This is a genomic window from Streptomyces corchorusii (assembly GCF_001514055.1).
GTDB classification, from domain to species: Bacteria; Actinomycetota; Actinomycetes; order Streptomycetales; family Streptomycetaceae; genus Streptomyces; species Streptomyces olivaceoviridis.
In genome coordinates, this window is sequence record NZ_KQ948380.1 from 1 (window position 1) to 56,938 (window position 56,938).

Here is a 56,938-nt window from a genome sequence, read left to right on the forward strand (position 1 = left end):
GCACCCGCGATGTCCTAGATGTCAACTGTCTGGCCGATGTGAGGACCGGGGCCGGCAGGACGGGCGGCACAGCGCGGGAATGTTCGCCGGGCGGGTGTGGTTGGAAGGGGCGTGATGGTGAAGGGAACAGTGTCCCCGGGCCTCATCCACCGCATGCGAGGACGATCGTTCGGCTGAAGCCTCGCATTGCCTTTCGCCGCGTAGGCGACCGCCCTTCACGATCACGCTTTTGCGGGTTCAGCCCCGGCCGGCACGCCGGCCGGGGCTGCCTGCTGCCCGGCGAAGCCCCGGGCGGAACGCAGGGCGCCCAGAGGAGAGAGCGGCTGCGTTTCCGCTCAGGATGGCGATCCGCGCACGCGTCGCCTACCTCACGGCGACGTAATCCCCGGTCGACGACTTCGCCCCGGAGGTGGAGTTCCCGTAGTACGTCCACCGCCAGGTCCCCGACCCGGTGGCCTTCACCGTGGTCTTGAGCGCCCCCGTACTACTCGACGTCGCCTTCTTGACCGTCGTGTACGAGGAGGCACCCGCTGCCTTGAACTGCAAGCTCACCGTGCGGCCCGCGTACCCCTGGTACGTGTGGGTGTCCCAGTTCGCCCGGGTGACCCGCCCGGTCACGGTGATCGTCTTCCCTTTCGCGACCGGCTCGGGCGAGGCGTTGACGGTCACGCGTGTCGCCCGCTTGACCTGCACCGGGAGGTCCACGGTGTCCGTGTCGGAGGCGTCACCGGCGAGGAAGACCCGTGCGGCGGTCTTCCAGGTGCCGGCGTCCTCGTTCCCGAAGTCGAGGTGCCGCGGGTCGATGTACAGCCATTCCTTGAAGTCGCAGATCCCCTTCGCCTTGTCCACGACCTTGCAGTCGCTGGTCATGACCGCGCTGTGCAGCCTGTCTCCCGTGTCGGGCTTGCCCCGGTAGGGGAACACCGTCGGCCCGGAGTCGTACTTGAGCGTGGTCGTCATCCGGAAGGACGCGGGCACCTCGACCTCCTCCTCGACCCCGACCACGATCGGCTTCCCGCCGTTCACCGTGACCCGGGAGAAGGAGACCCCGCCCTCCGCCGCCCCGGCCGGCACCGCCGCCACCCCTGTGAACACGACCGCCGCTCCACCGGCCACCACCGCGCTCCACATCGTCTTGCCCACCTACAAGCCCGTCCTTTCCCCTGCGGCCTGAACCGAGCGCGCGGGCGCACCGGCCGGAGGATCATCCTCCGTAGCTGACTGTGGGACCGGAGAGGGCTGTACGCGGTTGCACACCGAGCGGCAACGATTTGATCACCCCGGCCCTCCGGAGAGGAGCGCGCCGTCATCTGGAAAAGCTCGCTGGTGCGGGGGCCGAGGTCGCGATCAGCTGCCGCGCATCGCGGGTACCCGATGCCTTGGTGCAGGCGCCAGGAAGGGAGGTGGGACGGCCGTGACCAGGGATTCAGGCGATCGTGACGCACACAGCCTCAACCAGCCGCAGCGTGTCGGCGGTGATGATCTCGACCGCCTCCAGCAGAGCCTGCGGCACCTGGCCCATGCGCATGGGCGGATGCGCTCCCTGCTGGACGCCGTGCTGTCGATCAGCAGCGCGCTCGATCTGACAGTGGTACTGCACACCATCGCGGAGTCGGCCCGGGGCCTGGTCGACGCTCGCTACGCGGCCATCGGGGTCCTGGGGGAGGAGGGGGAGTTCACGGAACTGATCACTTCCGGGTTCGGCGCCGACCAATTCCGCGGCGAGGACGGCCCCCCGCTCCCGCACGGCACCGGGCTGCTCGGCGAGCTGGTCCGCCACCCCGAGCCCTTGCGTGTGGACGATCTGGCCACCCACCCGCAGGCCGCCGGCTTCCCCGAAGACCACCCCCTCATGACCACGCTGCTGGGGGTGCCGATCAGGGTGCGCGACACCGTCTACGGCAACCTCTACATCGCCGACAAGGAAGCCGGTGTCTTCACCGGCGAGGACGAGGATCTCGTCACGGCGCTGGCGAGCGCGGCAGGCGTCGCGATCGAGAACGCCCGCCTGTACGAGAGGCTGCGGCAGGCCACCGAGGAGTTCCAGCGCCGTCTGCTACCCGACCTGCCCACACTGCCGGGACTCGAACTGGAGGCCCGCTACCAACCCTCCACCGAGGTCCCCCGCATCGGCGGCGACTGGTACGACCTGATCCGCTTGCCCGACCAGGTGCCCTGCCTCATGGTCGGCGACGTCATGGGCCACGGCCTGGAGGCCGCCACCGTGATGAGCCAGATCAGCAACATGCTCCGCGTGATCGCCTTCGATCAACAGGAGCCGCCCAGCCGCGTTCTGCACCGCCTCGACGACGCTCTGCACCAGCTGCACGGAGGTCCACTGGCCACCGTCGTCATCGCCCGTCTGGAACCCGCGCAGGCCGGAGGCAGGATCATGCGCTGGTCCAGCGCCGGCCACCTGCCACCCCTCGTCGCCACTCCCGGCCGGTGCCGGCACCTGCCGGAAGAAATCGGCCTGCCGCTCGGGGTCGACCTTGGTGCTCCCCGCCCGGACCACGAGTGCCGGCTGTCCGCGGGCGCCACCGTGCTCCTGCACACGGACGGCCTGGTCGAGGAGCGCGGCCACCCGATCGACGACGGCATGCGTCAAGCTGCCGCCGCCGCTGCCCACCATGCCGTAGACCCGCTGCCCGAGCTGTGCGAAGCCCTCCTCGCCCAGCGCCAGGACGCCTTCCACGACGACGTCGCCCTCCTCGCCGCCCGCCTCACCGCATGACCGCACCGCCGGGCCATGCCGTGGCCCGGTCGACGGGGTGATCGCCGGTGGCAGGAGCGGCCCGGCTCCAGCTCGTCGAGCCGGGGCGGCATCTTGGGGTTGATAGACAGCGCCGGGCCTCGGACGCAGGACAAGTGCTCCTGGACGTCACTCCACCCCTCGCCAGTGGGGCGGCGGTACTCCACGGAGGCCGCTCGGCCCGGCGGGGGTCGGGAAGTCCGGACGTGTGTGCCCGCGGTGTAGCGGCTGGGCCTGGTCGAGCGGCCGATCGGGGAGGGACGTGACGTTGGCGGGGCGGGTGCGGTCGGTCTGGGAGGAGACCCCGCGTGGATTGCGTGCCGGGTGCGCGGTGCTGTGGGCAACCGGTGTGGTGCTGCCGGCCCTGGGCTGGTGGGGGACCACGACGGATTCTGAACGGACAGGGCGTACGTCACCAACGTCTCCTCGTCCGTGACGGCGGCGGCCTTCGGCGTCCCACTGGCCCTGGTCGTGCTCAACCGCGGCGGGATGGCGCAGACGGAGGCGGTGGACGCCCGGGCGGGGCGGCGTCTGGCCGCGCGAGCGGTCGGCGACTTCGCCGCCTCCGTTCCCCGTCTGATCCCAGGCCCCAGGGAGGGCCTGGACGAGGCGGCGACCGGCCTGCTCGCATGGGAACGCGCCGCTCAGGAGGCGATCAGGGACCGGGAGTCGGGGCAGAACGACACCGGCCTCACCGGCCTGCGGCAACTGCTGGAGGAGGGCACGCTCCAGCGAGCCCTGGAAGGCTTCAGGGACCGCGGTGAGGCCGGGGAGGCAGGCCGTCCCGGCGGTGGCCGAGGTCTCGGCGCACTGGTCGTTCTTGAACACGGCCGTGCGCAGTCGGCTGCTGGAGACCGGCGGGCCCTGGCTCGCACCGCATCTGGCCGCCCGGATCGACGAGTACACGGCCCGGCTGACGGCCGACCCCTGTATGGACGGCTGGCTGCGGGACCTGGACATCGCGGTACGGCGGTTCAGGAACGGCTCGGATGTCTCCACCGCCCTCCACGAGCTGTGGCGGCAACGGGATACCGGATGGGAAGTGGCCGAGGCACTGAGTGAACTCGGCGCACTGAGCCGGGAGGCGTCCGAAGCCCTTGCGGTGGCGATGCCGTTCTTCCCGTCCCGCTCGGCAGGACCTGGAAGAACATCTCGGCGCCCCGGCGGTCCAGTCGAGGTAGCCGAGCCCGTCGATGTCCGGAAGGCCGAGGCGTCCGTAGGGGCGACTGTTTCTTGCCGAGCTGCTTGTCGTCGGCTGCCTCGACCGGGTGGCTCACCAGCGACGCGGCGGTGGTGCAGCGGACGCGGCAGCCGGCCATGGCGGCTGCCGTGCCAGCGCGATCAGCAGGTGGGACTTGCCGGTTCCGGAGTCCCCGATCAGACACAGCGGGCGGCCTGGATACGTCGTTCGGCCCGGCGGCGGTCGCGGTCCTCGCACTCGGCCATCAGCAGCTCGGCGAGGAGACCCGCGTAGCGGACCGCGCCACTGTTCGAGACGGTCGGTGCACCGTGCGACGAGGCTGCGCTGCGGGTTCACGTGCGACGGCCAGCCGCCCTGGCGGGCAACTGGCCGTCGGAGAGTCACTTCCGCAGAGGTGGAGTGGATATGCCGGCCGGCTGACGTACGCCACTGCGCCGGATGGTCAACCAGTCAGGTCTCCGACCCTTGCGAAATTGCTCAACGTCCCGTGGCGTTGACCTCGTCAGCGTGGATCAGGGCGGTCTTGTGGCCGTACTGGATCGTGTACATCTTCTCGGCACCGAAGACGACCTTGCCGCTGGACGGGAAGAAGTCATCGGTCGGCGTCGGTTCGGCCGTGGCCACGTACGCCTGTCCGGCGGGAACGCTGTACATGCTCAGCGGAGCCTGCGTAGACGGCGAGAGACCCTCTGGGTACTCCTCGGCGTTCGGGTAGCTGGTACCGAAGACCTTCAGGGACTCGGTTCCAGCGGGCCGGACGATGGTCACGTCACGGGCGGGGATGGTGAAACGACCGCGTGGGTTGTGGAACCATACCTTGCTGCCGCTGTACCAAATGGCCGTCCAGTCGCCCTTCTTGCCGGCGACGACGAACTGCTGCCCGGCCTGGGCGGCGGAACCCCAGTCGCTGACCCGGTCGGTGCCGGGCTCGTTCGGGTGGATGGACTGCTCGGCGAAGAGTGGCGCGTCAGCACGCGGTTCCGTGCGCAGACGGATGAAGTTCGACGCCTGGCGCACGGTCGTGCACTCCTTGGTGGCGCCGGTGCCGTCATCCTGCGGGCAGAGCTCCATGGTCTGCTCGTTGCGGGTGAAATCCGGTGCTATCGTCACGGCCGAGCCCACGGGGCCGACGCCGTGCCGTCCCCTCAGTGGAGCACCGACCAGGCCCATGAAGCGCTCCCAGTCCCAGGAGGGCCCCGGGTCCCAGTGCTGGTCCTTGGTGAACCGATCGGCCGGCGCCAGGACATTGTCGTGACCGATGATGTGCTGACGGTCCAGCGGGATGTCGAAGCGCTTGGCCAGGTACTTCACCAGTTCCGCGGTCGCGCGGTACTCCGACTGGGTGTACCAGGTGGCACCGTGCGCCGCGTAGCCTTCGTGCTCGATGCCGATCGAGTGCAGGTTGGTGGAGTAGTTGCCCGAGTGGAAGCCCAGGTTCTTGGTGGGCACCATTTGGGTCACCGCGCCGTCGGAGGAGCGCACTACGTAGTGGGCCGAGGTGGAGCTCGACGGGTCCTGGAACGTGGCGATGGCCGACTCGTAGGGCGACTCGGTGTCGTGGATGACGATCTGGTCGATCCTGATCCCGTTCGCGGGCCGGTCCGAAACCTGCCCGTTGCCCGGGGCAGCCGGGACGAAGGTGCAGTCCAGGGTCGGCGGGCACTCGGGTTCGGTCGTCGCCTTGGCGCTCGGCAGCTTGAGCGCCTTCATCTGCGAGGTGGCTGGGGTGACCTCGCCGTCGGCGGTGAGCCGCACGGTCTCGCCGTCGTCCGTCTTGCGGGTGACACCCTTCTTCATGGTGTCGAAGACCCGGTTTGCGAACGCCGACGCGCCCTGTCGCACTGTGGCCTGGCTGTACCGGGCGACTGCCCCGTACCAGTCGTTCGGGTTGTTGGAGGTCTTGCCGTTCAATTCCTTTTGGTACGACGCGAGCAGCGCAGCGCCGGCACGGATGTTCGCCGAGGGGTCGGTACGCACTTTGTCGACGGGCAGCCCGGAGAGCTTTGCGGCGGTCCGCAGGGTGTGTTTGTCCTCACCCTTCGCAAGCTTGGTGGCCTCGGCACGGCCGGCCATGCCGGCGGAGCCGCCAGCGATCATCTCGGGGGTGACGTCGGTCAGGTGCATCGGGCCGTAACCACCCGAGACACTGTGCTGCCCCTTGTGGGCGTCCCAGGCCGACTGCTCGTAGGCCACCGCGAGCAACACCTGCGGGGGGACGTGGAATTCGGCCGCAGCAGCCGCGAACGCCTTCTGCAGGGTGGGGTCGCTCGCGGGGTCGCCCTGCGTCGCCTGCGCCACCACCGGAACGGCGATGGCTCCGGCCACGGCCACGGCCGCGGCACCGAGCGCAACGGGACGCCGCCGGAGGGCGTGCTTCCGGCGGGAGTTCGTCTCTTTTGTCATCAACTTCCCAAATCTGGGCAGAGGTGAAGGGGGCATCGGCTGTCGGCTGACCGGAAATCCACGTCGGCCGAGTTCGATGCGCTCCGAACGTAGCAGACGTTATGAGGAGCTCATCACAACGTTGTGACCCGAGTCGGTGGGCAAGGTTGAACGCCGCGTGAACCGCGTTGAAGCGCACAATAGCCAGCCGCCACCTGCGCCGAACGCGGTGTGCCAAGTGTCGAGCGGGCTCCGATGCATTGCCCGGTTGTTCCCACTCCGCGACGACGCAGCGGTTCGAGTGGTGAGCTTCACATCAAACCTTCACATCGACTGACACGTCTAGTCCCACGAGTGCATGAGACTTCATGGAGGACAAACCAGAATCCGTGTGGACCCCTATGTGTGTCCGTGTCGGTCTACGCGGCACCGAAGCTGGAAGAAGTTGATCTATCATGAAAGACGGCGACGCCAAGACCGTCTGGCTCCCGTACCCCCCACACGAGATTCCCGACCTGACGGACGGGTTGCGATACGTCTTCTGGGACGGCTCGTCCGCACTACCCGGCGATCCGAACGATGTGCATTTCCTGGTCGGCCCACCGTCGCCGGGCGCCGACCGCATACTGCGCTCGGTTCTGCCGCGCATGCACAACCTCGAAGTGCTCCAACTCCTCAGCTCTGGCTACGAGTACGTCACGCCGTTGCTGGACGGCGTGCCCCCCGGCATGCGGCTTGCGACCGGTCGCGGTGTGCACCGCGAGGCCACAGCCGAGCTGGCGGTGACCCTGTTGCTCTCTCTGTGCCGGGGACTCGACGACTTCAGGACGCGACAGGCCGAGGGCAGATGGCAGCCCGAGTTCCGGACCACGCTGGTCGGCAAACGCGTCCTGGTCGTCGGCTACGGGGCTGTCGGCGCGGCGGTCGCCGCCCGGCTGAGCGCGTTCCGGTGCGAGGTGGTCTTCGTGGCCCGCACGGCGCGTATGACCCGGACGGGGCACGTGCACGGGGCGGCGGAACTGCCCACGCTGCTGCCCACGGTGGACGCGGTCGTGCTGTGCGCGCCCCTGACCGACCGGACGCGCGGCATGTTCGGCGCGGATACATTGGCGCTGTTGCGGGACAACGCGATGCTCGTGAACATCGCACGCGGCGAACTGGTCGACACCGACGCCCTGGTCCGCAGGTTGCAGGCCGGGCGGCTGCGGGCCGCGCTCGACGTCACGGATCCGGAACCCCTGCCGGCCGATCACCCCTTGTGGCACCTACCCGGCGTGCTGATCACTCCCCATGTGGCCGCGTTCACGGACGCGTTCCAGGCCATGAGCAAGGACTTCCTGCGGCAGCAGGTGGACCGTTACCAGCGGGGCCAGGAGTTGCACAACATCGTCCTGACGACAACCGGAGCCCAAGTCGACGAGCAGGCGGCCTGAACACATGTCGATGTCCACGCACGACGACCAGCTGAAGGCCGTGGGACCCGATTCCGCCCTTGTGGGGGTGCTCTCCGCCTTCGAGAGGTACGGACATGACGACCCCGCTGGAGCCTGGCGGGCCTTGACCAGTACGTGGAACTGGGCCGCACCGCTGCCCACCGGAGTCCCCGGCACCGACTGGACCGGTACACCAGCCGCTCGGCCGGTTTCCGGGGGCTACACCCTCTCGGGGCACTGGCGGCTGCCCTCCGCCGCGGACGCCATGCCGTGGGTGGCCCTACCACTCGCCGACGGCCGTCGATCCTCGGCCGGTACGGACGCCGAGCAGAACGGCCCCGATCTGTTCGTGGTGCCCGCCAAGAACCTCCTCACGACGGGCAGACTCCCCAGTAGCAGAGGAGACAGCCGCCCGGCGTCCGGGCCGGTGTCCCGGCCGGCGGACGTGTACGCAGTGGTCGATGTGTATGTGCCGGTCGGCTTCTCCACGTACACGACGGGCAAGCCGTTGTACGCGAGCGACGCCGCCTTCCACTGGACCGCGATCGCCGCCCTCGCGCTGGGAGCGGCCCGTCGAATGACAGACGCGCTGGCCGGCAGCACGCCGGGCACGACACCGCCGCACCCTGCAGCGGCGGCCGACGGCCAGGCCGCCGAGCTGGCGGCCGTGCTGCACGACGAGCGGCTGAGTCTGGCGGCTACCGTGCACGGTCTTCCCGCCGCCCGACACGTTCTGCCGCAGGTGCTGGAGGCGCGGCTCGCGCAGCAGGTCCGGCAGGTGGCCATCGTCGTCCGGCACGTCCTCGCCGAGGTCTACCAGCAGGTCCTGTCCGTGGACACGATGGGCGACCGGCACGACCTGGTGAGCATCATCGAGACCAGTTCCCCGATACTCCAGCATGCGCTATTCGCAGGGGAGATGCTGCCGCCTGTCGACAGCACGCCCCTCAGGAAGCGCTGAAGAACGTGAAAACTGTCGCGTATCAGGGCGAACCTGCTCCAACCCGGCGTCCGTCGCGAACTCCCTGTACGCGACAAGCGGCGAACCGCCCTGTACCAGCTTCAGCCAAGCCCTGGACGCCGTGATCCTGGGCGACGCCGACGTAGCGGTGATCCCGGTGAACAACTGCGCGGCGGGGCGCGTCGCCGACGTGCATCACCTGCTGCCGGACTCGGGCCTGCACATCGTCGCCGAATACTTCCTGCCCGTCCGCTTCGACCTCATGGGCGTGGCGGGCGGCACCCTGGACCAGGTGGAGTGCGTACGCAGCCACGTGCACGCCCTGGGGCAGTGCCGCGAGCTGCTGCGGGAGAGTAGCTGGGGCACCCTCGTCAGCGACGACACGGCCGGAGCGGCGCGCGAGGCGGCCGAGGCGACCCGCGCCACGCGGCTCCCGCCCCGCAGACCGGGAAGCCGACGATGACGCGTCTGTTCTTCAGCGTGCGCAACATACCGAGTGCTCTGTACAAGGCGCTCGGTGGGTTCTCCAGCAGCGGGGTGGCCTCACCAATATCGAGAGCTATCAGATCGGCGCGGGGCTTCACCGGTGCCGCCGCACCCTTCACGGCTCGGCGGCACCGGGTATGCCGCGGGAAACACTCGGCCCACTACACACACTGTGTATAGTCATTCCGGCGTCCGGAGGTATCTCCGTTCACGGTTGCCGTGCCGTGCGTCGTGTACGCAGGAGGCGGCCACACCCATGTACGCCGCTTCCGCAGTTTCGCCCCGGCCTCCCGGTCCCAGCGTGCTCCCTCCCGTCGGGCCGGGCACAGCTCTGCTCGCAGCATGAGAGGAAGCCAGTGAGCCCACGTCGGCAAGATCAGCCCGGTCCCGTCCCGGCCGTGGCCCCGCAACGCCGTAAGCGCCTCGGCGGATTCCGCGCAGTCGCCCTGGGAGCAAGACTCGCCCTGACCGGCGGCCGGGTCAGCGCGGTACGAACCATCTTGATGGCCGCGGGAATCGGAATCGGTGTCGCCGTGGTGCTTCTCGCGGCATCGGTGCCCACGGCCCGGCATCATCGCGACGTGCGCATCCACGAACGCATCGACGTCAACCTGGACGACCGGGTCGTGCCGGCTTCCCGGCGCACCGTACTGGTGAGCGACATCGACACTGTGTTCCGCGATGTTGCGATCCGCGGTCGGCTCGTAGAACCCGAGGGGCCCGATGCCCCTTTGCCGCCCGGACTTGACAGGTATCCACGGCCAGGCGAAATGGTCGTGTCACCGGCTCTCGCACGACTGCTCGCGGAGCCCGGGAACGGACTGTTGCGTGCCCGCCTCGACCATCCGGTCGCAGGAGAGGTGGACGACTCGGGTCTGCTCGGCCCCGGTGAGTACGTTTTCTTCCTGGGTGGCGAGCACATGGAGAACGGCGTAGCGGGCGCACGGCGGCTCGACCACTTCGGCAAGGTCTATGCGGTCAAGCCCCTGGCTCCCGATCTCGTCCTGCTCACCGCCGTCGGCATCGTGGTACTGCTCACCCCGGTCGTCGTGTTCATCGCCGCGGCCACCAGGTTCGGCGGTGAACACCGCGACAGGCGGCTGGCAGCTCTGCGGCTGATCGGCGCGGACCGCGGCATGACGGCCCGCATCGCCGCCGGCGAGGCACTGGTCAGCTCCCTCATCGGCGTCGTTGTGGGCGCCGCGCTGTTCGCGGTGGGACGCCGGTGCGTCGAACTGGTCGATGTCCAGGGACTCAGTGTCTTCCCACGGGACCTCACCCCCCAGCCGTTCCTGGCGGCCGTGGTGGTCGTTGCCGTGCCCTGTCTGTCCCTGATCAGCGCTCATCTGGCGATGAACAAGGTGGTCGCCGAACCGCTGGAAGTGGTGCGCAGGTCCGTCCGCACCAAGCGGCGACTGTGGTGGCGCGTCGCCCTGCCCCTGTTCGGCCTCTTGCTCTTGCGGACGTCCGTCCGGGACGCATCGCAGGTGCAGAGCACCGCAGGTGTCGTTTCGGTGGTCGCCGGTGTGCTCGGGCTGCTCGTGGGCGTGACCGCTGTCGTGCCTTGGCTCCTGGAGCGGTTCACCGAACGGGCCGGCGGGGCGGGTCCTCTTTCCTGGCAGCTCGCGATGCGCAGGCTGCGGTCGCACAGCGAAGCGTCCACCCGATCGGTCAACGGCATCGTGGTCGCCGTCGCCGGGGCCATCGCGTTGCAGACCCTTTTCACTGGTATCGCCCACAGCCATACGGGTAACCACCCGTCCACGACACAGGGGCGGTCGGCGCCGGACACGCAGGTCGGCCTGGTCCGGCTGGCCGGAGCCGACGGTGAGAAGCCGTACGCTTCCCTCCTTGCCCGGACTCCAGGAGTGACACGGGCCGTCGGCTTCAGCGAATTGCAGGTGAGTGAGGTTCCCTATGGCATCCCGCAGACCGTACGCATCGCCGACTGCGCGGTACTTCGTCTCCTGGCCTCCGTGCCCACGTGCTCGGACGGCGACGCCTTCCTGGTCGCGCCTCGCAACGGCAGCACGGACGACATGACCGAGTGGGAGACAGGCACGAGGATGCGCATGGGCATGAGTGGCCTGGCCTGGCGGGTGCCCCGGATCACTGCCACGGTCCGGGCCAGGCCAGGAGCCCCTCAAGGCGCCTTTCCCGAGACGATGCTGCTCGCCACTCCCGGAGCCGCCGGCGCAACCGCGATCGCACAGGCAACCCATGCCGTGAGCCTTGCGTACCAGACTTCCCGAGAAGACGTCCGGGACCGCATCCGCACTGCCGCGGCCCGGTTGAACCCCCGGTCTCAGGTCGACTTCCCGGGGGACCGCAGGGACGATACGGCCCTGAGCAGCATCAGTCGCGCCTTGCTCGCAGGCGTGGCCGTCGTCCTGCTCCTGATCGCCACAAGCATGCTGATCGGCGCCGTCGAACAACTGAGGGACCAAAAACGCGTCATGGCCATGCTCGTCGTCGTCGGCACCCGGCGGCGAACCCTCAGCGGCTCGGTGTTGTGGCAGACCGCCCTGCCCGTGGCGATCGGAATGCTGGTGGCGGGACTGGTCGGAACCGTGCTCGGTGGCACCCTCCTCCACCTCATCGGCCGTGCGGCGGTATTCGACTGGATCAGCATGCTGGCGATGACCGGCATCGGCGCGGGAGCGGTCCTGCTGGTGACCGTGCTGACACTGCCGACCTTGCGGCGGGTCACCCGAGTAGAGGCTATTCGCCACGAGTGATGCCCACACCCTGTAGGCGACGGTTCCGGGATGTGCTCGGTCACGGGGCCAGATGGCGGGCCACGGAGCGAAGCTCTGAGCAGCGCGCCGAAGACCGCGGTCCACCGCGAAGGAGCTGGCGCAGGCGACCCGGCTCCTGACCGCTGGACCCGGGCAGGCTGGGAGAAACCTGGCCTGCCCGGGTCCAGCGCCGATCCCCGCGCCGAGTGGGCGGGTATCTCCAGGGACAGCCCGCGAGATGCGCGGGCTCTCTCTCGACGAGGCTGCGCCGGAAGCTGGTCGGCTCGGCCGGCGGACGGTACCGTCGCCGCCCCCGTCACCCCGCTCGCGCTGCCCATGGGGCGTCCGCTCGCGGGGATCTCAGACCCGGCCGGCGCGGACCGCCTTCGATGCCGACCCGGTCGGCGACGTCACGGATCCGCTCGGCTCCCGGCGCCGGCCGCACCGAGACCGCCTACGCCGTGCTGCCGGACAGCATCGCCGCCTCCGTCCGCGCCGTCGATGCCGGCGCCATGCATCGTCCGCGGTGTGGGCCCGCACCACAGCCATCCTGCTGCCGTCTCCACACTGTTGTCCGGCGGAACGGCTACGGGTTCTGCCGGCTCCCCAGCACACCCTGACCGCGGAGGAAGGCGAGGACCGCAGCGCTGAACTGAGCGGGCCGTTCGATGTGCCCCAGGTGTCCCGTGTCGTCGAGGATCGACAACTCGGCTGCGGGCATGGCCTCGTGCAGGAGGTGGGCCCATCGCGGTCCGCAGATGAAGTCCTGCCTGCCGGCCAGGACGAGTGCCGGTGTGGTGATACCGGGCAGGGCGTCCCGGACATCGAACGGGGTGCCCTGGCCCCTGGTGGGGGCGGCATACATCCGGAGCGACTGGCGGGCGGGGGCGAACTCCTCCTCCCTGCCCCAGTAGTCGAAGAGATAGGCGGGCATGATCTTGCGGAGGATGGCGGTGGTGCCGTCGTCATCGAGCAGGTCCAGGCGGGCCGTGAGGGCAGCGACGTAACCGGCCACCTCCGGATGGTCGTCGACGTGACGGTCCACGAAACGCTGCATGGCGGCGACCGCCGCCGACCAGAACTGCTCGTCCGCCACCGGCGACGTGTCGTACAGGACCATGGCAGCGAGGCGCCCTGGGTGGTCGAGGGCGTACTGCTGGGCGACGAAACCACCATGGGAGTGGCCGAGCAGGATGACCTCAGGCAGTGCCAGGTGTTCGACCAGATGGTGCAGGAGACGCGCGTACGTGGTGACGGAGTAGTCCTGCGGATCGGGGAGTCGTCCGGACGCCCCCGTACCGACCGGCTCGATGTACACCATGGTGAGGCTGCGTTCGAGCGCGGGCATGCGCAGGTATTCCCAGCCGATGCCGGGTCCGCCTGAGTGAGCGATGCATACAGGGCCCGAACCGGCGACGTGGTATCGCTGTTCGACGTGGGCGGTGTCGTGAGGGACGGTGATCGTGTGGGTGCCGGGGGACAGCGGCGATGACGAGTGCTTCACGTCTTCCGATGATCCATTGGGGAAGGGCGTCCTCCAACAAAAAACGCAACATGTCATCACACTGTTATCCGGTCGCCCCGTCGGGCATCGCCGGAACGGTCCGGTTTGAGCGGTTGCTCCCAAGTCTTGGCCACACACCACCACTGTCGGCCCTTCAGTACTGTGAGCGTGCGATACACTGATCACAGTGTTCCAGACGCAGGGTGGCAACCGCCGCACAAGCGTCATGGGCGCTTCCACACCCGCTGCACGAGCCGAGCGGGTGCAGTGCCCCGGACGTCATCGATCCCCCGCAGACGGCGTCCGGGGCCATTCACAGTCGTCACCGCGGATGCGGTCAGAAACGCTGGGCACGGTAGAGACCACGGCCGGTCCGCCGGGCTCGCGACGCACCGACGAGACGGTCGAGTGTGCTGCGCACCGCGTTGATGCTTCCATTGTCGGTGTCGCGGCCGAGTGCCGCCGCTACGTCCCGGGCGCGTACGTCGACATCGCCAGCCTGAGAGAGGTATTCCAGGATCTGCTCGGTGAGCTTTCCGTACGTCCGTTTCCCCTCGGCCTCGGGACGGGGAGCCCGCACGCCCGGCCCCTGCCGGTTGCCGGGCCGCTCCGAGGTTCGGGAGGTCGCTGCGGCCGCGGGACGTCGGGCCGGTGGGGTGTCCGTGTGCGCCCGTCCGGGCTCCGGGGCGCGGCTTGGGCCCGCATCGACGGTGTCCACGGGAACCGGCGTGCCACCCGTCGGATCCGCCATCAGGACCTGGAGTGCGCCCAAGGCCTGCTGGAGGGTCTCCAGATGGGCCATAACGGCTGCCAGTTCCCTCTCCAGCGCCTGCTTCTGGAGCCGCAGACGGGCCAGATCCTCCCGCAGCCCCTCGGCGGTGACTTCGATATTGCGCGCCGCGCCAGTTGCCGGGGCCATGTCTTCCTCTCATCCTCAGCTTTTGCCGTGCCCGACTCCGTTCACCTGGGGTGACGCTCGACGCGGACGCCGGGATGGGCGCTTCGGTGCATCTTATGCGGAAAACGATCTGCCGATGCATCCGCATCCGGGATACCTGTGTTGTCACAGGGGAGAAGATGCAGTGATACTTCGATGAATGCTTGTCCACCAATTGTTGCCACTCGCCCGCTCGAAACGCAACGACGAGTCCGTATGACGACGGGATTCCAGCGGGGTCAGGGGCGAGACGACACGCCCGTCCCGCTCGTGGCACCCGCTGCACTGGCAGGTCGCAACATCGGCGGAGCGCGCACGGGCCTCGGGCGGTCGCGGCCGGACACCGTCGACGCAGTGGCGCATGGCGGACGTGCGGCCGGGTGGGACCCGAGCGGTGTCACCCGGTTCACCACATAGGGGGTGGTGACAGCCCGGTGGCGCTTGAGCCGGTTGATCTCGCACTCGACCGCGTGCCGCTGGTTGTGGTCGTGCTGGTCGGAGGAATGAGGCCGGCCACCGTGCGAACCGGGTCCGAGGCGGTCGCGCACTCGGCCTGCCGGAACCAGGAGGAGGGCCTTGATCCCGCGTCAGCCCGGATAGCTCCGGTTGCTGCGGGAGTCGTGGTCCTTGTCGGCGGCGAGTCACCCCGCTGCCCGACCGTGATCACCACGGACGAGACTTCTGCCCCTGCTCGACGGCAGTGTGGATCTCGCTCGTCAGTCAGCCCGGGAACGTCCGAGCGCAGTCGTCACTACAGGTCAACCCACTCCGAGCAGCGCCCCGAACGCGGGAACGGGCAGCAGGGCGCCCAGCGTCCTGTCCTGTCGACGGCGAGTGGGACCGGAGGACTTGCCACCGGACTGACGGGCGCCGTTCGGGGCCAGGACGGCCTCCAGCGAGGCGACGTCCCCGGTCCGCGCAGCCGAGACGAAGGCATCGACCAGCCGTCGGTGTTCGGCCGTATCCACGGGCTCCCGATGTTCGGCCGACAGGTGCTTGCGGGCCCGGCTCACGATCTTCCGCGCGTTGACAAGGGTCAGCCCCAGTATGTCGGCGATCTCGGCGTAGCCGTAGTCGAACGCCTCCCGCAGAACGTAGGCGGCCCGCTCGATCGGGTTCAGCCTCTCCAGAAGGAGGAGCAGGGCCAGCTCCAGTGCCTCGGCCCGCTGCGCGCCGATCTCCGGATCGCTGCTCGTGTCAACGGGCTCGGGCAACCAGGGGCCGATGTAGGTTTCGCGGCGCACCCGGGCGGACTGGGCCACGTTGATGGCCAGCCGGGTCGTCGCACTCGACAGGAACGCCATGGGGTTCACCACCACCGAGCGGTCCGTTCTCTGCCAGCGCACCCATACGTCCTGGACCACGTCCTCGGCCTCCATCGCACTACCCAGAACGCGGTACGCGATACCGAACAGACGTGGGCGGAGCTCCACGAAGACAGATACGGCCTCGTCCAGGCTGCTTCCCATGGAGGGCGTCTCAGGATGCATGTTCTTCTGTCTCCGTTCCCCGCGGATCGGTGCTGCCGGCGGGCGCGCTCGTACGGCCGGCGCGTTACGGTCCGCCCGTTGGCCGACTCCTGGACGCGCCACAACAAGTCACATTGATTCCAACTGTGTCTGCTTCGTAGACCAGGGCCATGCCCGATCCGTTACAGGTCTATCGTGACCAGTTGTTGTGAGCAGCGAAAAAGTTGTTGCTCGCTCGGTCTGCCCGGACGCACGGTGTGGAGGCGTCTCAGTCTTCGAGCGCTGTGGACGACGTGGGGGCGCCGGAGGTGTGGGGGCGGTTCCACGCGCGTAGTTTGTCGGGGTTGAGGACGGCCCAGACCTGGATGACGTGGTGGCCGGCGATGTCGAAGCTGATGACGGCGGCTACCTGGTCGATGTGGCGTACGACGATTGCGGTACGACCGTTGGCCGGACTGAGGTGCAGGGTGGTGTGCGGTCGGGGGGTCAGGAGGGTGAGGAGGGTGCGGGCGACGTGCTGATTGCCGTGCACCGGCCGGGTGAGGGCACGGACCTTGCCGCCGCCGTCGAAGAACGCGGTGGCATCGGGTGCCAGCAGGGATGCCAGATGGGCGGCGTCGGCTGTGGTGCAGGCTCGCCGGACGGCGCGGACGATCCTGTCGTGCTGCTGTTGTGTGGTGGGGTGTGAGCGGCTGGTACGCAGGCTCCGGCGGGCGCGGTCGGCGAGTTCGGAGCATTCGAGCGGCGTCCGTCCCACGATGCCGGCGACCGCTCGTGGTGGCATGGCGAAGACGTCGTTGAGGACGAAAGCCGCTCGTTCAGCGGGGGACAGAGCGTCCAGGGCGTTGAGCAGGGCGCCGCTGATCTCCTCCTCCAGGGCCCGGTGGAGTCCCGGCGCCGTATCGCCGTCCTTCCCGTCCGGGCCTGTGGACCGTCGCTCGGGCAGGATGAGGCGTGCCAGGCAGATGGAGCCCGTGGTTTCGGTCAGCCAGGCACCCGGGTCGGTGATACATGCTTTCTGGAGATCCGACAGGTCGTACCACTGCCGGTAGGTCTCGGTGACGGCGTCTTCGGCCTCGGGGCCCGTGCCCAGCATCCAGTAGGCGACATTGAGCAGATGCCGTCGTTCGTCGAGCAGATCCGCGATCGGCACCGCGTCACCGGCCTGGTCCATACGGCATCCTCCTTCTCACGCGGCACCGCGTCACCATCGCCGAGATCGGCTGGATCGACGTCCGTGACGGTCGGCCGACGGAGCACCCCGGTCCCGGGACACCCTTGGCCGACGGGCTCGTCTTCGGTGCCCTCCGCAGTGCAGACCGGACAGGCACGGATCATGTGACATCGGGACGCCCCCGTCACCCGATCCGACGGATTCCCACCTCGCGCGCCGACGTGTGACGATGAGCGAGGCTCGGCAATGCACGGACACAACAGTGTGACAAGATGCTCCCCCGACACCGATCGCGAGGCGCCGCCCGCTGACGAAGGGACCTTTCCATGCCTGCCATCCTGATTCACGGCGTTCCCGATACCCACCGGGTATGGGACGGCGTGCGGCGGCACCTGACCCGGACCGACGTGGAAGCCTGGGACCTGCCCGGCTTCGGCACGGCGCGCCCGGCCGGCTTCGGATCCACGAAGGAGGAGTACGTGGACTGGCTCATCGAACGGCTGGAGCGGGTCGGTGAGCCGGTCGACCTGGTCGGTCACGACTGGGGATGCATATTCACCGCCCGCGTCGCCTATCTGCGCCCCGATCTTGTCCGTACCTGGGCCGGGGGCAACGGGCCGATCAACTCCGCATACGTGTGGCACCCGTTGGCCAAGATCTGGCAGGACCAGGTCGAAGGCGACCGCTTCATGGAGGAACTGCAAACGGAACAGTTCGCCGACGACCTGGCGACCGGCTTCGACGTGCCCACCGACCTGGCTAAGGAGATGGTGAGCCACGTGGACGGGCCGATGAAGGATGCCATCCTCAGGCTGTACCGGTCGGCTGTGACGGTGGGGGCGGAGTGGGAGCCGGGCCTGTCCGCGGTGTCGGCGCCGTGCCTGGTCTTCTGGGGAGCGCTCGACCCCGCCTGTCAGATCGAGTTCGGGCGCAAGCTCGGCGCCTCCCTGCACGCGTCCGACGTGATCGAGATGGACTGCAATCACTGGCCCCTGCTCCAGCGGCCCGCAGAGGTGGCCGAGATCCTGGAGGCACACTGGAGCCGGAACGCGAACGCGTGATGAACACGCCGGCCGCACCGACGGAACGGCGGGCGCTTCACCCGTTCGCGACCGCCGTCCGCCGCACCAGCGACTGGGGCACCATGGCCCACACCGGGCAGCGGTTCGTGGTCGCGGGGACGAAGGGCGACTGGATTGCGATCAGGTTCGGCGGCAGCAAGGTGTGACTCTGTCACCCGCACGGACGCGACACCGTACCGGCGGCCCGCGTGACGATCGCCGGCGCCGCCGGTACCGAGCCGGTGAAGGTCCAAGTGGCAGGAAGGTGCACACACGTACGGGATTTCCGGTTCCGCTCCGGGCCACGTCACACCACGTGGTTCTGGCCGGTCTTGATAGATGAAACCGAGAGGAACAGAGGACACCGTGCGTGAGATCGTGATCGTGGGTGGTGGTTACGCGGGTTTCTACACCGCGTGGGGCCTGGAGAAGAAGCTGCGACGGGGTGAGGCACGCGTCACCGTGGTCGACCCTCGCCCGTACATGACGTACCAGCCGTTCCTCCCCGAGGTGGTCGCCGGGTCGGTGGAGGCCCGGCATGCCGCGGTCTCGCTGCGGCGGCACCTGCACCGGACCCGCGTGATCGCGGGCACGGTGACCGGGATCCGCAACAGCGCGCGCACGGTCACGGTCCGGCCGGAGACCGGGCCTGACTTCGACCTCCACTACGACGTGCTGGTGGTGACGGCGGGGGCCGTCACGCGCACGTTCCCGATTCCGGGGCTGAGCGACCAGGCGTACGGACTGAAGCACGTCGAGGAGGCCGTGGCGATCCGCGACCGGCTGCTCACCTCGTTCGACCGTGCGGCGACCCTTCCGCGCGGTCCCGAGCGCCGCAAGCTGCTCACCGTCACCGTGGTCGGAGGCGGATTCTCCGGGGTGGAGGGCTTCGGCGAACTGCTGGCCCTGGCGACCGCCCTGCTGAAGCACTACCCGGAGATCGATGCGGGAGAACTGGGCTTCCACCTGGTCGAGGCGCGGGGCCGGATCCTTCCCGAGGTGACCGACCGGCCCGGTGAGTGGGTGGTGCGCTCGCTGGAGAAGCGGGGTGGCAGGGTGCATCTGAACACCCAGCTCGTCTCCGCGGAGGGCGGGCACGTCGTGCTGTCCGACGGGGAGGAGTACGACTCGGGCCTGATCGTGTGGGCGGCGGGCAACGCCTCCAACCCGATCGTGCACAACCACACCGACCTTCCGGTCGACGAACGGGGCCTGCTGACGGTGCGGGCGGATCTCCGGGTCGGCACGGACACCGAGGCCGTGGGGGATGTCTGGGCGGCCGGCGACGACGCCTCCGTGCCCGACCTCGCCGCCGGGCGTCCGGGGGCACGCACGGTGCCCAACGCGCAGCACGCCGTCCGCCAGGGCAAGCTTCTGGCGAAGAACATCCTGGCGTCACTTCGAGGCCGGCCGGCCAAGGACTACGTGCACCACAGTCTGGGCGTGGTGGCCACGCTGGGACTGGGCCGCGGCATCTTCCAGTACCGGCGCCTGGTCATCAAGGGCTTCCCGGCCTGGCTGATGCACCGCGGCTACCACGTCCTGGCCGTACCCAGCTGGGAACGCAAGGTTCGTGTTTTCGCGGTGTGGGCCACCGCCGCCTTCTACGGCCGCGACATCGTCTCCCTCGTCTCGGTCCAGCACCCGAGAGACGCCTTCGTCTCCAGCGGCGCCCCACGGCGCAGCGAGGAGCCCACGGACGTCGTCACCGGATAGGCCGGCGGTGACGTGCCGGGTGACGGGTGTCTCGCCGGGAGCACCCGTTGCCCCGGGGTGGTGTGCTCACCTCCGGTGACAGCGGCACCCGTCACCTGGCGCGGCGACGTTCCGTCCCCGGTCAGGGCTTGGCGGCGCGGTACAGACCGCGGCCGACACGGCGAATGCGGGAGGTGCCGACCAGACGGTCGAGCGTGCTCCGAACGGCGTTGATGCTGCCACTGTCGGTGTCACGGCCCAGAGCGGCGGCGACATCGCGGGCACGGACGTCGGTGTCCGCGGCTTCGGCGAAGTACTTGAGGATCTGTTCGGTCAGCTTGCCGTACTTCGGTTCGCCGTCGGCCTCGGCCTCGGCGTGGTCGGGCTTCTCCCGGCTCGTGTCGGCGTCCTCGGTCGTGTCCGCGGGCGCCGGCTCCGCCGTCGCCCGGACATCCACGGGCACGGGTGCCGCAGATGAGGAAGCGGCCATGGGCATCAGGGCCTGAAGGGCGCTGAGGGCTCTCTGCACGGAGTCGAGGTGAGCGGTGACCGCGGACAGTTCCCGCTCCAGCGCCTGTTTCTGAACCTCCAGCCGGGCCAGGTCCTCCCGGAGGCTCTCGGCGGTGATCTCGATGTTGCGAGCCTTGGGGGTCACGGGGCCCATGTGTTCCTCTCGTCCTCAACCCTTGTTCCGGCGGGGCCGCCGATGTGCCGACGACGTCAGCCCGGCCCAACACCGCCGGATGCTACCCGCACATCATATGCAGCGGCCCCCGCCGGTCGGGAACGGAGCGGGCGGACACCGGAGAGCGCGCATCGACTGATGCGGCGCTTCACCGGGTCCGCCCGCGCGATCTGTCAGGGGCGATCGGGCCTCGTCGAGTGATCGAGCCTGGCGCCGTCCGTCTCCCCCGGGTGCTTCCGGCCCTCGGCGGGCAAGGCCACCGCATGCTGTAGTTGCCGGAGGGCCTCGGAGACCACGTCGATGCGGGCGTCCACCGTGTCGATCGCCTCTCGGAGCAGGCGCAGCCGGCCCTCGAGCAGCGCCGCCTCCGCCGCCAGCGACGCGGTGGCGGCGGCGGGATCGGCCTGCCGGTCAGTGCTTCGGGGCATCCTCTCGTCCTTCCTCAGCTTGTGCCGGAAGCCTGGGCACGGACGTCTCTCGAACAGCGATCACTCGAACGCATCTGCCGACCTGTGTCCCTGCCATGCTCCTCTTTCTTCGCCGCACGGCTTGAGCGGTTGCCGCGACAAGCCGTCGACACCGCATTGACCAGGCAGTGGCGGGAGCTGTGACAGCCCTGAAGCGGTGCGCCTCGTTACTTCGGCTCGCAGCCGGGATCAGGGGCGTCCTCGGCGAAGGGGGCGCCGTGCGGCAGGACGTAGAGGACCTCCAGTACGACATTCACCGCGCCGCGGTTCTGGCCCATGTGCACGTGCTCAGCGCCAGGCGGTTCCTTCAGGTAGTCGCCCTTCTCGTACACGCCGTCCGACGCGCACGCGGCATCGAAGTGGCTCAGTGTTCCCTGCTTGACATAGGCGTACAGGTAGCCGTCGTGGTAGTGCCAGCCCGTCCCCTGACCGGGAGGAATGGTGATCTCACGGAGACTGTAGTCCCAACGACTGGTGGTCCAGTGTGCCAGTGTCTTGCCGGTGACACCGGGACCGCCGGGCGTCGCCTGGGCGACGCCCGGAGCGAGCGTGAACCCTGCGGACACGGCAGCGATGGCCGCGGCACGCAACACCTTGCGCATGCTGATCCCCTTCGGGAGGTGGGTATGTGAGGGGCCGCCTGGGTAAGTGCACCCCGGGAGCGGCCTGTTGACAAGACTCACTGTATTGCCGTGGGAAATGACACCGACAGCGGGGTCCCATGAAAGTGTGTTTCGGCGACACAATGAGACAGTCGCGAGATGCACATGCCACCGCAGCGACGGTGGTGCCGAGGGCGGTCCGGAAGGAGAACGCGGTATGGAGCCTGTCGTTGACACCCTGCCGATCACGGAGTTACTCGACGAGCGGAGGCATCTGCTGGAGGTCGCTCACTGGATGCTGGGCAGTCGCCTCACTGCCGAGCGCGTCACCGACGAGGCGTACCGGCGGTGGTACGGGCTCTCCGATCACCAGCGGGAGCGGATAACGGCGCCACGAGCCTGGCTGACCCAGGCCGTCGGTGACATCTGCCTGGTGCGGCTGGCTCTGCCCGGCCGCAGGGAAGACGCCCAGATCCCTGTGCCGAGGAGGGAGCGGCACGGTTTCGGTCCGGAGAGCGAGGTCAGCGCGGTGTTGCTGCGAACGCTGGACACGATGTCACCGGTCGAGGGGGCGTTCGTGTTCAATGACGTGTTCGGAATGGCACCGGGCACGGGTGCGGGCATCGCGGGACAGTCCGAGGCGGAATGCGCCGAGCTGGCAGACCGGGCCCGCCGGAGCATGAGGGCCCGGCGCGCGCGGCCGACACCGCCACGCCGGCAGGACGAGATCGCCCACGCCGTACGACACGCGTGCGTCGACGGGGACGCCGACCGCCTGGCGTCCCTGCTGACCCCGGACGCCACCGCATTCTTCGACGGCGGAGGCAAGGTCCGCGCGCTGACGCGGCCCGTCACCGGCAGCGGACGCGTCGTCCGGAGTCTGCTGACCTTGCTCGCCCGGCACCCCCGCACCACCTTGCACACGCACCCCGCCAACGGACGCACGGGTCTCGTCGTCCGCTATGACGGCCAGGTCGCCGCGGTCATCACCCTCGACATCACCGGCTCGCGTGTCGTCCAGATCTGGGTCGTCCTCAACCCCGACAAACTGCGCTCCTGGAACCGCCCTCGTCCATGACGAGTCGCGTCACCTGGTGGATGCCCGGGTGAGTGGACCGTGACGGTCATGACGGCCGCAGGACGGGGAAGGGAGCCGCCCCCGGGTGCCCTTGCCGTCGGACAGCCTGACCGCGTTCGGCGTGAGCACCTCACGCGGCACCGGCTTCCGGGACGGAACGCCGTGATACCGGCGGGATGCCGGAACTCAGCGAACACGGCAACGGCCTCGCTCAGGCCGGCCATCGGCGGGGCGCCATGCATTCATCGGTGGATTACTCGCCGGCCTTCGGAGACACCGGCCGCCCGGCACCGTTTCGATGTCACACACACGTCGACCGCTCGGTCCTTTCAAGTGACGAGCGGTGGTGCACTGCCCACCCGCGTCTTCGCACTCCCTGATGACGAGCCGCCCCCCCGAGACCGTATCCGTCCCTCACCTCAGGAGGTGTTCCATGGACTGGCGCGAACGGGCGCTTTGCCAAGGCGAGGACCCTGATCTCTTCTTCCCGATAGGCAACATCAACAGTGGCCCGTTGGCGATACAGACGGATGAGGCGAAGTCCGTGTGCCGTCGCTGCCCCGTCCGGGAGCAGTGTTTGGCGTGGGCCGTCCACGCCGATCCGGTGGAGGGCATCTGGGGCGGTACGACGGAAGGGGAGCGCCGCGCCATGCGCCGGCGCACGGCGCGTACGCCGGGGGCGACGGAAACCGCCGCGTGAGCGCAGGCCGAGTGAGCGGACCCGGCTGTGGCCGTGGAAGGAGCCGAAGCCGCAGACCACAGGCGGGAAAGGGGGGCGGGCGGGGTGGTTCCGGAACGGGTGCGGCCCCGCCCTCACCGGCTTCCGGTCAGGCCGCCGTGTCCCGGTCGACCCGTATCGCGGAGACGTCCAGTGTCAGAGTCACCTTGTCGCCGACGAGGACTCCCCCCGTCGCCAACGGTGTGTTCCAGGCCAGCCCCCAGTCCGAACGCCGCAGCGTGGCCGTGCCCTCGAAGCCGACCCGGTGCTGTCCGTAGGCGTCCTCGCCGGCTCCGCCGAAGACGACGTCGATGTCCAGCGGCAGCTCGATGTCCTTGATGCGCAGACCGCCTGTGAGACGGAACTCGCCGTCGCCGAGCGGGACGATGCCGGTGGAACGGAAAGTCATCAGGGGAAACGTCGCGGAGTCGAAGAAGTCAGGCCCCCCGAGGTGAGCGTCGCGCTCCTGGATTCCCGTGTCCAGACTGTCGGTCTGGACACTCACGTACGCCTCGGAACGGGAGGGGTCGGAGCCGTCGAGTTTGAGAAGGCCCTCGAAACGGTCGAACCTGCCGCGGACATTGGAGATCATGGCGTGCCGGACGGAGAAGCCGATCGAACTATGGACCGGGTCGATGGTGTAGGCACCGGTCACCCCCTGGTACGGACCCGAGCGGGAAGGAACGGCCTGATCGCGTTGCGTCAGCATGGTGAGTGGCCTTCTCTGCGGTGGTTGTCTGTCGGTTGCAAGATGTGTCGGCGCCCCGGCCGTCGCCGCGCCGGACAGGAAGAAGGGGCCTGTCGTGCCGCGGTGCGGATGACAGGCCCCCTCGCGGGTGGCGGGCCCTGCCCCAGGGCCCGCCACCGGCGGCTCACCGCTGCTGCGCGAGCCAGTCGGCGAAACGGGTCTCCGCGATGTGCGCGTCCGGACCGGGGAGCAGGGTGGTCTCCTGCAGTTCCGCACCGAAGTACGGGGCGTGCTCGTCGGTCACGACCGTACGCGGGTCGTTCTTGGCGGCCAGCCCCTTCCGGATCAGCTCGTCCAGCTGGAACACGTCGGGGCCGGCGACCTCCACCACCCCGTTGACCGGGGTACCGACAGCGGTGCGGCCGACGACGGCGGCCACGTCGTCGGAGTAGACGGGCCGGATCTTGATCGGGGCCAGACGGACGGTGTCACCGTCGGTCGCCGAGTCGGCGATGCCCTTCATGAACTCGAAGAACTGCGTGGCGTGAACGATGGAGTACGGGATTCCCGAGTCCTTGATCAGCCCCTCCTGCGCCTGCTTGGCACGGAAGTAGCCGCTCTCCTGGAGCCTTTCCGTACCGACCACGGACAGGGCGACGTGGTGGGTCACCCCGGCGTCCGCCTCCGCCTTGAGGAGGTTGGTGGTCGAGATACGGAAGAACTCCATGACGGCGTCGTCCGCGAAGGAGGGCGAGTTGGAGACGTCGACCACGACCGAGGCCCCGTCGAGGACTTCGGCCAGGCCTTCACCTGTGAGCGTGTTGACGCCGGTGTTGGGGGCGGCCGGCACGGCTTCGTGACCGTGCTCGTTCAGCTTGGCGACCAGCTTCGAGCCGATCAGTCCGGTACCGCCGATCACTACGACCTTCATAGTGGAAATCCTTTGGGAGATGTGTGATTGGGTCTGCACCATGAATGACCGGGTGCTTCGGTTTTCTGTGACGATGAAAATTCCGTGAAGCAGGAACGCGGGACGGCGGACCGCTACTCGACGAGCTTTCCGTCGGTGGTGACGTCTTCCATGAGGGTCGCGATCTCGTCGGGGATGGGGGGAATGTTCTCGTGGGTGATTCCGGTCGTCGGGGACCAGACGAGGTTGACGCGGAAGGCGGGATCCATGTCGGGGAAGTCGCTGCGATTGTGACAACCGCGGGTCTCCCGGCGTTCCAGCGCCGCTTCGAGGGTGGCGCGGGCGGCCAGGGCGGCCGACTTGAGGTCGAAGGCGTGGGCGAGGTCCTGGAAGCCGGCGATGTCGGGGTGGACTCCGACGTTCTCCATGCGTTTCTCGATGGTGTCCAGCTCCGCCAGGCCCGTGCGCAGACCCTGTTCGTCACGGACGACGCCGGCGTGTTCGGTCATGGTGTTGCGGATGGCGCGCTGAAGGGCGCGTACGTTCTCGGGCCCGTCGGCGGCGAGCAGTTCGTCGACTTCGGCGCGGGCCTGGGCCACGGCGGTCGCGGAGCGGGGCTGCGCGGTGAGCGACTCCGAGTAGGCGGCGGCTGCCTGGCCGGTGATGCGGCCGTAGACGAGGAGTTCGATGAGGCTGTTGCCGCCCAGGCGGTTGGCGCCGTGCAGGCCGCTCGACGCCTCGCCGATGGCGTACAGGCCGCGGACGTCGGTGCTGTGGTCCTCGGGACGGACCCAGACGCCGCCCATCGAGTAGTGCGCGGTGGGGGCGACCTCGATGGGTTCGCGGGTGATGTCGAGCATCTGGAGATCCAGGAGCGTCTGGTAGACCCGGGGGAGCCGGTTCATGATCGTCTGGCGGGGGAGGTGGGAGACGTCGAGCCAGACCCCGCCGTTGGCGGTGCCGCGGCCTTCCTTGATCTCGGTGTAGGAGGCGAGGGCCACGCGGTCACGGGTGGACAGCTCCATCCGCTGCGGGTCGTAACGGCTCATGTACCGCTCGCCGAGGGCGTTGCGCAGGATGCCGCCCTCGCCGCGGGCCGCCTCACTGACGAGGGTGCCGGCGGCGTTCTCCGGTTCGATGATGCCGGAGGGGTGGAACTGGACCAGTTCGGGGTCGCGCAGACGGGCCCCGGCCTCCACCGCCAGGCGAAAGGAGTCGCCGGTGTTCTCGTCCCGTCGCGAGGAGGTGCGCCGCCAGATACGGGTGTGCCCGCCGGCCGCGAGGATGACGGCGTCCGCGTGGATGAGGTGCCGGGTGCCGTTGGTGAGGTCGAAACCGTAGGCCCCGAAGACGGCACCGTCGTGGACCAGGAGACGGGTGATGTAGACGGTGTCGAGCATGGGTATGTCGAGCTGGCTCGCGCGCCGGATGAGCGTGCGCTGGATCTCCAGACCGGTGTAGTCGCCGGCGAAGGCGGTGCGGCGATACTTGTGCGCGCCGAAGAAGCGCTGCGAGATGCGGCCGTCCCCTTCGCGGGCGAAGGCCATGCCGTAGCGCTCCAGGTCGTCGATACCCAGCGCCGCGCCCTGGGTGACGATCTCCGCGGTGCGGGGGTCGCCGAGCAGGTAACTCTCCTTGAGGGTGTCGGCGGCGTGCTGCTGCCAGCTGTCCTCGGGGTCCATCGTGGCCAGGGCCGCGTTGATCCCGCCGGCGGCCAGGGAGGTGTGGGTGTCCTCCTTGGGGCGCTTGCCGACGGCAACGACATCGACGCCGGCCTCGGCCAGCTCGATCGCCGCCCGCAGGCCGGCCCCGCCGGTACCGATCACGAGGACCATGGTCGACAGTCGTTGTTCGGTGATAGCCACGATTGCTCCCGTCGCTGTGGGTGTCACTGACTACGACCAGGCCAGGCGGAGCTTTGTGACACGGGCACCCCCGACTCCGGGGCCGGTCACCCCGGGGAAAGCACACGTGTCACAACGAGACGGCATCCCCGGTCGTATCGATGAGTCCGACGGCCGCCCGAGCCGGCCCTGCGGCGTGTCCCGCGGCGAGGAGGAGGAGAGGGATGACGTACGTCATCGCGCAGCCCTGCGTCGACATCAAGGACCGGGCGTGTGTCACCGAATGCCCCGTGGACTGCATCTACGAGGGTTCGCGCACGCTCTACATCAACCCCGCGGAGTGCGTCGACTGCCACGCTTGTGAGCCCGTCTGCCCCGTGGAGGCCATCTTCTACGAGGACGACCTGCCGCGGCACTGGGCGCATTACCGGTCTGTCAACGCGGAGTTCTTCGTAGCCGCGACGCCGGAGCGGGATCACCAGGGTGGCGCGGCCGGGGATCACCCTCTGGTCGCGGCCCTGCCCCGGCAGGTTCTCCACAAGAAGGAGGTCTCCGTCTTCGCCGTCCGCAAGGAGGAAGCCGCCGACGCGGACCTGTGGTTCCCGTCCTGACGGGATGTGCCGGCGATGAGCGGCCGTCGCCCGGGGCGACGGCCGACGCATACCGAACGTACCGGTCAGGAGGCGAGCGTGATGGTGGTCGGCGTGCCCCTCCAGGCCATGCGCGCGTAGGGACACAGCGTGTCGGCCTTCTCCATCAGATCTGTTGCCGTCTCGGGAGCGACACCGGGCCACTGCACCACCAGATCGACGCGTAGCAGATAGCCACCGTCCTCCGGATCCCGTCCGAAGGCGACGGTCGCCACGACCGAGATGGCCGCGGGGTCGAGCGCCTGCTGCCGTGCCAGGAGGCTCAGCGCGCCGTGAAAGCACGCCGCGAAGCCGGCTGCGAAGAGCTGCTCGGGGTTGGTTCCCTGGCCGTCGCCGCCCAGCTCGGCGGGCATGCGCAGGTCAAGGTCCAGGGCGCCGTCGGACGAGCGTGCCCGGCCGGAGGCCCGCCCGTGAGAGGCCACACCACCGTGGACGGTCACGGTGGTCGTGTAGATGGGCGAGAACTCGTTCCCGTCGTAGTTCTTCTCGGTCGACAGGGAGGGCAGTTGGATGCGCTCGGTCACGGCGTGACTCCGATGTGGTCGTGGTACGACGTTCCGGCGGACGTCCGGGAGCGCGTACTCAGGGGCCTGGAGGAACGGAAGGCGGTGACGCGCGGGTCCGTGGGACACGCCGGGCAGGCTGGGGCGCTCTCTGTCGAGGGCGGCACCGCACCGCACACACCACACGTCACGTCGTCCGTCCTGGGGTCGGGGCGTCCGGGGTCCGGACTACTGGTTGACCGACAAGTAACCGTTCCTGTGACGCCTGCCCGCCGACGGCCGGGGAGGGCGCCCGCCGACGGCCGGGGAGGGCGCCCGCCGGCGGGTCAGTCGTGCAGGGAGGCCACGTACGGCGCCAGCTTGGCCGGGTTCATCACCCACATGAGCCGGTCGATACCCTCCGTCGAGATGTCGACGGACAGCAGGGCGACAGCCTGCCCGCCGGACGAGACGAGCACGGCCGGCAGGCCGTTCGCCTCGACCCACCGGACGTCCGCCTGTGGCCAGAAGCGCGGTGCGAATGCCACGAGGTACCGCGAGACGTGCGGCCGCCCGATGACCGGGATCTTGGACGCGCCACGGATCCCGCCCCCGTCCGAGTAGCTGACGACGTCGGCGGTGAGAACGTCCTCCAGCACCGACAGATCGCCCGTCCGCGCTGCGGAGAGGAACACCTCCAGCAGCCGCCGATGGGCTGCCGGCGTGACGCGCTCCCTGCGCTCGGCGGCCAGGTGCCTGCGTGCCCGGCTCACCAGCTGACGGGCGTTGGCCTCGCTTGTTTCGAGAATCTCGGAGACCCGCCCGTAGGGGTAGTCGAACGCCTCCCGCAGCACGTAGGCGGTGCGCTCCACGGGATTCAGCTTCTCCAGGAGCAGGAGAACCGCCATCTCCAGTGCCTCGGCCCGTTCCGCGCCCAGCTGAGGATCCTCCGTGGTGTCGACGGGCTCGGGAAGCCAGGGACCGACATAGGACTCCCGGCGCACCCGTGCGGACTGGGCCAGGTTGATCGCCAGCCGGGTGGCCACCGTGGTGAGGAACGCGGCCGGTTCGAGGACCTTCGTGCGGTCCGTGTTCTGCCACCGCAGCCAGGTTTCCTGCACGACGTCTTCGGCCTCCGCCGCACTGCCCAGGACGCGGTAGGCGATGCCGAAGAGTCGCGGGCGCGCCGCAAGGAAGTCCTTCGTCGCTTGATCAAGGGTGTCGGGATGGGCGCCAGCGTGCATGGATCTTCCTCTCTGGCTTCGTGCGCACCATGCTACAAGCGGCCGCGCAGGGCCGCGTCGGGGGCGTCGGCACGACCGCCCGGGACGCCGTCCAGCGTGCACACCGTGGCACTCGTTGGGTCCGCGACATCCCGTGCAGGGCACCGCACCGCTCCCACGACCTGCCCGCTCCTGTGGCGAGCGAGCTCTGTCACGAAACAACCGCACGCCCGGTCAGGACTGTGAAAGGTCATGTGACCAGGAAAGGTGCACACGTCCCATGGACACTCCCGTCGACATCGTGCACTTCCTGCTGACGGTGCTCTTCGTCCTCGTGGCGGTGCACGCACTGTGGCACGGTGTCCGGGCGCCGGGGGCGGGACGCCGTGACCGGGTGGACCACCTCCTGCACGCCGCCATGGCCGTGGCCATGGCGGCCATGCCGTGGAGCCTCGGCCAATCTCTGCCCGGTCGGACCACGACGGTTCTCTTCACGCTCGCCGCACTGTGGTTCCCGCTGACCGCCCTCCGCCGCCACACGGCGAACGCGGTGACGGAGATCGCCGGCCGGCTGCCGTCCGCGGCCGGCATGGCCGCGATGGCCTGGATGCCGCGCACACACCACGGCCGGGCGGTGCCGTCCCACGAGGCCCTGGCCGCAGGCGTCCCGGCCACGCACGACACCGTGGCTCACGGCCATGCCACCGGCGCACCGATGTCGGCTGCCTGGGTCACCGGGCTGCTGGCGGTGTACCTCCTGGCGTGCGCCATGTGGTCGTTGACCCGCCCCATGCCCTCGCTGCGGCCCGTCCCGAATGCCGCGCACCGTGCCGCCGCGACGGACCCGTACGGTCACGTCCGCGACGGAGTGATGGCGCTGGGGACGGCCCTGATGCTGCTCATGCCCCACTGACCGCCTGTCACAGGGCGCCGACCAGGGCCTTGCTGCGCATCAGGAAGTCCGACAGGTAACTGTCGTGGGGCACACCCGGAGCCATCCAGTAGGTCGGGTGGTCACCGACGTACACATTGGCGATGGTGGGTTCCGCCAGCAGCGCGTCGAGCAACGCGCCGTCGCGGGTGAGCGCCGAGAGCACGAGTGTGTCCCGCAGCGGAGCGATGCCGTCCGTACGGCTCCAGGGCGCCACCCACACGCAGGGAAAGGGGAGTTCGGTCCGGAGCTGCGCGGCACTGGAGCTGCCGACCTGGTGGACGGCGGGACGCAGGACGGCGCTTCCGTCACCGAGGTCGTCGACGACCCCCTCACCACCGAGCCAGGCACGGGTGCCCACCGCCACCGACCTCAGGTAGGAGCCGAGTGCCCGTGCCCGGTCCAGCGGGCACACCGGGAGCACCGCCCGCGCGTCCTGTGGCGGCAGACCGGGCAGCCGGGACAGGCGGGCCGCGACGGCCTCGGCGAGCGGCGCCGGATCGCCCTCGACGAAGACGGCGGTGGCGTTGACGCACGCGGTGCCCCCCTCCTCGGCGACCGAGCCGACGATCGTGTCGAGGTGCTCCCGCCAGTCGGTGTCCGCGGTGATGAGGATCTTGGTCCTGCCCGGCCCCTGGGGCAGCACGCGTGGATCGCGGGCGTACCGGGCGACCACCTCGTCTCCGCCGTACACGACCGCGCGGTCGGCACCGCGGACGAGCACGTCGGCGGTCCGGTGGTCCGTGGGCAGCAACACCAGCTGGTCCTCCCGGACACCCGCCCGGTGCAGCGCCCCGACCAGCCGGTGCGGGGTGAAGGGTTCCCGCCGAGACGGACGCACGGCGACGCGGTAGCCCAGGGCCAGCGCCTCTAGCCACAGCCGGTGGACACCGGGATGGTTGCCGGAGGCGTTGACGGTGAACACGTGCCCCCGGCGGGCCCAGACGGCGTGGCCGGCCGCCAGGGACGGATCCCGGCGGTCGGACACCGCCCCGCGTGGTCTTCCCTGCTCGGCGGAGGAACGGGCTCGGCTGACGAACCGAGCCGTGCCCCGTGTCGCGGCGCGCACCACCGTCAGCGGCGTGCCGGACGTACGGCTGACGAGGTGTTCGTACTCGCGTACGCCCAGTCCGCCGACGGTGCCAGTGGCGAACTCCTCGCCGGCCGCCTCCAGCAGTGCGTCTATGTCGGCCGCCGGCACCGCCTCGGCCTTGCGCAGCGCGGCCAGCGCCCGGCCGACGAACACCGGTGGCACCAGGCTCAGCCGCGCCACCTCGGTACCGGACACATCCGTCACCGCGCTCGGCACCCGCGTCCGGTACGGCCCGCGGGGACCCAGCGCGTCCAGGTACACCGGTCCGGTGACCACGGCATCCGTCATCAGTACACGCCCTCGATCACGGTCTCGCCCTTCACCGTGGGCACCGGCGCGACGTCCGCGACGGCGTCACCTGCCTGGCCGTCGGCCGGCCGCATGCGTACGGCCGTGTCCCGTTCCGCGTTGTTGGGAATGAGCATGGACTTGCTGACGTGGCTGACGATCACCTGGCCCCGTTCACCGACTTCGACCGTATCCCCGGTGTCGGGGTCCACGACCGACAGGAACACGTACGGCGACACGGGGTCGAACACACAGGGCTCCGAAGCGCTGAGACCTGTCCGTTCGAGCAGCGCGGTGAGCATCATGGTGTTGCCGTACATGCCGATGAGGGGTACGTCGGGGAAGACCTCCGTGCCCAGCAGGTGGCGGGTGTCGGGGTCCATGTGCGTGCCACCCCAGATGATCGCCTGGACCGAGCCGTTGATCCGCTCCAGGAGGTCGTCCTCGTGGGCGAAGCGCTCCAGCAGCGGGGTGGTGGCGGCGAGTACCCCGATGTCCTGGGTCAGCAGGATCCGCCGGCACTGTTCGACGAGATGGTCGGTGTAGGACTCGACCTCGTCGCTCCGGCCGGAGGCGACCAGCTTCTTCACCCAGCGGGGGTCCATGTCGATGCTCAGCCCCGGGCCGCCGAGGGACCCTGCGGCCCGCTGCAGCACGTCACCCACCAGATGCGGACCTGTCGGCGCCACCGTCAGCCAGTGAGCTCCGACGGGCAGGCCGTGGTCCCGGAGGCGCTTGTCGACCTGCTCCGTGCTGTGTCGCATCCAGTCGTCGAGCTGGACGACTCGCTTGGGCGCCCCGGTCGTTCCGCCGCTGTCGAAGACGTTGAGCAGCCGGGCGTCGTTTCCGTAGCCCCGGGGGATCAGGTCCGCCACCGGGACGTCCCGCAGTTCGTCGGTCAGGTCGGGGAAGAGCATCAGGTCGTCCACGCACTCGACGTCCTGCCGCGGATCGAAGGCGAGCCAATCGGCCCGGTCGAGCCAGTAGCGGGAACCTGTCGCCGGGTCGAAATGCCAGCGCATGGCCGCTCGGACGAACTCGTCCGGGTCGACGTCGTCGGACGGTCCGGCGTCCAGAACGGTGGGGGACTCGTACGTCATGGATGGTCCTTCCTCGGCACGGTCTCGTGCGGATGAGCGAGGTTCCGCGGGGCGTGTGAGATCCGGGCGTGTTCGGTCACCGGCTGAACAGCTCGAAGGCGACGGCGCGCCGGCCGTCGAACCGCGAGCCGTGGGCGCTGGTGCTGTCGGCCAGGAAGCGGCGCGCGTACGTCTCGGGGTCCTCCTCGGTCAATGCCTCGATGTAGGTGCGGTGCCGCAGCAAGGACAGCACCCCCTGCTCGAAGCCCGGCTCGGCGGATACCGCGTGAGTCGGCGCGGGCGAGTTGGCGACGGCCACCCACCGGACGCCGTTCCAGGGCAGCAGGCCCTGTTCGGTGAGCTCCGGGAAGATCCAGCGGTTGCCCGCGTCCGCCGACGCGTCCAGCACCGCGCGCCCCACAGCCACGTGGTCCGGTGTGTTCCAGGCACCATGGGCCCAGGTGTCCCGGTGGTTCAGCGTGATCACCAGCTCGGGCCGGTGGCGGCGGACGGCCGCGGCGATGTCGCGCCGCAGGGGTACGCCGTACTCGATCACACCGTCCTGGTGGTCGAGGAACTCCACCGTGGAAACACCCACGGCCGCGGCGGCGGCGCGCTGCTCAGCTTCGCGCAGCGACCGGGCGCGTTCGGGGGCCAGGCTGTCGATACCGGCCTCACCACGGGTGGCGAGGACGTAGGCGACCTGTCGGCCGTCGGCCACCCAGGAGGCCACGGCGGCCGAGCATCCGTATTCGAGATCGTCGGGATGGGCCACCACGGCGAGTGCCCGTTGCCAGTCGTCCGGCATCGGGCGGAGCGGCGGAAGGGGGCTGTCGGTCATGTGTCTGCTCTCGTCGATGTCGCGTGGTGGGGCGGCAGGCCGGCGCGGGGCCCCGAGTCGATGTGCTCGGGCACCTCGGAGCCGACCGTGTCGCCGGAGTGGTTCAGACGCGCGGGAGAAGGCTCTCCAGGGGGACCGCGGGATCGGCGAGGACGGCGTCGTCCGTCTCCACGCCGGATTCGATCAGGGAACGGATCGTGTCGATGACGTCCCAGACGTTGACGCTCATTCCCGCCACGATCCGGTTCCCGGACATCCAGAAGGCGATGAACCGCCGCTCGTCCGGTGCCCCGCGGAAGACGACACGGTCGTAGCCGCCCGGCTCGGCGTAGCCGGTGTACTCCATCCCGAGGTCGTACTGGTCGGTGTAGAAGTAGGGCAGCCGGTCGTAGACCGCGTCCTTGCCCAGCATGCTCAGGGCGGCGGTGCGCGGCTGGTGCAGTGCGTTGGCCCAGTGCTCCACGCGCAGGTGCCGGCCGAGCCGTGGGTGGTAGGCGTTGGCGACGTCGCCGGCGGCGTAGATGTCGGCCACCGAGGTCCGCAGGTGCTCGTCCGTGACGATGCCGTTGTGCACGTCCAGGCCCGCCTCCTCGGCGAGGCGGACGTTGGGTGTGATGCCCACTCCCACCACCACGGCGTCCGCGGGCAGGTGACTGCCGTCGGCCAGCACGACCCCGTCCACGCGACTGGCGGTTCCGGTGACGCGTTCGATCTCGGCGTGGGGACGCAGATCGACGCCGTGGTCCCGGTGCAGGCCGGCGAAGACCTCGGCCGCCTCCCGCCCCAATACCTTGAGCAGGGGCAGCTCGGCGTGTTCGAGCACGGTCACCTCCGACCCGGCCGTCCGAGCCGCGGCCGCGGTCTCCAGACCGATCCAGCCGCCGCCGACCACCACGATCCGCGCCCCCTCGGTGAAGGCGGACTTGAGGCGCTCGCTGTCGCCCACGCGCCGCAGGTACAGCACGCCGTCCAGGTCCGCCCCCGGGACGGACAGGCGGCGCGGTGAGGAACCGGTCGCCAGGAGCAGCTTGGTGTAGGGCACGCGACGGCCGTCGTCCAGCGTCACCTCTTTGGCCTGCCCGTCGACCGACGTCACGCTCGTGCCCAGAAGCAGATCGACCCCGTGTTCCCGGTACCAGCCCTCGGGGTGCACGTGGATCGACTCGCGGTCCTCCTTGCCCAGCAGATAGCCCTTGGACAGCGGCGGTCGAATGTACGGCCGCTCCCGCTCGTCCCCGATGAGGAGGAGCGGCCCGTCGTGACCGTGCGCGCGCAGCTCTTCCGCGGCCTTGCCGGCGGCCAGGCCGCCCCCGACGATCACGAATGTGTTACCAGGCGACATGATGATCCCCGTCTCAGGTTGTGTGACGCACACAGCGAGTCGTGTGGTGCGGTCATCCATGAGACCGGGCGAGGACACGGGTTGTGACATCGCCGCGTCAGTGTGCCGCGGCGACCGCCGTCGGCGTCCCCCGGCCGTCCTCGCGCACACCAGGATGTGTGATCCGTCGTCTCACCAGGGAGATCGCAGCGTCACCGCCAGGACGGCCGGATCATCGTGTCCCGGCAACGGGACGAATCCGTGCCGTTCCAGGTCGTCGATCACCTGGGCACGCGAGGCGGGCCACATCCAGAACGTCTCGGTGTGCTCCCGGAGCACACCTTCCGCACCCCGGACCCAGTAGTCGGCGCGTGTGTGGATGCGGTTCCCGGCGGTCGACATCACCATGCGTCCGCCGTACGTGTGCTCGCCGACCCGCTGTTCGGGCAGGACGCGCAGAATGGTCCGGGCCGGAAGCTGGGCAGGCGGGAGCTGCAGGAACAGCGAACCGCCGGGGACGAGGGCCGCGCCGATCGCATGCCAGAGCGCGTTCCGCGCGCCCGGCGAGAGGCACGCGACCGTGTTGTGGCAGACGGCCACGTCCGCCACCGCGTACAGAGCCGCCTCGTCCAAGGCGTGCGGGTGTACGGTCACCCGCTCCCTCTGCCGTGCGGGCAGGGCGGCGAGGCGGGTCATCAAGGACGTGCGCATGGCCCGCGCGGGCTCGACGGCATACACGTCGGCCTGCGACTCGGCCAGGCTCATCAACGTGACCCGTCCGGTACCGGCACCGATGTCCAGGACGCCGACACGGGCCTTCGCGACTTCACGGCCGTAGAGGTGACGGACCCGTCTCTCGTCGGCCTCGGCCTGGAGGATGTCGTAGAACTCCGCGGTGACGGCGTAGGAATCCGTCTGCGGCCGGAAGGTCGGTGCTCTCGCTATGACAGGGTGCATATCCAGCAAGACAGCACCTGGGCCGTGGGTGTGACAGCGAGGGTGACGAGTGGTGGCCCCGGCCTGTGCGGGTTCGGGGTGACCGCCGTCGCAGTAACTGCGCTGTTTCGCCGGCCTTCCCCACGGGTCCGGCGGAGGTCCGGTTCAGGCACTCAGCTCCACGCTGCTGCCGAGGCCTCTGCACGGACATCGAGGAGCAGGGCGGCACCCGGCTCCCCGTGTCACACCTGAACCGTCTTGCCGGTCATGACTGGGACAGCAGTTCACGAACCGTGCCCGAACAGCACAGCCGTGGACGAGTCGGCTCCGCAGCGCCGCGTGTGCGTCCTCCCGGCCCGTGCCGGGGCTCGGGGAACGCACAGGGGCACGGACAGCCACGGCCGCACGGCGACGGGGAGCCCTCGCAACACGCCAGTGCCGCGGACCCACGGCAGTGCCCGGGACCGCGGCGCCATCAGACGCAGCGAGCTTCGGGTGATGCAGAAATGAATGGTGAAGAGATGGGCAACGACAGCCGGCCGGCCGAGCCGGGGCAGGAGCGCACGGGGGAGAGGCTCGCCCAGTGGGCGGACGGCCGGCTCGGCTACCGCCGTCTGGCCCGCTCCGCTCGGCGCCTGGTGTTCCCCGACCACTGGTCGTTCATGCTCGGCGAGATCGCACTCTACAGTTTCGTCATCCTGCTGCTCACCGGCGCCTACCTGAGCTTCTACTTCCACCCTTCCTCCGACCCCGTGGTCTACCAGGGCAGTTACGCCCCCTTGCGAGGCCAACTGGTATCGGAGGCGTTCGACTCGACCCTGCACATGTCCTTCGACGTCCGCGGCGGCCTCCTCGTCCGCCAGGCCCACCACTGGGCGGCGCTGGTCTTCGTCGCCGCCTTGTTCGTGCACATGCTGCGAGTCTTCTTCACCGGCGCGTTCCGCAAGCCACGCGAGCTGAACTGGGTACTCGGGTTCCTGTTGCTCATCCTGGCCATGTTCGGGGGCCTGACCGGCTACGACCTGCCAGACGACCTGCTGTCCGGAACGGGACTCCAGGTCGTGAACGGCACGATCCTCTCGATCCCGGTCGTCGGGACGTACGTGTCGTTCTTCCTCTTCGGCGGAGAGTTCCCCGGCGAGGACCTGATCGCCCGCTTCAACACCCTCCACGTCCTGGTCATCCCCGGACTGATGGTCGCCCTGCTCGTCGGCCACCTGGCCCTGGCCGTACGCCACCGGCACGCTCAGTACCCCGGGCCCGGCCGTACCAACACCAACGTCGTCGGCATCCCGTTCCGGGTGTACGCCGTCAAGGCCGGCGGCTACTTCTTCCTCGTGTCCGGCGTGATCTTCTTCATGGCCGCAGTCGCGCAGATCAATCCGGTGTGGAAGTACGGGCCCTTCCGCCCCGACCAGGTCTCCGCCGGTTCCCAGCCCGACTGGTACATGGGCGTCGCCGACGGTTTCCTGCGCGTCATGCCCGGCTGGGAGATCTCGTTCTGGGGCCACACCCTGGCCCTGGACAACTTCCTGCCCCTGCTGATCGGCGTGCTGCTCTTCCTCGCCATGGGCGCCTATCCCTTCATCGAGTCCTGGGTCACGGACGACGACCGCGAGCAGCACCTGCTGGACCGCCCCCGCAACCGCCCGGTGCGGACCGCTCTGGGCGTGGCCTGGCTCAGCGTCTACTCGGTGGCTCTCGTCGGTGCCGCCAACGACCTGATAGCGACTCATCTGCGTGTTTCTGTCGAAGCAGTCACGTGGACCGTGCGCATCGGCCTGTTCGTCGTCCCGGTCCTGGCCTTCTTGGTCACCAAACGTGTGGCACTGGATCTCCAACGGCAAGACCGCGACAAGGTGCTGCACGGGCGTGAGAGCGGCATCATCAAACGGCTTCCGCACGGCGAGTACGTCGAGGTGCACGAGCCGCTCACCCAGGCGCAATTGCACGTCCTGACCGCCCACACGCAGTACCGGCCCCTGGAGGCCGCACCCGTGCGGGACGCGGACGGCGCCCTGCCCCGCCGTGCCCAGCGTCTGCGCGTCAGGCTCAGCCGTGTCCTGTACGGCTCGGGTACGCAGGTTCCCAAGCCCACGGCGGCCGAGTACACGGAGATCAGCGGCCACCACCACTCCTGATCGCCGACGCACACTCCAGGACCTGTCGTCACGACATGTAACACCTTCGACAGGTTTCCGGTCATATGGGTGAAGGCGGCACAACGAAGCGCCGGCCAATCGGCCCGCCGCGGACGCCTGTTCACCCCTCGCAGCCACAGCGGATCCACACCCCTACCGCGGCAGCGGGCCGCGCAAGGGCTTCGATCCCCTCAGTACCAGCCCGCTCCTCCTCCGTGAGCCGGGCACCCCGATCCCGTCCGAAAGGCATTCGACATGACCCGTATCCCCCGCACACGCCGGGCCCGTACCTCCCTCACCGTTCTGGCCGGCGCCACCATCGCCGCGGGCCTCCTCGCCACCACGATCGCCCCGGCCTCCGCCGACAAGGGCGCCCCCTCGCGGGCGCCCAAGCCCACCGTCGTCCTGGTCCACGGCGCCTTCGCCGATTCCACGAGCTGGAACGGCGTCACAAAGAGACTGCGGCACGACGGTTATCCCGTGGTCGCCGTCGCCAACCCGCTGCGCTCCCTGAGCGGCGACTCCGCCTACCTCAAGGACGTCCTGGCCGGCATCGACGGTCCCGTCGTCCTGGCCGGTCACTCCTACGGCGGCTCGGTCATCAGCAATGCCGCCACCGGCAACAAGAACGTCAAGGCGCTGGTCTACCTCGCCGCCTTCCTGCCGGAGAAGGGCGAGAGCGCGGCCGACCTGGCGGGGAAGTTCCCCGGCAGCACCCTCGGCGACGCGCTGCGCCCGGTGCCGTTCACGAACGCCGACGGTTCTGAAGGCACCGACCTCTACATTCAGAACGACAAGTTCCGGCACCAGTTCGCGGCGGACGTGCCCCGTAACAAGACCGACCTGATGGCCGTCACCCAGCGACCGGTCACCAACGCCGCCCTCGCCGAGGGCGCGGCGGAGCCCGCCTGGAAGACCATCCCGTCCTGGGTCCTGGTCGCCACGCAGGACCGCAACATTCCGGCGAAGGCCCAGGAGTTCATGGCCGAGCGGGCCGGTGCCCACACCACGGAGGTCCGGGCGTCCCACGCGGTGAGCGTGTCGCAGCCCGGCAAGGTCACCGACGTCATCGAGGACGCCGCGCGCTCGGTGCGCTGACCCTTCCGCGTAACGCCCACGGGACTGACACGGACCGTTCGGTCCACGTCGGTCCCGTGGGCGTTCCACGCTTCCATATGCGCGAACCCCGTTCCCCGACCGCCGGTCCGCCCGTGCGCATCCCGCACCGGGCCTGGGCCGCCCAAGGACAAGCCCATGCGCCGCGAACCGCGGATCGTTCCCATAGGCCCCGGCGACCTCGCTCCCATCGTGGCGATGCACCGTCGCTGCTCCTCGCACACCCTGTGGACCCGCTACCACCGGGCCATGGCCGACCCCCATACCTACCTGCCCGCTCTACTGGCCCGCCCCGGCTCGGTCCACCTGGCCGCACGGGACGCCACCGGCCGCCTCGTCGCCGTGGGCCATCTGATGCCGGACCACTCGGCCGTCGAGGTCGCGCTCTTGGTAGAGGACTCCTGGCAGGGGCGGGGGTTGGGTACCCGCCTGCTGCACCACCTGGGCCACCACGCGCTCAGAGGCGGTTGGGCGACGCTCTACGGCCTCGTCCTGTCCGGCGACGAACGGATGGACGCCGTCTTGCGCCACGTGCCCGTCGCCGTGCACCGGAGTGAGGAGGGCGGCACCGTCACCGCCTGGGTCCAGGCACGTGATCTGGCGGCCGGCCTGCCCGGCCGTCGGCGGACTTGCCTCCTGCGCGCCGGGCACCGGTGATCATCGACTGTTCTCCGGGTCAGCCGGACCGAGTACCGGACCGAAAGGAAAAGCCGATGCGGAACGTAGTGTTCCGCATCGGCTGTTTCATCGGCACCTTCAGAGGGGCGCCGGCACGCCTCACGTCCCGGCGGCGGGGTACAGATCGTCCTCGAACGCCGCGGACTCCAGAATCTCCCTGACCGTGGTCAGGTAGCGAGCCGCATCCGCCCCGTCCACCAGCCGGTGGTCGTACGACAACGACAGATGCACCAGGTCCCGGATGCCGATGACCTCCTCGTCGGCGCTGCGCACGACCCCGGGCCTCCTGACCGTCGCGCCCACGCCCAGGATCGCCGCCTGGCGCGGCGGCACGATGACGGTGTCGAAGAGGGCGCCGCGCGAACCGGTGTTGGAGATGGTGAAGGTCGCGCCCGACACGTCGTCGGGGGTGAGGTGGCCACTGCGGGCCCGGTCCGCCAGGTCGTGGACGGCCCGGGCGATCCCGGCGACGGTCAGGTCGCCGGCGGCCTTGATCACCGGGGTCATCAGCCCGTTCTCGGTGTCGACCGCGATGCCGACGTTCTCGGTGTCGAAGTAGGTGATCGTCCCCTCGGCCTCGTTGATCCTGGCGTTGACGACCGGATGCGCCTTCAACGCCTGGGCCGCGGCCTTGACGAAGAAGGGCATCGGAGACAGCTTGACGCCCTCGCGGGCCAGGAAACCGTCCTTCGCCCGGTTGCGCAGCCGCATGAGCCGGGTGACGTCGGCCTCGACCGTACTGGTCAGTTGCGCCTGCTCCAGCAGGGCCTTCTTCAGGTTGTCCCCGATGGCTCTGCGGATGCGGCTCATCCGGACCGTCCGGCCGCGCAACGCGGGCTCCTGTGCCGCCGGGGTGGCCGGCCCAGCGGGCGCGGGTGACACCGGCGCGACCTGCGCCAGCACCTGCGGTGCCGACGTGGGTTCGGGTGCGGGGGCCGGCGACGGGGCGACGGGGGCGGCGGGAGGCGGCGTGACCGGCGCCGGCGCCGGGGTGGGAGACGGCGCCGGGGCGGCCTGAGGGGCCTCGGCCGGGGGCGCGGGCGAGGCCGCCGGGACAGCGTCCGCCGTACCGATGACGGCGAGCTCGGCGCCGACCTCGGCGGTCTCGTCCTCGGCGACGGCAATGCTCAGCAGAACGCCGGCCGCGGGGGAGGGGATCTCGGTGTCGACCTTGTCGGTGGAGACCTCCAGCAAGGGCTCATCGGCCTCGACGTGTTCACCGATCTGTTTCAGCCAGCGGGTCACGGTGCCCTCGGTGACAGACTCGCCGAGGGCAGGCAGGGTCACGGTAACCGTCATGATGTCGTTCAGCTCCTCACGGACCGGCAGGGCGCAACGGCCCTCCGGTCCTGTCGTCCATGACCTGCGTCATGGGGGGTCGGTCGCGTTTCCCCGCCGCTCACCGGTCGAGGCCGTAGCGGGCGCGGGCCTGCGCGACGGTCGCCAGGGGGATCTGCCCGGCCCGGGCCAGCCGGTCCAGTGCGGTCACCACGATCGACTCGGCGTCCACGCGGAAGTAGCGGCGCACGTCCTCGCGGGTGTCGGACAGACCGAAACCGTCGGTGCCCAGGGAGTAGTAGTCCTGCTCGACCCACTGGCTGATCTGGTCGGGCACCTGCCGCATCCAGTCGCTGACGGCCAGCACCGGCCCCGGCGCACCGGCCAGTGCCCGGGTGACGAAGGGAGTGCGATCCTCACCGCGCATCCGGGCGTCGTCGGCGCGCATCGCGTCGCGGCGCAGCTCCGTCCACGACGTCACCGACCACACGTCGGCGTGTACGTTCCAGTCGGAGGCGAGGAGTTCCTGCGCTCGCAGAGCCCAGTGAATGGCCGTACCGGACGACAGCAATTGGAGCCGGGGCCCCGCCGCGGCGGGTTCGGCGGGCCGGTACCGGTAGATGCCCCGGACGATGCCCTCCTCGATACCCGGCAGCGCGGGCATGGCCGGCTGGTGCTTCGGCTCGTTGTACACGGTGAGGTAGTAGAAGACGTCTTCCGGCTGCTCGCCGTACATCCGGCGCAGACCGTCCCGGACGATCACCGCGATCTCGTAGGCGAAAGCCGGGTCGTAACTGATCACCGCCGGATTGGTGGCGGCCAGCAGGTGCGAGTGCCCGTCCCCGTGTTGCAGTCCCTCACCGATCATGGTCGTGCGCCCCGCGGTGCCGCCGACGACGAAGCCGCGGCCCATCTGGTCGCCGAGCGCCCAGAACTGGTCGCCGGTGCGCTGGAAGCCGAACATGGCGTAGAAGATGTAGAACGGGATCATCGGCTCGCCATGCGTGGCGTACGAGGTCGCCGCGGCGGCGAACTCGGCCACGGAACCGGCCTCCGTGATGCCCTCGATCAGCAGCTGTCCGGTCGTGCTCTCCTTGTAATGGAGCAACTGGTCCGCGTCGACCGGATCGTAGTTCTGGCCCAGCGGGGAGTAGATGCCGGCCGTGGGGAACATCGATTCCATGCCGAAGGTACGGGCCTCGTCGGGGATGATCGGCACCCAGCGCGCTCCACTGCGCTCGTCACGCATCAGATCCTTGACCAGCCGCACCAACGCCATCGTGGTGGCGGCCTCCTGGTGGCCGAAACCTTTCTCCAACGCCTCGAAGGGCTTGGCCGGCGGCTCCGGCAGCGGCTTGGCGATCACCCGCCGCAGAGGGGCGGGACCACCCAGCGCGGCCCGGCGCTCGCGCAGGTACCGCGCTTCCGGTGAATTCTCCCCCGGGTGCCAGAACGGGACCTGGTCACCGGCGAGCGCGCTGTCGGGAATGGGAAGCTCCAACAGGTCCCGCATCTCACGGAACTGCTCCATCGTGAGCTTCTTCATCTGGTGGTTGGCGTTACGGGACTCGAACGCCGAACCCAGGGTGTGACCCTTCACCGTCTGGGCGAGGACCACCGTCGGCGCGCCCCGGTGCTCCACCGCGGCCCGGTAGGCGGCGTACACCTTCAACGGCTCGTGTCCGCCGCGGGAGTTCTCGAACAGTTCGACCACCTGCGCGTCGCTCAGGGCGGCGGAGAGGGCGGACAGGGCGTCACCGGTGAAGAAGTTCTTGCGTATGTACGCGGCGTCCCGCGTGGCCAGCGTCTGCATCTGCGCGTCGGGCACATCGCCCAGGCGCCGTACGAGGTCGCCGGTGGTGTCCTGACCCAGCAGCGGGTCCCAGGCCTCGCCCCACAGGGTCTTGACCACGTTCCAGCCCGCGCCGCGGAACCGCGCCTCCAGCTCCTGGACGATCTTCGAGTTGGACCGCACCGGCCCGTCCAGGCGCTGGAGGTTGCAGTTGATGACGAACGTCAGGTTGTCCAGGCCCTCGCGGGAGGCCAGAGTCAGGGCGGCCGTCGACTCCGGCTCGTCCATCTCCCCGTCGCCCAGGAACGCCCACACCCGCGAGGCGGAGGTGTCCTTGATGCCGCGATCCCGCAGATAGCGGTTGAAGCGGGCCTGGTAGATGGCGCCGAGCGGGCCCAGCCCCATGGACACCGTCGGGAACTCCCACAGCCACGGCAGCCGCCGCGGGTGCGGGTACGACGGCAGGCCGTGACCGCTCGCCTCCCTCCGGAAGGCGCCCAGTTGCTCCCTGCTCAGCCGCCCTTCGAGGAACAGCCGGGCGTAGATGCCCGGCGAGGCGTGCCCCTGGAGGAACAATTGGTCGCCCGAGCCGTCACCGTCCTTGCCCCGGAAGAAGTGGTTGAACCCGGTCTCGTAGAGCCAGGCCGCCGACGCATAGGTGGAGATGTGGCCGCCCAGTCCCAGCCGGGAACCCCGGGTGACCATGGCCGCGGCGTTCCACCGGTTGAACGCGGTGATCCTGGACTCCAGCTCAAGGTCGCCGTCGAACTCCGGCTGTGCGGCAGCCGGGATGGTGTTGATGTACTCCGTGGACAGCAGTCCGGGCAGGGGCGTCCCCGACGCCGCGGCGAACTCGTGCACCCGCCGCATCAGGTAGGCCGCCCGCTCCGGCCCAGCGTTGCGTACGACGGCGTCGAGGGAGGCCTGCCATTCGGCGGTCTCCTCGCGGTCACGGTCGGGTAGCTGGTCGAGCTCACTGATGACTGAGGTCTCGGTGGGCCGGGACGGATCACTCATGGGCAGCCTTCCTGTCACTGCGTGGGTGCCGGCGACGCCGGCCGCGGACACGGTGGGCGCCGCGGGGCGGTCGGTGGGGATCACGGGCGACGACGCGTCGCCGCCCGGCGGACTCAGCGGTTCTTGAGCCACTGGGCGAAGGTCTGGTGGCCCACATGGGCGTCCGGCCCGGGAAGGAGTGCCCGCTCCTGGAGCACCGCGCCGAAGAACGGGGACTGCGCGTCGGCGATCACCGGGCCGGGCCGGCCCCGGGAGGTGAGCAGCTCGGCGGTGACGTCCTCGAACCGGAGCTCTTCCGGACCGGCGACCTCCAGCACCCCGAAACGCGGCAGATCCACCGCGACGTGGGCGACCGCCGTGGCGACATCGTCCGTCGAAACCGGACGCAGCAGCAACGGGGGCACGTGCACACCGTCGGGCCGGGCGCCGGCAGTCACCGCGGCCACCACGGACTCGTAGAACGGCGTGGCGCGCACCACGGAGTACGGAACGGTGGTGTGCCGCACCAGGTCCTCCTGCGCCGCCTTGGCCCGGAAGTAGCCCGAGCCGACCCGGTCGGCGCCGACCACCGACAGCGCCACGTAGTGCTCGACGCCCGCCGCGGCGGCGGCTTTGAGCAGGTTGCCCGTCGCGGTGGTGAAGAACGCCGTGCTGGCCTCCTGCCTCCGCGAGGGCGCGTCGGTGACGTCGACCACCACCTCGGCGGCGCGTAGCGCCTGGTCGAGGCCCTGTCCGGTGTTGACGTCCACCCCTGCTGCGCGGGACACCGGCACGGCCTCCACCCCGTGGTCCCGAATCCTGGCGACGGTCCTGGAACCGATCAAACCGGTGGCACCTGCAACGACGACTCTCATCTGGATCTCTTCCGTCCAGGGGCCGATGACCCCGCTGGGTATGCGCCGAAGGCGGTGGCGGACGTCGGCGTGCCACCGTGCTCACCACACCTAGACAGGACGGGTCCGGCTGGTGTGACACCGCGCCCCGCCGCGGGGGCCGGCCGCCTCCGGCCACCGCCCCGTGTCACAGATCCGCCGGGCACCTGGTCAGGAGGACGAGCGGTCTTCACGACCGGACATGACCACGTGCACGGCGGAGTATGTGCCGCCCGGACACGGTGGAATCACGGAAGGTGCGACTCAGTGTCGGAGAACTCACAGCACGCCCACCACGGCCACGGTCACGGAACCGGCGGCGAGGACGGTCCGAGCTGGACCCGAGCGGCGAAGATGCTCCAGGACGCCTCGCCCATCACCATCCCCGAGGGCGCCTCGGCGATGACCATCCACGTCCAGTGGGAGCCCGGTGACCCCGGCACCCCGCCGCACCGCCACTCCGGCCCGGCGTTCGGCTACGTCATCAAGGGCGCGGTCCGTTTCGAACTCGAGGGCGAGCCCGAGCGCGTCATCGAGGCCGGCGGCACCTTCTGGGAGCCGGGTGGCGACGCCATCCACTACCAGGACGGCAACGCCCTTGCCGACGAGCCGACCGAGTTCATCGTCACCATGATGTGCGCTCCCGGCAAGCCCATGCTGGAGCTGGTCGACGAGGAGGAGCTCAAGGAGCGCGCCCACCTGCGCGCACCGCGGCCCACCGCCTGACCCGGGACGTCCGGCCGCCGTCCGCTGCCCCACGGCGGCGGACGGCGGCATGTCGGCGCTGCGTGCCGGGTGCCGGATCACCGCGCTCCGTGACACGAAGTGCCGGCCGTTCACACGACAGGCGAGGCCCTGCGCCCGTGACACCGGTTACCGCCGAGGTGTCACAGGCGCAGGGCCCCGCCTGTCGCTGTCTCCTACTCCACGAAGTACGAGTCGTGCTTGTCGAAGAACGCGGCACGTTCCTCCTCCGACGCGTGCGCCAGCTGCGACACCTGCTCGAAGTACTCCTCGCGCGGGGCGCCCGGGGTGAACAGGAGCAGCATGTCGGCCGGAGCGTCGGAGTCGTTCCGGAAGGCGTGCAGCCCGCCCTGGGGCACGTGCAGGAAGTCTCCCTTGCGCGCATCCACCCACTGCACACCGTCGAACACGCGCACCGTGCCGTCCAGGATGTAGAAGGACTCGGAAATCCGCTTGTGGAAATGCGTCTTGGGACCGCCCGCCCTGGGCCGCATCTCCACCCGGTACAGCCCGAACTCGCCCCGAGTGGTCCCCGTGGTCGCCAGGTAGTGGGTGGCGTCCTTACCGGTACCGCTCTCACCGATGGCCGGCGGTGTGGTGGCCGGTCGGAAGACGGCGCTGACCTCACCGTCCTCTCCCCAGTACTTCTGCTCCGGGTACGGGTACGACATATCTGGATCCCTTCCTGCGGCGGGCGCGTGGTGACACGCCGGCGTGAACCGCCGAGCAGCGGTCCTTCCTACAACGAGACCGGTGGACATCCGCCGGTGTGACAGCCCGGAGCCCCGGCGGGGGGTCATTCGGCGGTCTGGTGGTGGATGAAGCGGGACACCAGCGGCGGCTCCATCAGCCAGCCGTGTGTCCGCCCGTGCAGCGCACGAGAAGCCGCGGCGGTCTGCCGCAGTGTGCCGAAGGCCACCGACGCGCCGACGGCCAGCAGGCCCGCGCACAGCGGCATCGCCCGGCTGAACGACGTGTCGAAGGCCGCGTCGGACCGGTAGGCGTCCGGTCCCATCCCGACCAGGAGGGGCAACGCCGCCACGGACACCAGCCCGGCCGCCCTGGCCGCGGCGTTGTTGATGCCGCTGGCCAGCCCGGCGTTCGCGGAGTCCACCGAGGACAGCAGGGTCACGGTCAGCGGAGCGACCATGACGACCATGCCGGCTCCCATCACCAGCAGGGCCGGGAGGATGTCGTGGAGATAGGACGCGCCCGGACCGACCCGCAGCATCATCAACATGCCCGCCGCGCACACCAGCGGGCCGACGGTGAGCGGCATCCGCGGCCCCAGCCGACGGGCGAGCATCCCGGACCGGGACGAGAACAGCAGCATCAGCGCTGTGTTGGGCAGCATGGCCGCACCGGCTCCCAGCGCCGAGTACCCGACGACGATCTGAAGTTGCAGAGCGGTCAGGAAGAAGAAGCCGCCCGTGCCCGCGTAGACGCACAGGGTGATCAGGTTGACAGCGGTGAACTGCCGGGACGAGAAGACGGACAACGGCATCATCGGGTCGCCGCTGCGCCGCTCCACGCGGAGGAACGCGGCACCCGCCGCGACGCCGGCGACGGACGCGCCGACGGCCACCGGTCCGCCGTCCCGGGCCTCGGTCAGCGCGTAGGTGATCAGGGCGAGTGCCAGAGCACCCAGGACGGCGCCGGGGATGTCGAAACCGACGCGCTGCCGGCCCCCCGTGCCGGCCGTGAGGACTCCGTCCGTCCGGGGTGTGCCGACGGACTCCGGGACATGGTGCAGTGCTACGGGCACGCACAGCAGCGCCGGGACGATGCTCAGCAGGAAGGTCCAGCGCCAGCCGGGACCGTCCACCAGCCACCCGCCCAGAAACGGCCCGAGGGCCGCGCCGACACCGCCGAAGCCCGACCACAGACCGATCGCGCGCGGCCGGTCGTCACGGTGGAAGGAGGCCTCGATGATCGCCAGTGAGCCGGGCGTGAGCAGAGCACCGCCGACGCCTTGCAGGGCTCGGGCGGCGATGAGCGTGGTGGTGTCCGGAGCCAGACCGCACAGCAGGGAGGCCACCGCGAACCACACCAGGCCCAGGACGAAGATGCGGCGCCGCCCGAAACGGTCGCCCAGGGAGCCGCCCAGCAGGATCAGACCCGCCAGGGTCAGCATGTAGGCGTTCACCGTCCATTGGAGCACGGCGAGGTCGGCGTCGAAGTCGTCCCCGATGCGCGGCAGAGCGACGTTGGTGACGGTCGAGCCGAGCAGCACCACGCCGGATCCCAGAACGGTGGCCAGCAGGGTCCACCGTCCCCGGGCACTGGCGAGGCGGAGCGGGGCGGAGTCGTCCGGAGCGGGGGAGTGCGTCATGTCGTGTCCTGGTTCCGTCCGGCGAAGCCGTCGCTGCCGGCGTACTCCTGCCGCAGGACGCGCACGTCGCGCACGGCAGCCGCGAACGCCTCGGGGCTCTCCTGCGGAAGATTGTGGCCGGCGTCCGCCACCTTGCGGTGGAGCCGGGGGCCGGTGAAGTGACGAGCGGTCGAGGAACCGTCCGCCGCGGGGAAGTTGCCGTCGGCCAGGCCGTCGAGGGTGACGGTGGGAACCGTGATCGCGGGCAGCTCGGCGAGACGTGTCTCAAGGCTCGCGTACGCCTCGGCACCCGGCGCGAAACCGAGCCGGTGCCGGTACGAATGGATGACGACGTCGGTGTAGTCGGGATTGGCGAACGCCCTCGCCGTCCGCTCCAGATCCTCCTCGCGGAACTGCCACTTGGGGGAGTTCCGCTTCCAGATGACCTGGGCGACCCCCCGCGGGTCGGCGGCCAGACCGGCCCGGCCCCGCTCAGTGAGGAAGTAGTAGAAGTACCAGAAGCCCGCCTCCCGTTCGGGTGCGACGGGTTCCATCGCCGCGCCGATGTCCTGGATGAGGTAGCTGTTGACCGAGACCAGGCCCAGAACGCGCTCGGGCCACAGGGCCGCGGCGACGTTGGCGGCGCGCCCGCCCCAGTCGTAACCGGCGAGGTAGGCCCGCTCCACGCCCAGGGCGTCCAGGAAGGCGACGACGTCGGCTCCCAGAGCGGCTTGCTGACCCGAGCGCTGAGTCGACTCGGACAGGAACCTGGTGGGTCCGTGGCCCCGTAGATAAGGGACGACAACCCTGAACCCGCTCTCGGCGAGCAGCGGGGCGACGCCCGCGTAACTGTGGATGTCGTAGGGGAAACCGTGCAGGAGCAGCACGGTGTCGTCTCCCGAACCCGTCTCGTAGTAGGCGACTTCCAGCACGTCGGTGCTGACTCGCCGGAGAGGGGCGAGTGCGTGGCGTTCAGACATGGGGGTCCTCTGGGTTCCAAGGCCCGCGGCGGTCGCTCCGGGCTCCGTGCCGCCGGGCGGACTTCGACCGACCGGGCGGGGCGGCGTCCGACGCCTGGCCGAAGGTCGGGGCGACCAGGCGAGGGACGGTCCGCGGCCGGCCGAGCCGGAGCGGCTGGCTCAGCCGAACATGCCGGGCTTGTAGTCGCCGGCGGGCTGCCGGTTGATGACGTTGATGCGGTTGTAGGCGTTGATGACGGCGATCAGCGACATCAGCGCGACGAGCTGGTCCTCGTCGTAGTGCTTCGTGGCATTCGCCCATGCCTCGTCCGACACGCCGTCCGCGCCGTCCGCGATGCGCGTGCCCTGCTCGGCCAGCTCAAGCGCGGCGCGCTCGGCGTCCGTGAAGACGGTGGCCTCGCGCCACACGGCCACCAGGTTCAGACGCTGCTGGTCCTCACCGGCGGCGGCGGCGTCCTTGGTGTGCATGTCGGTGCAGAAGCCACAGCCGTTGATCTGGCTGGCACGGATCTTCACCAGCTCCTGAGTGGCGACCGGGAGAGCCGAGTGCACCGCCGCGCCGGCCGAGTTGAGGTGCTTCATGACCTTGCCGGCCAGGGCGTTGCCGAAGTAGTTGACACGCGCGTCCATGACGGAACTCCTCAGGTGTGGAACAGTTACAGCTCACTGACCGGGAGCCCCTTCGATCTGTGACATCGTCGGTCATCGAGTCACTCCCGTCGGACCAGGACACGGTCCGGATCGTGCAATACGATCCGCAGCACCGTGTGACAACAAGCAGGTGGGCCCGTCGGCCCGAGGGCGGTCATCCTGGGACCGCAGACACCGGGCACGGCGAGCGCACCAATCAGCGAATTCAAGGTGATCACCATGGCAACCGAGAGTGTCCTGCACCCGAGCCTCATCGTCCCGGTCGGGCACGTCGAGCCCGTACCCCGCCGCATCCGGGGAATGATCGGCGGCCGTGTCGCCTTCGACACCCGCCGCGCGCTGTACGTCTGGGAGTGGCAGGCCTACCCCCAGTTCAGCATCCCGGTCGAGGACCTGGTGGACGGTGTTCTCGACGACGACAAGCACACGGAGCACCTCGGCGCCGGACCGGCGCACCGTCACACCCTGCGGGTTGGCTCGGAGGTCCGGCCGGGGGCGGCGTGGGTCTGGGGAGAGGGCGCCCCGGGACCCCTGCACGACACCGTGCGCTTCGAGTGGGAGGCGCTGGACTCCTGGTTCGAGGAGGACGAGCCGGTCTTCGTTCATCCCCGGAGCCCGTACTCCCGCGTGGACGCCCTGCGCTCCGGCAGCAGCGTCAGAGTCGAGGTGGACGGTGTGGTGCTGGCGGAAGCCCCCAACTGCGTGAAGTTGTTCGAGACGGGCTTGCCGACCCGCTACTACCTCGACCGAACGACCATCGACTGGAGCAGGTTGCGGCACTCCGACACGGTGACCCGATGCCCCTACAAGGGGACGACGAGCAGCTACTGGTCGTTCGACAGCGACACCGCCTCCCACGAGGACATCGCCTGGATGTACGACTTCCCGACCATCCACGTCAACCGCATCGCCGGACTGACCGCGTTCTACAACGAGCACGTCGATCTGTACGTCGACGGCTTCCTGCTGCCGAGGCCCACCGACCCCACCCGGCCGACCGCTGACTGACGACGCTGGACCAGCCGGCCCGGCCTGCACAGGGTTCCTCGCGAAAGGCCGTGGCCGGTGAGCGATTTACGCGCCGTTTTCACCGACGCGTCACACATCGGCTCCCGGCCCGGTCTCCTGAGGTGGAAAGTCCTCCCAAACCCACCCCATCGCGAGGAGTATGCCGTGAGCGACATCATTCTCGAACCCGCCGCACAGGAATTCGCCGACGCGGCCGCCAAGCCGCCGCTGCTGTACGAACTCGGTGTCGAGGGCGCCCGTAAGCTGCTCGACGACGTCCAGTCCGGGCCGATCGACAAGCTCGACGTAGACGAGAAGTGGATCACTGTCCCCGCCGAGGCCGGTGACGTGCGGGTGCGCATCGTCAAGCCCGTCGGCAGCACCGGCGTCCTGCCCGTGATCCTCTACGTGCACGGCGGCGGCTGGATCCTCGGCAACGCCGGCACCCACGACCGCCTGGTGCGTGAACTGGCCGTGGGCGCGGAGGCGGCCCTGGTCTTCGTCGAGTACGACCGCTCGCCAGAGGCGAAGTACCCGGTCGCCATCGAGCAGGCGTACGCCACCGCCCAGTGGGTCACCGCCATGGGCGCCGAAGAGGGGCTGGACGGCTCCCGTATGGTCGTCGCCGGTGACTCCGTCGGCGGCAACATGAGCGCCGCCCTGACTCACCTGGCCAAGCGGCGCGGCGACGTCACCTTCCTGCACCAGTCGCTGTACTACCCCGTCACCGACGCCGGGCAGGACACCGAGAGCTACCGGCTCTTCGCCCACGGTCCGCACCTGACGGCGAAGGCCATGGAGTGGTTCTGGAACGCCTACACCACCGACCCGGCCGAGCGTGACCAGATCACGGCCTCGCCCCTGCGCGCGACCCTGGAAGACCTCCAGGGGCTGCCGCCGGCGTTCGTCGTGGTCGACGAGAACGACGTACTGCGCGACGAGGGCGAAGCGTACGCCCGCAAGCTGATCCAGGCCGGCGTGCCGACCACCAGCGTCCGCTACAACGCCACTTTGCATGACTTCATGATGCTGAACCCGGTTCGCGGAACCCATGCCTCGACCGCCGCGATCGAGCAGGCCGTTCATGTGCTGCGCAAGGCGCTGGGAACCGACTGACCGACTGGTCGCTCTCGCGCGGCAATTCCGCGGAGGATCCCAATTCACCGGCGTCTTCACCTGCGTATTTCACTGGCAAAATGAAAGGCCACTCTCATGAGTGCACAAAAGCCGACCATCGTCCTCGTCCACGGCGCGTTCGCGGACTCCTCCAGTTGGAACGGCGTCGTCGAAAGGCTCCAGTCGCACGGCTACCCGGTGGTGGCCGCGAGCAATCCGCTACGCGGACTGGCCAAAGACAGCGAGTACGTCAGACAACTCGTGACCTCCATCGACGGCCCAGTGGTCCTTGCCGGCCACTCCTACGGCGGCTCGGTCATCAGCAACGCCGCCGTCGGCCTCGACAACGTCAAGGCACTCGTCTTCGTCGCGGCCTTCCTGCCGGACGAGGGCGAGAGCGCGGTCACCCTCTCCGGCAAGTTCCCGGGCAGCACCCTGGGGGAGGCGCTCCATCCGGTACCGGTCACCCTGCCGGACGGCAGTCAGGTCACGGATCTCTACATTGAGAAGAGCAAGTTCCACCAGCAGTTCGCCGCGGACGTTCCGGAGGAGACCACGGCGGTCATGGCCGCAACCCAGCGACCCGTGGCCGACGTCGCGCTGGCGGAGGGTGCCTCCACCCCGGCGTGGACGAACGTCCCGTCGTGGGTTCTCGTGGCCACCGAGGACCGGAACATCCCGGCCCAGGTGCAGATCTTCATGGCCGAACGCGCGAAGGCCACCGTGGTGAGCGTCACCGCCTCCCACGCGGTCAGCGTCTCGCGTCCCGGTGACGTCGCGCGCCTGATCAACGAGGCGGCGCAGGCGACCGGCTGAACCGCCGGCTCCCGGCACGCCGGGCCCCACCGGGCGGCCGATCGAGTGGTGGTCGGCCGCCCGCAAGGCGCGTCGAGGAAGCACGCGCCGTCGGCCGTTGCCCCCTCCCCGCAGCCCGGTCCAGGTGCCGAGCGCCGGGCCACCGACTCTGGGAACGCATCATGAACATGAACAAGCAGGCAGCTCGTGGACTGGTCGACATAGAGGCTTATCTGTACCGGGAGGCTCATCTCACTGCTGCTCGCCGGCGTGTGACGGCCTTCACCGCGAGGATGGGCGGGCTGACCCACGAACAGAAGAGGGATATAGAGCTGTGGTATCTGGAGGAGCAGAAGTACGTGGCTCGCATGGTGACGAAGTACATCGCCGACAGTGTCGGCGCGGCCGAGACGGCGAACAAGATCCGGTTCGGGCGATGGCTGCGCGGAACACTGATCGCCATGGCGGTGATCACCGTGTTGACGTTCGTATGCACGGCCGTCGTCGTGGGATCGGTGTCCTGATCCCCGCGCCGTGCAACCGGGGGGCACGTTCGGGAATGGCTCGACGTCCTTGAACGCCAAGGTATCGTGGCGGCCGGGAGGCTGTCATGGCGAGGGACGGAGCACGGACCGGATTCTTCGGGCGGCGGGACGAGTGCAAGGTTCTCGATGACCTCCTCACGCAGGCCAGGGCGGGGCGAAGCGGGGTTCTGGTGCTGCGCGGTGAGGCGGGCATCGGGAAGACCGAGTTGCTGAACCACCTGCGCGACCGTGCCACCGGATGCCGCGTCGTCAGGGCTGCCGGGGTGCAGTCCGAGATGGAGCTTTCCTACGCCGGGCTGCATCAGCTCTGCGCTCCGCTGCTGTCCCATCTCGATGATCTTCCCGAGCCGCAACGCAACGCACTGCGCACCGCGTTCGGAATGCAGGTCGGTGACGCGCCCGACCGGTTCCTTGTCGGTCTGGCCACCTTGAGTCTGCTCGCCGGGGCCGTCGGCGACGAGCCGTTGCTCTGCCTGGTCGACGACGCGCAGTGGCTGGACCGTGTGTCGGCCCAGGTTCTGGAATTCGTTGCTCGCCGGCTGCTTGCCGAATCGATTCTGCTCGTACTGGCCGTCCGCGAGTCCGGCTCCCGCGAGATTCTCGCCGACCTGCCGGAGCTCGCTGTGCGTGGATTGAACGAGCGCGAGTCCCGCAGACTCCTCGACTCCGTCGTCACCGGGCCGCTCGACCAGCGTGTGCGCGACCGCGTCATCGCCGAGACGCGCGGCAATCCGCTGGCCCTCCTGGAGCTGCCGCGAGGTCTGACCGCCGTCGAGATGGCCGGGGGATTCGGAGGGCCCAAGGCCCGGCCCCTGTCCAGTCAGATCGAGGCGGGCTTCCTCCGAAGAATCCAGTCGCTTCCCGCGGAGACGCAACAACTGCTGCTCATCGCCGCCACCGAGCCGGTCGGTGACGTGGCCCTGCTGCGGGATGCCGCCGAGCGCCTGGGAATCTCCGTGGACACCGCCGTGACCCACGCCGAGGCCTCGGGACTGATGACGCTCGGCATGTGGGTGCGCTTCCGCCATCCGCTGGTTCGCTCCGCGGCGTACCACGCCGTCGGCTTCGAGGAACGTCGGCGCGTGCACGCGGCTCTGGCCGACTCGATCGACGCGAGGCTCTATCCCGAACGCCGCGTGTGGCACCTGGCGAGCGCGGCGACGGGACCGGACGAGGCCGTGGCCGCCGAACTGGAGGGATCCGCCGGGCGGGCGCAGGCGCGCGGCGGGGTCGCGGCGGCGGCAGCCTTCCTGCACCGGGCCACCGAACTGACCCCGGATCCCGTACGCCGCGGAGCCAGGGCCCTGGCCGCGGCGCAGGCCGAATACCAGGCGGGCGCCTTCGACGCTGCACGGGAACTGGTCGATGCCGCGGAACTGAGCCATCTCGACGAAGTCGGAGCCGCACAGGCGACCTTGCTCCGGGGCCAGATCATGTCCGCGGCCAAGAGCGCCAGCGCCGGCCTGCCGCTGTTGCTCGAAGCGGCCAAGCGGCTCCAGCCGTACGACGCCGTACTCGCCGGTGAGACGTACCGGGACGCGATCTACGCGGCCCTGACCGCGGGCCGGCTGGCCACGGGCGGGGTGCGCGACGTCGCCGAGGCGGTGCTGAGTGCGCCGGGCCACGTCGACACCGAGAGCCGTGAAGGTCTTCTTCTGACCGGTCTCGCACGGGTGATCACCGAGGGATACTCCGCGGGTACGCCGATCCTCCGGGAGGCCGTCGACGCCTTCCGCACGGGAGGACTTTCCCGGGAGGAAGGCCTGGGATGGCTTCCGCTTGTGTGCCGCATGGCACACAGCACCTGGGACTTCGCCGCCTGGTCCGAGCTCTCGGCACGGCTGGTCGACCTCGCCCGCGGCAGCGGAGCGCTCGCCGTCTTGCCCTCGGCCCTCCTGCTGCGCCTGTCGAACCGGGTGTTCGCCGGCGACCTCCGCGACGCCGATTCCCTGGCCGTGGAAGCGAACGCGATCGGCGAAGCCACGGGCAGCAGCTTCTTCGCGCATTACGGAGCACTCGTCGTGGAGCCCTTCAAGGGACGGGAGTCCACGACCCGGCAGGCGATCGAAACCCTCACGCACGACCGTCTCCTGCGGGACGAGGGCAAGGTGACGACGGCGACCCAGTGGGCGGCGGCGGTCCTCTACAACGGCCTCGGCCGATACGAGGAGGCCCTCGCCTCCGCCGAGCGTGGATGCGAGAACCCGCAGGAACTCGGACTGTCCCTCCAGTCCCGGGTCGAACTCGTCGAAGCGGCCGTACGACTGGGGCGGACCGCGCAGGCGGCCGAAGCCGTGCGCACGATCGAGGAGATGGCCCAGGTCAGCGGAGCCGACTGGGCGCTCGGCATCTCGGCCGCCACTCGTGCCCTGGTGACCGAGGGGCAGGCCGCCGACGTCCTGCACCGGGAAGCGATCGAGCGGCTCGACACGGCACAGGCCCGGATGGACGGCGCACGGGCACGACTTCGCTACGGTGAGTGGCTGCGCCTGGAACAGCGACAGACCGAGGCCCGTTCCCAGCTGAACGAGGCGCACACGATGCTGGGCGAAGCCGGGGCCGAGGCATTCGCGGAGCGTGCGCGACGCGAGTTGCAGGCCGTGGGCGTGAAAGTGCGCAAACGCGCCTCGACGACGCCGGTGGTCCTCACAGCGAAAGAAGTCGAGATCGCGCGACTCGCCCAGGGCGGCTTCACGAACCCGGAGATCGGCGCCCGGCTGTTTCTCAGCCCGCACACGGTCGAATGGCATTTGCGGAAGATCTTCGCGAAGCTGGGGATCTCCTCCCGCAAGGAGATCGGCTCCGTGCAACTCGAAGGGATGCCGGCGACGTCCTGACCCGCCCGGTTTCCGGGCGGGCCCGGTCACCCTAGGCGGGGGACACGTCCGGCTCCGCCAGCAACGTGGGTACGGTGACGATCTCGACCTCCCTGGTCAAGAGGCGGTGAATGGGACAGCGCCCGGCGGCTGCCAGCAGCTGCTCCCGCTGCGCCGGCTCCAGATCGCCGGTCAGCCCGACGTTTTTGACGATGTGCCCCTGATCACCGAACCGTACGGCCACGTCGATGCGGTCGAGTGCCCAGCCGTGCCGGTCGGCCATCGCCCGCACGGCCATGGACGTGCAGGACCCCAGCGCTGCCAGGAGCAGCTCACCCGGGGTGGGACCCGCGTCGGTGCTGATCGGCTCGGGTTCGTCGGCCGTCAGGGTGTGGGGGCCGACCGCGATGGAGCGGGTGAGCCGTCTGCCTTCGGCAATGGACACGATGCGTGTGGTCATGGGTCTTCCTCTCGACCGAGGTGCGGGGACCGGGTAGCTCATCCCTCTTCCGCAGAGACCGAGCGGCGCATGCGTGTGTGACAGGCCGGCCGGGACAGCGCAGTGCTGTCCCGGGGCCCCCTCCCGCGGAGCGCGGCGCGGCCCACCAGGGCATCACCAGGGCACCACCACGCAGCCTCCCACGGGTTTTCAATGGCGCGGTCGCCGCGCTGCCGCGCGAGGGTTGGTCACGCGGCGCTCCGACGTCGCTCACCCACTCCAGCGGCAGGAGCCGACCGTGGACACGTATCTGAGAGAACGCAGACGCTCGCCGGTGCAGGACAGCCGCGCCGTGACCTCGGCGATCGACGATCTGGAGGGCGCGGTGTCCCTGTTTCTGCGGGCCCGGCCCTCGTTGATCGGCATCGCCTATCGGATCCTCGGCAATGCGAGCGAGGCCGAAGACGTGATGCAAGAGGTATGGCTGCGGTTGCAGCGTACCGACCGTACAGCCGTGCACAGCCCTCCGGCGCTGCTGCGGACGATCACCGTCCGGGTGGCGATCAATGTGCTCCAGTCGGCTCGCAGACGGCGGGAGTGCTGCGCCACCCCGTGGCTTCCGGATCCGCCGGACCCCGACGCCACACCGGACGCGGTGGCCGAGCGGCAGGATGCCGTGGAGCGAGCGGTCGCCCTGTTGCTGGAGAAGCTGACACCCCAGCAGCGCGCCGTCTACGTCCTCCGGCAGGGGTTCGGATACCCGTACGACCGGATCGCCGGGCTCCTGGACCTCTCCGTTGCCAACGCCAGGCAGCAGGTCACCCGTGCACAGCGGCGTCTCGATGCACCGTGGCGACGGCAGCCCGTGGATGTCGTCGTGCAACGCCGGCTGGTGCAGGCGTTGCGCGCGGCCGCACAGGTGGGCGACCTGGCCCGTCTTGAGCAGGTCCTCCTGAGCGACACCGGAGAACCCATGAGCGCCCCGCGTGGCAGGCCGGCGAACGGTTAGA

General features: G+C 69.6%; 47 protein-coding genes and 3 pseudogenes. 22 read left to right on the top strand and 28 right to left on the bottom strand.

The genetic code is table 11. The annotated features are described in order from the left end of the window. Positions 1-363: 363 nt before the first annotated feature. Positions 364-1,131 (bottom strand): hypothetical protein, encoded by a 768-nt coding sequence (locus tag AQJ11_RS42890; protein ID WP_208616762.1) that lies wholly within the window; start codon positions 1,129-1,131, stop codon positions 364-366. Positions 1,132-1,534: 403 nt separating this feature from the next. On the opposite strand from AQJ11_RS42890, the gene AQJ11_RS42895 reads away from it, so the two are divergent. After that, positions 1,535-2,734 carry a PP2C family protein-serine/threonine phosphatase gene (locus AQJ11_RS42895; RefSeq protein WP_079082687.1) on the top strand — a complete coding sequence of 400 codons (1,200 nt, stop codon included), beginning with the start codon at positions 1,535-1,537 and terminating at the stop codon, positions 2,732-2,734. A 1,116-nt stretch (positions 2,735-3,850) separates the two neighbouring features. Here AQJ11_RS42895 and AQJ11_RS51960 read toward each other — a convergent pair. Together AQJ11_RS51960 and AQJ11_RS42905 are read right to left on the bottom strand one after the other, a co-directional pair. Further along, a pseudogene (locus tag AQJ11_RS51960) lies at positions 3,851-4,225 on the bottom strand (ATP-binding protein); the annotation flags it as partial. Between the two features lie 205 nt (positions 4,226-4,430). Next, the gene (locus tag AQJ11_RS42905; protein WP_059267074.1) at positions 4,431-6,356 is read right to left on the bottom strand and encodes an N-acetylmuramoyl-L-alanine amidase; all 1,926 of its coding nucleotides are present in this window, start codon (positions 6,354-6,356) and stop codon (positions 4,431-4,433) included. Positions 6,357-6,790: 434 nt separating this feature from the next. Between AQJ11_RS42905 and AQJ11_RS42910 the strand changes: the two genes are divergently transcribed. From AQJ11_RS42910 to AQJ11_RS50215, 4 genes are all read left to right on the top strand, one after another. Beyond that, positions 6,791-7,768 (top strand): NAD(P)-dependent oxidoreductase, encoded by a 978-nt coding sequence (locus tag AQJ11_RS42910; RefSeq protein WP_059267075.1) that lies wholly within the window; start codon positions 6,791-6,793, stop codon positions 7,766-7,768. A gap of 124 nt (positions 7,769-7,892) precedes the next feature. Further along, positions 7,893-8,729 (top strand): hypothetical protein, encoded by an 837-nt coding sequence (locus tag AQJ11_RS42915; protein ID WP_159061807.1) that lies wholly within the window; start codon positions 7,893-7,895, stop codon positions 8,727-8,729. Beyond that, complete coding sequence (locus AQJ11_RS42920; RefSeq protein ID WP_398781372.1) at positions 8,668-9,192, top strand: prephenate dehydratase domain-containing protein; 525 nt, start codon at positions 8,668-8,670, stop codon at positions 9,190-9,192. The genes AQJ11_RS42915 and AQJ11_RS42920 overlap by 62 nt, the downstream gene beginning before the upstream one ends. A 526-nt stretch (positions 9,193-9,718) precedes the next feature. Further along, on the top strand, positions 9,719-11,953 hold the full coding sequence (locus AQJ11_RS50215; protein ID WP_167360909.1) for an ABC transporter permease: 2,235 nt from the start codon (positions 9,719-9,721) through the stop codon (positions 11,951-11,953). A 586-nt stretch (positions 11,954-12,539) separates the two neighbouring features. On the opposite strand, the gene AQJ11_RS42930 is transcribed toward AQJ11_RS50215, so the two are convergent. From AQJ11_RS42930 to AQJ11_RS42945, 4 genes and pseudogenes are all read right to left on the bottom strand, one after another. Continuing rightward, positions 12,540-13,457: an alpha/beta fold hydrolase gene (locus tag AQJ11_RS42930; RefSeq protein ID WP_059267079.1), complete on the bottom strand. Its 918-nt coding sequence runs from the start codon at positions 13,455-13,457 to the stop codon at positions 12,540-12,542. 337 nt (positions 13,458-13,794) lie between these two features. After that, on the bottom strand, positions 13,795-14,376 hold the full coding sequence (locus AQJ11_RS42935) for a hypothetical protein (RefSeq protein WP_059267080.1): 582 nt from the start codon (positions 14,374-14,376) through the stop codon (positions 13,795-13,797). An 869-nt stretch (positions 14,377-15,245) separates the two neighbouring features. Then, a pseudogene (locus AQJ11_RS42940) lies at positions 15,246-15,863 on the bottom strand (sigma-70 family RNA polymerase sigma factor); the annotation flags it as partial. Between the two features lie 268 nt (positions 15,864-16,131). Continuing rightward, positions 16,132-17,037 (bottom strand): sigma-70 family RNA polymerase sigma factor family protein, encoded by a 906-nt coding sequence (locus AQJ11_RS42945; RefSeq protein ID WP_059267081.1) that lies wholly within the window; start codon positions 17,035-17,037, stop codon positions 16,132-16,134. Between the two features lie 326 nt (positions 17,038-17,363). Between AQJ11_RS42945 and AQJ11_RS42950 the strand changes: the two genes are divergently transcribed. The 3 genes from AQJ11_RS42950 to AQJ11_RS42955 all read left to right on the top strand — a co-directional run bounded on the left by AQJ11_RS42950 (position 17,364) and on the right by AQJ11_RS42955 (position 19,814). Beyond that, positions 17,364-18,098 carry an alpha/beta fold hydrolase gene (locus AQJ11_RS42950; protein ID WP_059267082.1) on the top strand — a complete coding sequence of 245 codons (735 nt, stop codon included), beginning with the start codon at positions 17,364-17,366 and terminating at the stop codon, positions 18,096-18,098. Continuing rightward, positions 18,095-18,265, top strand: coding sequence for a hypothetical protein (locus AQJ11_RS49580; protein WP_159061808.1), 171 nt, complete (start codon positions 18,095-18,097; stop codon positions 18,263-18,265). The genes AQJ11_RS42950 and AQJ11_RS49580 overlap by 4 nt, the downstream gene beginning before the upstream one ends. Positions 18,266-18,464: 199 nt before the next feature. Next, positions 18,465-19,814 carry an NAD(P)/FAD-dependent oxidoreductase gene (locus AQJ11_RS42955; RefSeq protein ID WP_059267083.1) on the top strand — a complete coding sequence of 450 codons (1,350 nt, stop codon included), beginning with the start codon at positions 18,465-18,467 and terminating at the stop codon, positions 19,812-19,814. Between the two features lie 121 nt (positions 19,815-19,935). Here AQJ11_RS42955 and AQJ11_RS42960 read toward each other — a convergent pair whose 3' ends face one another. From AQJ11_RS42960 to AQJ11_RS42970, 3 genes are all read right to left on the bottom strand, one after another. Continuing rightward, positions 19,936-20,457: a hypothetical protein gene (locus tag AQJ11_RS42960; RefSeq protein ID WP_059267084.1), complete on the bottom strand. Its 522-nt coding sequence runs from the start codon at positions 20,455-20,457 to the stop codon at positions 19,936-19,938. Positions 20,458-20,651: 194 nt separating this feature from the next. Then, the gene (locus AQJ11_RS42965; RefSeq protein WP_059267085.1) at positions 20,652-20,906 is read right to left on the bottom strand and encodes a hypothetical protein; all 255 of its coding nucleotides are present in this window, start codon (positions 20,904-20,906) and stop codon (positions 20,652-20,654) included. A gap of 206 nt (positions 20,907-21,112) precedes the next feature. After that, positions 21,113-21,547, bottom strand: coding sequence for a cupin domain-containing protein (locus AQJ11_RS42970; RefSeq protein WP_059267086.1), 435 nt, complete (start codon positions 21,545-21,547; stop codon positions 21,113-21,115). A 217-nt stretch (positions 21,548-21,764) separates the two neighbouring features. Between AQJ11_RS42970 and AQJ11_RS42975 the strand changes: the two genes are divergently transcribed. Continuing rightward, a complete protein-coding gene (locus tag AQJ11_RS42975; protein ID WP_059267087.1) occupies positions 21,765-22,625 on the top strand; it encodes a sigma-70 family RNA polymerase sigma factor family protein in 861 nt (286 codons plus the stop codon). A 433-nt stretch (positions 22,626-23,058) separates the two neighbouring features. Beyond that, positions 23,059-23,325: a WhiB family transcriptional regulator gene (locus AQJ11_RS42980; protein WP_059267088.1), complete on the top strand. Its 267-nt coding sequence runs from the start codon at positions 23,059-23,061 to the stop codon at positions 23,323-23,325. A 127-nt stretch (positions 23,326-23,452) separates the two neighbouring features. Here AQJ11_RS42980 and AQJ11_RS42985 read toward each other — a convergent pair whose 3' ends face one another. From AQJ11_RS42985 to AQJ11_RS42995, 3 genes are all read right to left on the bottom strand, one after another. Next, positions 23,453-24,049, bottom strand: coding sequence for a YceI family protein (locus AQJ11_RS42985; RefSeq protein ID WP_059267125.1), 597 nt, complete (start codon positions 24,047-24,049; stop codon positions 23,453-23,455). A gap of 166 nt (positions 24,050-24,215) precedes the next feature. Further along, positions 24,216-24,962, bottom strand: coding sequence for an SDR family oxidoreductase (locus AQJ11_RS42990; protein ID WP_059267089.1), 747 nt, complete (start codon positions 24,960-24,962; stop codon positions 24,216-24,218). Between the two features lie 113 nt (positions 24,963-25,075). Beyond that, positions 25,076-26,776, bottom strand: coding sequence for an L-aspartate oxidase (locus tag AQJ11_RS42995; RefSeq protein WP_059267090.1), 1,701 nt, complete (start codon positions 26,774-26,776; stop codon positions 25,076-25,078). Between the two features lie 233 nt (positions 26,777-27,009). Here AQJ11_RS42995 and fdxA point away from each other — a divergent pair. Beyond that, a pseudogene (gene fdxA, locus AQJ11_RS43000) lies at positions 27,010-27,315 on the top strand (ferredoxin); the annotation flags it as partial. A gap of 146 nt (positions 27,316-27,461) precedes the next feature. On the opposite strand, the gene AQJ11_RS43005 reads toward fdxA, so the two are convergent. Both AQJ11_RS43005 and AQJ11_RS43010 read right to left on the bottom strand, forming a co-directional pair. Beyond that, on the bottom strand, positions 27,462-27,959 hold the full coding sequence (locus tag AQJ11_RS43005) for an Ohr family peroxiredoxin (protein WP_059267091.1): 498 nt from the start codon (positions 27,957-27,959) through the stop codon (positions 27,462-27,464). 305 nt (positions 27,960-28,264) lie between these two features. Next, positions 28,265-29,161 (bottom strand): RNA polymerase sigma-70 factor, encoded by an 897-nt coding sequence (locus AQJ11_RS43010; protein ID WP_059267092.1) that lies wholly within the window; start codon positions 29,159-29,161, stop codon positions 28,265-28,267. A 259-nt stretch (positions 29,162-29,420) separates the two neighbouring features. Here AQJ11_RS43010 and AQJ11_RS43015 point away from each other — a divergent pair, with 259 nt between their 5' ends. Continuing rightward, positions 29,421-30,053, top strand: coding sequence for a DUF5134 domain-containing protein (locus AQJ11_RS43015; RefSeq protein ID WP_059267093.1), 633 nt, complete (start codon positions 29,421-29,423; stop codon positions 30,051-30,053). 7 nt (positions 30,054-30,060) lie between these two features. Here the strand turns inward: AQJ11_RS43015 and AQJ11_RS43020 are convergent, their stop codons facing one another. The 5 genes from AQJ11_RS43020 to AQJ11_RS43040 all read right to left on the bottom strand — a co-directional run bounded on the left by AQJ11_RS43020 (position 30,061) and on the right by AQJ11_RS43040 (position 35,650). Beyond that, positions 30,061-31,452 carry an aldehyde dehydrogenase family protein gene (locus AQJ11_RS43020; protein WP_059267094.1) on the bottom strand — a complete coding sequence of 464 codons (1,392 nt, stop codon included), beginning with the start codon at positions 31,450-31,452 and terminating at the stop codon, positions 30,061-30,063. Further along, positions 31,452-32,552 carry a phenylacetate--CoA ligase family protein gene (locus AQJ11_RS43025; protein ID WP_059267095.1) on the bottom strand — a complete coding sequence of 367 codons (1,101 nt, stop codon included), beginning with the start codon at positions 32,550-32,552 and terminating at the stop codon, positions 31,452-31,454. The genes AQJ11_RS43020 and AQJ11_RS43025 overlap by 1 nt, the downstream gene beginning before the upstream one ends. A gap of 76 nt (positions 32,553-32,628) precedes the next feature. Continuing rightward, positions 32,629-33,372, bottom strand: coding sequence for a PIG-L deacetylase family protein (locus AQJ11_RS43030; RefSeq protein WP_059267096.1), 744 nt, complete (start codon positions 33,370-33,372; stop codon positions 32,629-32,631). A 103-nt stretch (positions 33,373-33,475) separates the two neighbouring features. After that, complete coding sequence (locus tag AQJ11_RS43035) at positions 33,476-34,714, bottom strand: NAD(P)/FAD-dependent oxidoreductase (RefSeq protein ID WP_059267097.1); 1,239 nt, start codon at positions 34,712-34,714, stop codon at positions 33,476-33,478. 171 nt (positions 34,715-34,885) lie between these two features. Then, positions 34,886-35,650, bottom strand: coding sequence for a class I SAM-dependent methyltransferase (locus AQJ11_RS43040; RefSeq protein ID WP_059267098.1), 765 nt, complete (start codon positions 35,648-35,650; stop codon positions 34,886-34,888). A gap of 500 nt (positions 35,651-36,150) precedes the next feature. Here AQJ11_RS43040 and qcrB point away from each other — a divergent pair, with 500 nt between their 5' ends. From qcrB to AQJ11_RS43055, 3 genes are all read left to right on the top strand, one after another. Beyond that, positions 36,151-37,770 carry a cytochrome bc1 complex cytochrome b subunit gene (gene qcrB, locus AQJ11_RS43045; RefSeq protein WP_059267099.1) on the top strand — a complete coding sequence of 540 codons (1,620 nt, stop codon included), beginning with the start codon at positions 36,151-36,153 and terminating at the stop codon, positions 37,768-37,770. A gap of 255 nt (positions 37,771-38,025) precedes the next feature. Next, positions 38,026-38,868, top strand: coding sequence for an alpha/beta fold hydrolase (locus AQJ11_RS43050; RefSeq protein ID WP_059267100.1), 843 nt, complete (start codon positions 38,026-38,028; stop codon positions 38,866-38,868). Positions 38,869-39,024: 156 nt separating this feature from the next. Further along, positions 39,025-39,543, top strand: coding sequence for a GNAT family N-acetyltransferase (locus tag AQJ11_RS43055; RefSeq protein WP_059267101.1), 519 nt, complete (start codon positions 39,025-39,027; stop codon positions 39,541-39,543). A 120-nt stretch (positions 39,544-39,663) separates the two neighbouring features. On the opposite strand, the gene AQJ11_RS43060 is transcribed toward AQJ11_RS43055, so the two are convergent. The 3 genes from AQJ11_RS43060 to AQJ11_RS43070 form a co-directional block, all read right to left on the bottom strand. After that, on the bottom strand, positions 39,664-40,863 hold the full coding sequence (locus AQJ11_RS43060; protein WP_059267102.1) for a 2-oxo acid dehydrogenase subunit E2: 1,200 nt from the start codon (positions 40,861-40,863) through the stop codon (positions 39,664-39,666). Between the two features lie 100 nt (positions 40,864-40,963). Continuing rightward, entirely contained in the window at positions 40,964-43,651 is a 2,688-nt protein-coding gene (aceE, locus tag AQJ11_RS43065) for a pyruvate dehydrogenase (acetyl-transferring), homodimeric type (protein WP_059267103.1), read from the bottom strand. Positions 43,652-43,764: 113 nt separating this feature from the next. Further along, positions 43,765-44,505: an SDR family oxidoreductase gene (locus AQJ11_RS43070; protein WP_059267104.1), complete on the bottom strand. Its 741-nt coding sequence runs from the start codon at positions 44,503-44,505 to the stop codon at positions 43,765-43,767. 285 nt (positions 44,506-44,790) lie between these two features. Between AQJ11_RS43070 and AQJ11_RS43075 the strand changes: the two genes are divergently transcribed. Continuing rightward, the gene (locus AQJ11_RS43075; protein WP_059267105.1) at positions 44,791-45,249 is read left to right on the top strand and encodes a cupin domain-containing protein; all 459 of its coding nucleotides are present in this window, start codon (positions 44,791-44,793) and stop codon (positions 45,247-45,249) included. A gap of 194 nt (positions 45,250-45,443) precedes the next feature. On the opposite strand, the gene AQJ11_RS43080 is transcribed toward AQJ11_RS43075, so the two are convergent. From AQJ11_RS43080 to AQJ11_RS43095, 4 genes are all read right to left on the bottom strand, one after another. Then, entirely contained in the window at positions 45,444-45,938 is a 495-nt protein-coding gene (locus AQJ11_RS43080; protein ID WP_059267106.1) for a cupin domain-containing protein, read from the bottom strand. A gap of 125 nt (positions 45,939-46,063) precedes the next feature. Further along, the gene (locus AQJ11_RS43085; protein ID WP_059267107.1) at positions 46,064-47,599 is read right to left on the bottom strand and encodes an MFS transporter; all 1,536 of its coding nucleotides are present in this window, start codon (positions 47,597-47,599) and stop codon (positions 46,064-46,066) included. Then, on the bottom strand, positions 47,596-48,558 hold the full coding sequence (locus AQJ11_RS43090) for an alpha/beta fold hydrolase (protein WP_059267108.1): 963 nt from the start codon (positions 48,556-48,558) through the stop codon (positions 47,596-47,598). Before AQJ11_RS43090 ends, AQJ11_RS43085 begins: the two co-directional genes overlap by 4 nt. A gap of 159 nt (positions 48,559-48,717) precedes the next feature. Continuing rightward, positions 48,718-49,188: a carboxymuconolactone decarboxylase family protein gene (locus AQJ11_RS43095; protein ID WP_059267109.1), complete on the bottom strand. Its 471-nt coding sequence runs from the start codon at positions 49,186-49,188 to the stop codon at positions 48,718-48,720. A 240-nt stretch (positions 49,189-49,428) separates the two neighbouring features. Between AQJ11_RS43095 and AQJ11_RS43100 the strand changes: the two genes are divergently transcribed. The 5 genes from AQJ11_RS43100 (at position 49,429) to AQJ11_RS43120 (ending at position 55,510) form a co-directional block, all read left to right on the top strand. Continuing rightward, positions 49,429-50,217, top strand: coding sequence for a DUF427 domain-containing protein (locus AQJ11_RS43100; RefSeq protein ID WP_059267126.1), 789 nt, complete (start codon positions 49,429-49,431; stop codon positions 50,215-50,217). Between the two features lie 165 nt (positions 50,218-50,382). Next, positions 50,383-51,333: an alpha/beta hydrolase gene (locus AQJ11_RS43105; RefSeq protein WP_059267110.1), complete on the top strand. Its 951-nt coding sequence runs from the start codon at positions 50,383-50,385 to the stop codon at positions 51,331-51,333. A 96-nt stretch (positions 51,334-51,429) separates the two neighbouring features. Continuing rightward, positions 51,430-52,149, top strand: coding sequence for an alpha/beta fold hydrolase (locus tag AQJ11_RS43110; RefSeq protein ID WP_059267111.1), 720 nt, complete (start codon positions 51,430-51,432; stop codon positions 52,147-52,149). Between the two features lie 161 nt (positions 52,150-52,310). Next, positions 52,311-52,652, top strand: coding sequence for a hypothetical protein (locus tag AQJ11_RS43115; RefSeq protein ID WP_059267112.1), 342 nt, complete (start codon positions 52,311-52,313; stop codon positions 52,650-52,652). Positions 52,653-52,738: 86 nt separating this feature from the next. Beyond that, on the top strand, positions 52,739-55,510 hold the full coding sequence (locus tag AQJ11_RS43120; RefSeq protein ID WP_059267113.1) for a helix-turn-helix transcriptional regulator: 2,772 nt from the start codon (positions 52,739-52,741) through the stop codon (positions 55,508-55,510). A gap of 31 nt (positions 55,511-55,541) precedes the next feature. On the opposite strand, the gene AQJ11_RS43125 is transcribed toward AQJ11_RS43120, so the two are convergent. Then, positions 55,542-55,949: an OsmC family protein gene (locus AQJ11_RS43125; protein ID WP_059267114.1), complete on the bottom strand. Its 408-nt coding sequence runs from the start codon at positions 55,947-55,949 to the stop codon at positions 55,542-55,544. A 277-nt stretch (positions 55,950-56,226) separates the two neighbouring features. Between AQJ11_RS43125 and AQJ11_RS43130 the strand changes: the two genes are divergently transcribed. After that, on the top strand, positions 56,227-56,937 hold the full coding sequence (locus tag AQJ11_RS43130; RefSeq protein WP_059267115.1) for a sigma-70 family RNA polymerase sigma factor: 711 nt from the start codon (positions 56,227-56,229) through the stop codon (positions 56,935-56,937). The last annotated feature ends 1 nt before the right edge of the window (position 56,938 follow it).

Bases quoted from the DNA above. Each gene is read 5' to 3' on its own strand.
- AQJ11_RS42890 (WP_208616762.1), bottom strand. From the start codon at position 1,131: ATGTGGAGCGCGGTGGTGGCCGGTGGAGCGGCGGTCGTGTTCACAGGG.
- AQJ11_RS42895 (WP_079082687.1), top strand. From the start codon at position 1,535: ATGCGCTCCCTGCTGGACGCCGTGCTGTCGATCAGCAGCGCGCTCGAT.
- AQJ11_RS42905 (WP_059267074.1), bottom strand. From the start codon at position 6,356: ATGACAAAAGAGACGAACTCCCGCCGGAAGCACGCCCTCCGGCGGCGT.
- AQJ11_RS42910 (WP_059267075.1), top strand. From the start codon at position 6,791: ATGAAAGACGGCGACGCCAAGACCGTCTGGCTCCCGTACCCCCCACAC.
- AQJ11_RS42920 (WP_398781372.1), top strand. From the start codon at position 8,668: ATGCGCTATTCGCAGGGGAGATGCTGCCGCCTGTCGACAGCACGCCCC.
- AQJ11_RS50215 (WP_167360909.1), top strand. From the start codon at position 9,719: ATGGCCGCGGGAATCGGAATCGGTGTCGCCGTGGTGCTTCTCGCGGCA.
- AQJ11_RS42935 (WP_059267080.1), bottom strand. From the start codon at position 14,376: ATGGCCCCGGCAACTGGCGCGGCGCGCAATATCGAAGTCACCGCCGAG.
- AQJ11_RS42945 (WP_059267081.1), bottom strand. From the start codon at position 17,037: ATGGACCAGGCCGGTGACGCGGTGCCGATCGCGGATCTGCTCGACGAA.
- AQJ11_RS42950 (WP_059267082.1), top strand. From the start codon at position 17,364: ATGCCTGCCATCCTGATTCACGGCGTTCCCGATACCCACCGGGTATGG.
- AQJ11_RS42960 (WP_059267084.1), bottom strand. From the start codon at position 20,457: ATGGGCCCCGTGACCCCCAAGGCTCGCAACATCGAGATCACCGCCGAG.
- AQJ11_RS42965 (WP_059267085.1), bottom strand. From the start codon at position 20,906: ATGCCCCGAAGCACTGACCGGCAGGCCGATCCCGCCGCCGCCACCGCG.
- AQJ11_RS42970 (WP_059267086.1), bottom strand. From the start codon at position 21,547: ATGCGCAAGGTGTTGCGTGCCGCGGCCATCGCTGCCGTGTCCGCAGGG.
- AQJ11_RS42975 (WP_059267087.1), top strand. From the start codon at position 21,765: ATGGAGCCTGTCGTTGACACCCTGCCGATCACGGAGTTACTCGACGAG.
- AQJ11_RS42980 (WP_059267088.1), top strand. From the start codon at position 23,059: ATGGACTGGCGCGAACGGGCGCTTTGCCAAGGCGAGGACCCTGATCTC.
- AQJ11_RS42990 (WP_059267089.1), bottom strand. From the start codon at position 24,962: ATGAAGGTCGTAGTGATCGGCGGTACCGGACTGATCGGCTCGAAGCTG.
- AQJ11_RS42995 (WP_059267090.1), bottom strand. From the start codon at position 26,776: ATGGTCCTCGTGATCGGTACCGGCGGGGCCGGCCTGCGGGCGGCGATC.
- AQJ11_RS43010 (WP_059267092.1), bottom strand. From the start codon at position 29,161: ATGCACGCTGGCGCCCATCCCGACACCCTTGATCAAGCGACGAAGGAC.
- AQJ11_RS43015 (WP_059267093.1), top strand. From the start codon at position 29,421: ATGGACACTCCCGTCGACATCGTGCACTTCCTGCTGACGGTGCTCTTC.
- AQJ11_RS43020 (WP_059267094.1), bottom strand. From the start codon at position 31,452: ATGACGGATGCCGTGGTCACCGGACCGGTGTACCTGGACGCGCTGGGT.
- AQJ11_RS43025 (WP_059267095.1), bottom strand. From the start codon at position 32,552: ATGACGTACGAGTCCCCCACCGTTCTGGACGCCGGACCGTCCGACGAC.
- AQJ11_RS43030 (WP_059267096.1), bottom strand. From the start codon at position 33,372: ATGACCGACAGCCCCCTTCCGCCGCTCCGCCCGATGCCGGACGACTGG.
- AQJ11_RS43035 (WP_059267097.1), bottom strand. From the start codon at position 34,714: ATGTCGCCTGGTAACACATTCGTGATCGTCGGGGGCGGCCTGGCCGCC.
- AQJ11_RS43040 (WP_059267098.1), bottom strand. From the start codon at position 35,650: ATGCACCCTGTCATAGCGAGAGCACCGACCTTCCGGCCGCAGACGGAT.
- qcrB (WP_059267099.1), top strand. From the start codon at position 36,151: ATGGGCAACGACAGCCGGCCGGCCGAGCCGGGGCAGGAGCGCACGGGG.
- AQJ11_RS43050 (WP_059267100.1), top strand. From the start codon at position 38,026: ATGACCCGTATCCCCCGCACACGCCGGGCCCGTACCTCCCTCACCGTT.
- AQJ11_RS43055 (WP_059267101.1), top strand. From the start codon at position 39,025: ATGCGCCGCGAACCGCGGATCGTTCCCATAGGCCCCGGCGACCTCGCT.
- AQJ11_RS43060 (WP_059267102.1), bottom strand. From the start codon at position 40,863: ATGACGGTTACCGTGACCCTGCCTGCCCTCGGCGAGTCTGTCACCGAG.
- aceE (WP_059267103.1), bottom strand. From the start codon at position 43,651: ATGAGTGATCCGTCCCGGCCCACCGAGACCTCAGTCATCAGTGAGCTC.
- AQJ11_RS43070 (WP_059267104.1), bottom strand. From the start codon at position 44,505: ATGAGAGTCGTCGTTGCAGGTGCCACCGGTTTGATCGGTTCCAGGACC.
- AQJ11_RS43080 (WP_059267106.1), bottom strand. From the start codon at position 45,938: ATGTCGTACCCGTACCCGGAGCAGAAGTACTGGGGAGAGGACGGTGAG.
- AQJ11_RS43085 (WP_059267107.1), bottom strand. From the start codon at position 47,599: ATGACGCACTCCCCCGCTCCGGACGACTCCGCCCCGCTCCGCCTCGCC.
- AQJ11_RS43090 (WP_059267108.1), bottom strand. From the start codon at position 48,558: ATGTCTGAACGCCACGCACTCGCCCCTCTCCGGCGAGTCAGCACCGAC.
- AQJ11_RS43095 (WP_059267109.1), bottom strand. From the start codon at position 49,188: ATGGACGCGCGTGTCAACTACTTCGGCAACGCCCTGGCCGGCAAGGTC.
- AQJ11_RS43100 (WP_059267126.1), top strand. From the start codon at position 49,429: ATGGCAACCGAGAGTGTCCTGCACCCGAGCCTCATCGTCCCGGTCGGG.
- AQJ11_RS43110 (WP_059267111.1), top strand. From the start codon at position 51,430: ATGAGTGCACAAAAGCCGACCATCGTCCTCGTCCACGGCGCGTTCGCG.
- AQJ11_RS43115 (WP_059267112.1), top strand. From the start codon at position 52,311: ATGAACATGAACAAGCAGGCAGCTCGTGGACTGGTCGACATAGAGGCT.
- AQJ11_RS43120 (WP_059267113.1), top strand. From the start codon at position 52,739: ATGGCGAGGGACGGAGCACGGACCGGATTCTTCGGGCGGCGGGACGAG.
- AQJ11_RS43125 (WP_059267114.1), bottom strand. From the start codon at position 55,949: ATGACCACACGCATCGTGTCCATTGCCGAAGGCAGACGGCTCACCCGC.